Raw genomic sequence first — 56,492 nt, 5'->3', positions numbered from 1 at the left:
GGTTCGCCTTCGGGTCGGCGGGCATGGCGGATCCGTTCGTGGATGCGCTCGACCATCTCCGGCATCCCGTCCGAACCGAACCAGCCCGCGTCGAGGCTCTCGTCACCGTCGATCCGGATCTCGCCGCCCACGGGGCGGCAGCGGAAGGCCAGGTCGAGGATCTGCACCTGGTCGCCGTTGGGGTAGGTGTACGGGTCCTCGGCGACCACGGAGGCGAGGCGCTCCACCGCCACCTCCACACCGGTCTCCTCCCACACCTCCCGGACCACGGCCTGGGCGGGCTGCTCCCCCGGCTCGAGGATGCCGCCCGGGGTGGCCCAGCGTCCGTCGTCGGAGCGCCGGTGCAGCAGCACCCGGCCCTCGGGGTCGAGCACGACGGCGGTTACGCCAACCAAGGGCAGGAGGTCGTGGCCGACGTGGGCGCGCAGCTTCTTGAGGAAGTCGGGAACGGGCATGTCCAGACACTAACCCCCGGTGCCGGAACCCCCGGTCCCGGAACCCCCGGTCCCGGAACTTCCGGTCCCGGAACTCCCGCTGGTCAGCCGCGCCGACCGCGGCGTTCGGCGTACTCGTGCTCGAGGATCGACATCAGGACCGCGTCGTGCCACTTCCCGTCCCAGCGCAGGTGCTCGCGCCACACGCCCTCGCGGACGAAACCCGACTTCTCGTAGGAGCGCTGCGCCTGGGTGTTGAAGTCGAACACCTGGAGCGCCACCCGGTGCAGCCCCGCGGTCTCGAAGGCGTACTCCAGGACCAGGTCGGTGGCCTCGGTGCCGTAGCCCTTTCCGGTGCTCGCCATGGAGTCGAGCGCGATCCGGTAGTTCACCTCGGCGTTGTCCGGGTCCAGGTCGATCAGGGCGCAGTCACCGACCGGAGCGCCGTCCTCGGTCCGGTAGATCACCCAGTCGGCGCGGTCGTGCCGCTGTTCCCAGGCCGCGAACACCTTGAGCAGCTGTTCGGCGGTGAACTCCTGGTGGGTGCCGGTGAACCGGCGCACCTCCGGGTCCATGTCCACCGTGCTCGGGATCAGATCGTTCGCGTTGCCGGCGCCGAGCGGTTCCAGCCGCACGCGCTGGCCGAGGAGGGAGGGCTGGTCGCGGAAGACGTCTGTAGGCACCATGATGGGGATCCAACCAGCGGGCCCGCACGCGGGCAACGGGTTTTTCGGGCGGCGGGATCTCGGGCAGCGGGGGGTACGGGTGGCGACCGGCACGGGCACGGCGAGCTTCCAGACGGTCCGTGAGAACAACCTCCGAACGGTACTGCGCACCGTCCGCGGGCTCGCCCCGTGTTCGCGGGCCGCGGTCGCCGCCGACACCGGGCTCAACAAGACCACCGTGTCCAGCCTGGTCGCCGACCTCATGGCGCGGGGCCTGGTCCGGGAGACCGGCGAGACCTCCCAGCGGCGGGTGGGCCGCCCCGGGGTCCTGCTGGCCCTGGACGACCGATCGATCGCCGCGGTCGGCCTGGAGGTGAACATCGACTACCTGTCGGTGGTGGCCGTCGACCTGCTCCACCGGGAGCTGACCCACCGGCACGTGCCCCTGGACGCGCGTTCGGCCGGGGCCGAGGAGTGCGCCCGCCGGATGGCGGACGCTCTGCGGGAGGTCGCCGGGGCCACCGAGCTGCGCGGACGCTCGGTGGTCGGGGTGAGCGTGGCGGTCCCCGGCCTGATCGACTCCCCCTCCGGCACCGTGACGCGCGCACCCAACCTGGCGTGGTGGGACGAACCGCTGCGCGACCTCGTCCGGTCTGCCCTGGCCGGTTCGGCCCTGGAGGGCACGCCCGTCCTGGTGGACAACGACGCCAACCTCGGTGCCATGGGCGAGTACCGCTTCGGCCCCTTCTCGGGGCTGCCCGACCTCGTGTACGTGACCGGTGAGGTGGGGATCGGCGCGGGCGTACTGACCGGCGGTGAGCTGCTGCGCGGGGCCGGGGGTTTCGCCGGGGAGATCGGGCACCTGGAGCTGGAACCCGGCGGCCCGGAGTGCTCGTGCGGGCGGCTCGGCTGTTTGGAGGCCCTGGCCGGTATCGGGGCGATCCTGCGGGCCGCGCTGCCCGACCTGGCCCCGGACCGTCCCCTGTCCGGCCGCGACATCCCCGACCTGGTCGCGATCGCTGTGGAGCGCGCGTCGGCAGGCGACGCCACGGCCGTCGGCGCGCTGGAGCGGGCCGGGACGTGGCTGGGCCGCGGGGTGGCGACCCTGGTCAACGTCGTCAACCCGGGAGCCGTGGTGCTGGGCGGATACTTCGTGCCGATGGCCCGGTGGCTGCTGCCCCAGTGCCGTGCCGCCGCGCGGTCGCACTCCTTCGCCCCGGAGGCCGGGGGCTGCCGGGTGGAACACTCCGATTTGGGGATGAGCGCCGCAGCCCGGGGCGGTGCCGCCGTGATGATCCACGGGCTGGATTCCGGCACCCTGCCGCTGCCCGCGGCCGACCCCGTTGACAATTAGTTGTGACTCTAGACAAACTAATCGGGCCCGGCATCCTTGCGCGGACCGACCCCCAGGAGTCCCCATGAACGACTACCGACCCACCCCAGAGGACCGCTTCACCTTCGGCCTGTGGACCGTGGGCTGGCGCGGCGTCAACACGTTCGGCGACCCGGTACGCCCACCGCTCGAGCCGGTGGACGCGGTCCGCCGCCTGGCCGACCTCGGCGCGTACGGCATTACCTTCCACGACGACGACCTCGTGCCGCCCGGCAGCTCCCCCGCCGAGCGCGACGCGATCATCCAGCGTTTCCGGGGCGCGTTGGACGAGACCGGCCTCGCGGTGCCGATGGTCACCACCAACCTGTTCTCCCACCCGGTCTTCCGCGACGGCGGGTTCACCTCCAACAGCCGCGACGTGCGCAGGTACGCGCTGCGCAAGGTCATCCGCAACATCGACCTCGCCGTCTCCCTCGGGGCGAAGACCTACGTGTGCTGGGGCGGCCAGGACGGCGCCGAGACCGAGGCCGGCAAGAACGACCAGGCGGCCCTGGACCGGCTGCGCGAGGCCTTCGACCTGCTGTGCGCGTACGTGCGGGAGCAGGGCTACGACCTGCGCTTCGCCATCGAACCCAAGCCCAACGAGCCGCGCGGCGACGTCCTCCTGCCGACCGTCGGCCACGCTCTGGCCTTCATCAACGAGCTGGAGCACCCCGAGATGGTGGGGGTGAACCCGGAGGTCGGGCACGAGCAGATGGCCGGGCTCAACTTCGTCCACGGGGTCGCCCAGGCCCTGTGGGCGGACAAGCTCTTCCACATCGACCTCAACGGGCAGCGCGGGGTCAAGTACGACCAGGACCTGCGCTTCGGCGCGGGTGACGTCAAGGAGTCGTTCTTCCTGGTCGACCTGTTGGAGCGGTCCGGCTACGCGGGGCCCCGCCACTTCGACTTCAAGCCGCCCCGGACCGAGGACATGTCCGGTGTCTGGGAGTCCGCGGCCGGCTGCATGCGCAACTACCTGATCCTCAAGGAGAAGGCGGCGGCGTTCCGTGCGGACCCGCGGGTGGAGGCGGCGCTGGCCGAGGCCCGCGTCCACGAGCTGTCGGAGACCACCCTCGCTCCGGGCGAGAGCGTCTCGGATCTGTTCAAGGAGGAGCTGGACCTGGAGGCGGTCGGCCCCCGCGGCTACCACTTCGAGCGGCTCGACCAGCTCGCCCTGGAGCACCTTCTCGGCGTGCGGTGAACCCGGCAGAGTCCCGGTCCCGCCGCCGTACCCGCGTGGCCGAACACCGGGGCGTGGAACCCTGACCGCCTACGGCCAGCCGAGCCTACTTCCCGCCCACACAGCACCGGGGTACAGTGTTGTCTGGATGAGTACGCGGAAGGCCCCGACAGGAATCCTGTCGGGGCCTCTCTGCTGTCTGGGGACCTAACCGTGTCGAACGATGCAGATAAGCGCTCCCCACTCACCACCGGGGACAACGACGTGCCCGTATTCGGGGTTCATAGAGTCGCGGATGGCAGCGTCTCCTCCAGGCACGTCGGCGACCTCTACGCAGTTCGAAGGGTTGCTGTACGAGGACTTACGGAACTCTAGAGCATCGGTGGATGAGTACATGGTCGTGACTTTCTAAGCGGCTAGTGATCGCAGGTATGCGGGCACGTCGTCGGGGTCGAGCGCCTTGGCGAGCAACCGGTCAAAGCACTGTCGGTACCGAGTGATCTCTGCTGGCTTCTCCAGGTACAAGCCGTCCGTGTTCGTCTCCACGAACACGAGCGACGGCGCGGATTCATAGTCCAGGATCGAGAATGGTCCCCCCATTCCAGCATGCAGACCCGCAGTGACTGGCAGCACCTGAAGAGTGACCGAGTTGGGTGCTTCAGCAAGCTCAATCAGTCGCTGCACTTGAGGGCCGAACAGGTCAGGGGACGCGCGCAGCATCAGCAAGGCGCTCTCATGCATGACGGCCCATACGTCAGGGGGATCGTCGTTCTCCAGGACTTCCTGTCGCTTTACCCGAGCCTCTACCGTTCGTTGGATGTCCGCAGGGTCTCGGATGAGGGTGGCTTGCGCGATCGCTGCAGAATACGCAGGAGTCTGCAACAGGCCAGGGACGTACTGCGGCTCAAACAGCCGAACACTCTTCGCTCCGGCTTCGAGTGAGGCGTAGGCTCCGCCGAGCACATCGTCGTATCGGTTCCACCAGCCTCGCTCACGTGACTGCCGTGTGAGGGAGAGGATCGAGTCACGTTCCCGGGCGTCCGCTACCCGGTATAGGTCGAGAAGTACCCGGATGTCGGTGACAGCGGGTTTCTTGGACCGACCAGTCTCGATGTTGGAGATTTTCGTACTCGACCATTCGAGCTCGTCGGCGACCTGTTCGATCGTCATGTGCGCATCGAGTCGCTTCGCTCGCATTTGTGCAGATAGTTGGCGCCTCGCGACGGACGCGCTGCTCACATCGACCTCCCCAGTGGACCGGTTTGATGCTATCCCCCATGAGCCAGAAACAGACATTTCGCAACTCCCCATCGCGATGATGCAATCAGGATAGCCTTCATCAGGACTTGCGATTTAAAATTTTTAAGTTCAGTATGGATCCTGTACTCATCCATCGCCGCCCTCATCCAGCGGCATCTGAGCACCAGGAGTTCGCCCATGGAGCGATACCTGAACCTGTCCGAGCTGGCCTACGTGCGCCACCGAGCCGCTGAGCTGCTGAGCTGCCGTCGCCCCCGTAACGCGGGGCGCGTGCGCACCTACGCCGCTACTCCCCGAACCCAGGCCGAGGGTCGGCCGCCTAGTTCGCCCCGGCAGCCGCAGGTCCCCGGGCCCCGGCGCCCCCTGGACGCCGCACCCCTCGATGTCCTCCACACGGTCCTGGTGGGATTGCGCCAGCCGGGGGTGGCGCTCTGATGCTCGACACCTGCACCGCAGACCTGCTCACTGCCGCCGAAGACGCCCTCCGCGCCCCCGCGCACCTGGCCCCGCAACAGCTCTCCGAGTGGCACGCCCACACCCTGCGCAACCGGCTCCCGCTCATCCGGGACGCCCTGCGCATCGCCCGCCAGGAAGGCGACGCCGAGCTGGCCACCCAGCTCATCGACCAGGCCGTCGCCGACCACCCCTCCTGTCCGGTCCCGCCGCCCCGCACAGCCAAGGCAACCGGGAATGGGAGTGACGGGGCGCGCCTGCGCCTTCCCATGCACAAGAGCGCAACCTCCGAGAGCGAGCTGCCCATCCCCGAGCACGTCCTGTGCTCGCTGCTCTACCGGCACTGGACCATGACCGTCGAGGGCCAACCGCCCGACGAGGTCTACGTGGGTCGGCGCCCCTTCGGCTGGTCGGGCCAGGGCGACCCCTTCGAGCGGATCACCGCACCCACCCGCACCCAGCTCCTGCGCCTGCTCGCCCACCGCCACCTGGGCATCAACCCCAAGAAGCCCGGCGGCCCGAAGCCACCCACCGCCTGAACCCGCCAACCCCGCACGCCCGCCGAGGCACCCAGCACTCTTCCCGGACCCGGCGGGCGCGCGGCCCCCAGACCTAGTACTCCAGCACCGCCCCACCCCGACGGCGCTGTGCAACGGAAGGCAAGGCATGGCCACCACCACAACCGACACCCGGCTGCGACCAGTGCTGAACGCGCCCCGGGGCCACCGCTTCTCCCGCCCCGGCTCCTCCATCCGTACCGACCCTCGCCGGACGGAACCCCGCCCTACGGACCCTCGTCCCACGCAAGCCCGACCCGAGTCGCACCAGGCCCGCCGGGAACGGCTGCTGCGGCAGATGCAGGGCAACCCGAAGGTCGCCTACATGCTCGAACACGGCGCCGTCCCCCACTGGGTGACGGTCGCCCGCCAACGGCGGGAACGAGCCGAGCGGGAAGCCGAACAGGCTCGGGAGGCCGTCGAGCCCCCGCCCGAAGCCCCTCCGGAGTTCCCCTCCGCTTCCCGGGGCCGCCACCGGGCCCCGCGCCGGTGGTGGGCCTGGCCAGCCCTGGCCCTGAGCACGGCCCTGCTCTCGGGGAACCAGGCGATGGAAGCGATAGCAGAAGCAGCCTTCCAAACCGGCGGGCTCCCGCTCTGACCACTGCGGTGACGTGGCCGCCGCCCCAGTCAGTTGGCTCGGGGCGGCGGACCGGGCTCAGGAGCCGTCGAAGACCAGCGTGGACGCCGCCGTGCCCGCGTGGCCGAACACCAGGTACAGGTCGCGCACACCGGTGACCCGCTCGACCGGGAAGCGGACCTCCACGAAGTCGTAGGCCCCCTCCCCCTGCGGCACCCCGACCTCGCCGATGACCGGGCCGGTTTCCGGGTCGTCCAAGCGCAACAGCACGGTGGTCGAACGGGACCCGTTGAGGCCGACCCGGCACTCGGAAACGCCTTCGCCCAGGTCTACATCGCGGAAGGCCGCCCACGCACCGTCCACTGCGGCACGGACCGCGTCCGCGGGGACCTCCGACCCCACGGCAACCGGCTCCGGGGCGACCGGGCACAGCCGCAGCCCTCGGGCCTCGTCGAACCGGTCCGCGGCCCACCGGACACGGGCGTCGCGCGGGCCGACGGCCTCTCCCGGCACATCCAGGGGCACGGCGGCCGCGATGTCCAGCGCCGAACGCCCCACCAGGACCTCCCGCGGCGCCTCCTCCACCACGAAGCGGTCGCCGATGGTGTCCCAGGTCGCCAGCGCCTCGACGTCGAACCCGACCCGGGCGACCTCGGTGGCCCCCGGTTCGACCCGCACCCGGGCGAAGCCGCGCAGGGCCCGGGAGGGCTGCCGCACCCGGGACCCGGTCTGCCGCGTGTAGACCTGGACGACCTCCTCGGCGGCGCGCGCACCGGTGTTGGCGAGGGCCACGGTGACCGTGACCCGGCCGTCGGCGACCGACACCTCGGGGGTGCCGTACTCGGCGCGCCCGTACCCGAGGCCGTGCCCGAAGGGGTACAGCGGCCGCCCCTCGAAGTACAGGTAGGTCGAGCGGGCGGAGATGACGTCGTAGTCCAGCAGGTCGGGCAGGTCGTCGGTGTCCCGGTACCAGGTCTGGGTGAGGCGGCCCGAGGGTTCGGCCCGCCCCAGCAGGACGTCGGCCAGCGCCCTGCCGTATTCCTGTCCGCCGTGCGCGGACCAGACGACCGCCGAAAGGTGGGTGTCTGCCCAGGTCACCGCATACGGGTACCCGCTGCACAGGACGAGGACGGTCGACGGGTTGGCCTCGTGGACCGCCCGCAGCACACGCTCCTGCCCGGTCGGCAGGTCCAGGTCGGCGCGGTCCTCGGTCTCCCGCCCGTTGACCATGGGGTGGTCGCCGGCCACCACGACGGCGGTGTCGGCGCGTGCCGCGGCCTCGGCGGCGGCCCGGGCGCCGGTGCCCAGACCGTGGATCCGGAAGGCCGCCCCCTCCTCCGCCGGTGCGTCGGCACCCGCCATGCGAAGGCCGCCGTCGTCGGCGACGGTGACGGAACGGCCGGTGTGCACCTGGGCGAGCCGGAACCGGCCGTCCGGCAGTTCGGTGAGGCGGAAGGTCTGGCGGACCTCCCAGGTACCCGGTCCGGGTGCGGTGCAGGCGAGGGTCGACCCCGGCCCCTCGTCGACGTATCGGCCGGTGTCGGCCGAACGCAGGGCGTGCGCGCCGCCGCCCCAGTCGAAGAGGGCGAATTCCGCGGTCTCTTCGGTCCCTTCGGGCCATTCGGAAGCGCCGACCACCCGGAGCCGGCCTTCGGCGTCGAGGACCACCCGGCCGGCGTCGGCCTCCAGGGTGATCCGGTCGGTGCCCTCGACGAACTCCACCTCGCAGTCCTCGGCCAGCCCCTGGCGAGCGGTCACGGCGTAGGGCAGGGTCCCGCAGTACCAGTCCTCCAGGACGCTGTCGGCGAGCTGCCCCACGACCGCGATCCGGGTGCGTTCGCGCAGGGGCAGCAGTCCGTCGTTGCGCAGCAGGGTGAACGAGCGGGTGGCGGCCTCCCGGGCCAGTTCACGGTGTTCGGGGCTGTGCAGTGCGCCCTCGGGGACCGCTTCCGGGTCGGGTTCGCCCAGCCGGAGGCGGACCGAGAGCACGTTGCGGACCGCCTCGTCGACGTCCTCCTGGGAGAGCAGGCCCCGGTCGAGGGCCTTCCGCAGGTGCGCGAGGGTGGCCTCGGGCCGGTCGTCGTCCTGGGTGAAGCTGTCCAGCCCCGCCCGCAGCGCGTGGGCGTAGGCGGTGGGGCCGTCGGGGTGGAATCCCTGGAGTCCGAACAGGTTGCCCGGGGCGTGGGCGTCGCTGACGACGAGGAGCCGGCCGGGAGCGGCGCGGCGCAGGACCCCGTTGACGAGCGGGCTCAGGTGGGCCGGTCGGCCGTTGACCAGGTTGTAGGAGGGCATGACGGCCAGCGCCACCCCCTCCCGTAGTGCGGGCAGGAATGCGGGGAGTTCGTACTCGCGCAGGACTCGCGGGGGCAGGTCGCTGGAGGTGGTGCAGCGGTCGGTCTCGTTGTTGTAGCCGAGGAAGTGTTTGAGGGTGGGCGCGGTGCGCGGCTGTGGGCCGTCACCGATCAGTCCGCGGGCGTAGGCGGCGCCGAGGAGTCCGGTGAGCCAGGGGTCCTCGGAGTACCCCTCCTCGTTGCGCCCCCACCGGGGGTCGCGGAGCGGGTTGACGACGGGTGCCCACACGTTGCGCCCGGCACGGGGGTCCCGGCCCCGCACGGCGAGGAGTTCGGTGGCGGTTGCCTCGCCGACCCTGCGGAGCAGGTCGGTGTCCCAGGCGGCGGCCAGGCCGACGGCTTGGGGGAAGACCGTGGCCTCACCGAGCCAGGCCAGGCCGTGCAGCGCCTCCGTGCCCGTATGGAAGTCGGTGAGGCCGAGCCGTTCGACCGGTGCCTGGTGTTGGTGGAGCAGGCCAAGGCGCTCTTCGGGGGTGAGCCGCCGAAGCAGCTCCTCGACCCGTTCGGCGATCGAGGGCTCGGTGGTGCCGTAAGTCTGTCGGGGGGTGCTCATCAGCGGTGTCTCCCTGCTGAGGTGGTCCTCGTCGATCAAAATCGAAACGCTTCGACTTTAACCCGCACAAGGCCTTGTGTGGCAGATCACTCTGGAGTAATTTGACTCTTCAATCGGGCCACTCAATTCATAGCAAAATGGTCTGGCGATTCCTACCCCCGGGTTTTGCCGCCCGGGCCGATCGAAGGAACGGCCGAGATGTCCTACCCCCCGACACCGGTACAGAGCCGACGTCGCTTCCTCCGCCTGATGGGCGCCTCAGGCGCAGCCCTCTTCTCCACCCGAATGCTCTCCGCTTGTTCCGGCGGCGATACCGGCGGAGGCGGATCCGCCTCCGCTTCCACAGACCTCGACGAGCTGATCCCCACCTTCCGTGCCTTCGAAGGGGCCGTCCCCGACATCCTCGGGGTCGACGGCGCCCCCGACGGATTCACCGCCTACCCGGACTCCTTCGTCCAAGGCACCGACGGCGTGCGGGGCTCGGGCGGCCAGTACACGGCGATGACACCCATGTGGGGCCCGCTCCCGCCCGGACTGGGCTCCAACTCCTTCTACGACTACGTCAACGAGAAGATCGGCGCGACGGTCGAGTTCAACTTCCAGGACGGCAACACGATCGTCGACAAGATGAACGCCGTCATCGCGGGCCGGGACATCGCCGACATCACGATGTTCCCCGACTGGACGATCAACCTGATCCCCCAGTTCAACCGGGCCGTCGGCGAACTGTTCGAGGATCTGGGCCCTTACCTTTCCGGGGACGCGGCCCTGGCCTACCCCATGCTCGCCAACCTGGACAGCGACGCCTGGCGGGCCAACGTCTTCAACGAGCGGCTTCAGGGCATCCCCTGGCCCTCGGAGCCCTTCAGCGACTGGGTCCTCTACCGGCGCGACCTGCTGGAGGACGAGTACGGGCTGGCCACCCCCACCACCGCCGAGGAGCTGTTCGAGCTCGGCAAGGAGGTCAACGACCCCGACAACGACCGCTGGGCCTTCGACGACTTCACCCTGACCGCCCGCCAGATCTTCGGCGCGCCCCGGCAGTGGCGGTACGAGAACGGCGAGCTCGTGCACATGTTCGAGACGGAGGAGTGGCGCGCGAGCGTGGAGTTCATGCGCCGCGTCTTCGACGCCGGGCTCGTCCACCCCGACATGGTGGCCCAGGGCGACAACTCCAAGGAACTCCTCAACTCCGGGCAGCTGATCTTCGCCCAGGACGGCCTGGGCGGCTGGCACGAGGCCTACGGGCAGATGCTCGGCGACAACCCGGACTTCCGCCTCGACCTGATGCCCGTGTTCGGCCACGACGGCGGGGACCCGCTGATGCACCTGAACGACCCCTCCCTGCAGTCCGTGCTGATCCGCAAGGACATGGACCCCGAACAGGTGGAGGAGATCCTCGCCGTCATCAACTTCTGCGCCGCGCCCTTCGGCACGCAGGAGTACATGGACTACCGGTACGGGGAGGAGGGGGTCCACTTCGAGTTCAACGACGACGGGGCGCCCGAACTCACCGACCTGGGCAACACCGAGGTCAACGACGGCTACTACTTCATCAGCGGACGGCCGCCCGCGGTCAGCGAGAGCCAGTACCCGGACTTCGTGGACTGGAAGACCAGCTGGTTCAACGACGCGATCGCCTACGCCGGCGAGGACCCGTTCGCCGGCATCCGCATCCAGCTGCCCGAGCGCTTCTCGGGCGCCGAGATGCCCCTGACCGACCGGGTGGAGAACATCATCCGCGGCCGCGAGGACCTGTCCGCCCTGGACGACGCGGTCGACGAGTGGCGGCGCGACGGCGGAGACGAAGGCCGGGAGTTCTTCTACGAGGTCCTCCAGGAGCACGGTCGTGACTGACCGCGCGGGCAGCACGGACACCGCCGTCGCGTCTCCGCCACCCGAGGGCGGGACGGGCGGCGGCCGTCCCGCGCACCGTCCGGACCGGCCGAAGAAACGGCGCACCTCCGGCCCGGGGCTCGGGGCCCGGATGCGCCGCGACTGGCAACTGCTGCTGATGACCGTCCCGGCCATCGGGCTGCTCGCGGTGTTCCACTACGTGCCGACCATGGGCAACATCATCGCCTTCCAGAACTACAACCCCTGGGACGGCGTCACCGGCAGCCCGTGGGTGGGGTTCGCCCAGTTCGAGCAGCTCTTCGGCGACCCCCGCTTCTGGCGCGCAGCGGGCAACACGCTCATGATCGCCGGCGTGCAGCTGGTGTTCTTCTTCCCCATCCCGATCGCGCTGGCGATCCTGTTGGACAGCGTGATCAGCCCCCGGCTGCGCCTGATCCTGCAGAGCATCGTGTACATGCCGCACTTCTTCTCCTGGGTACTGGTGGTGACGCTGTTCCAGCAGATCCTGGGCGGGGCAGGCCTGTTCTCCCAGTGGTTGCGGCAGAACGGGTACGGGCCGCTGGAGATCATGTCGAACCCGGACGCCTTCCTGTTCGTGGTCACCTCGCAGATGGTGTGGAAGGACGCGGGTTGGGGGACGATCATCTTCCTCGCGGCCCTGGCCGCCATCAACCCGAACCTCTACGAGTCCGCGGCCGTGGACGGGGCGAGCCGGTGGCAGCGGATCTGGCACATCACCCTGCCCGGTCTGCGCCCGGTGATCATCCTGCTGCTCATCCTCAAGCTCGGCGACATCCTCAACGTCGGCTTCGAGCAGTTCTTCCTGCAGCGGGACGCGTTCGGCTCCCGCGTGTCCGAGGTGCTCGACACCTTCATCTACCACCAGACGCTGGTCACCGGGAACTTCAGCGCGGGGGCCGTGGCCGGCCTGGTCAAGGGCCTGGTCGGACTCGTGCTGATCCTGATCGCCAACAAGGTGGCCCACAAGATGGGCGAGGACGGGATCTACAGACGCTCATGAGTACTCTCTTCCAGGACCGCCCCGTGTGGGCGGAACGACCGAGCCTCCCTGAACGCCTGGCGAAGAACACCGTCCTCACGGGCATCGCGCTGGTCGTGCTCTTCCCCTTGTACGTGGTGGTGCTGACCAGCCTGTCGACCGCTTCGGCGGTGAACGCGGCGGGCGGCCTGGTGGTGGTCCCCGACGGACTGTCGTTGCAGGCCTACGCGGACCTGTTCAGCGGCGGCGTCGTCACCCGGGCCGTGTCCGTGAGCCTGGGGGTCACCTTCGTGGGGACCGCGGTGAGCCTGGGCGCGACCATCCTGGCCGCCTACGGGCTCTCCCAACCGGGCTCCCTCTGGCACCGCCCCCTGCTGTTCGCGGTACTGCTGACCTTCCTGTTCGCCCCCGGGATGATCCCGGTGTACCTGCTGATCAGCGACCTGGGACTGATCGACAGCTACTGGTCGCTGATCCTGCCCACGGCCGTCAACGCGTTCAACCTCGTGGTGATGCGGGCGTTCTTCATGAACCTGCCCCGGGAGATCTCCGACAGCGCGCGTGTGGACGGGGCGAGCGAGTGGACCATCCTGACCCGCTTGGTGCTGCCGATGTCCAAGGGTGTCGTCGCGGTGATCGGTCTGTTCTACGCGGTGGGCTACTGGAACGCCTTCTTCAACGCCATCCTGTACATCAACGACAACGCCAAGTGGCCGCTGCAGCTGGTGCTGCGCCAGTACGTGCAGCAGGGCCAGCAGCTCAGCTCCAGCTCGGTGGTGGGCGAGGCCGTCCAAGGCACCGCCTCGGCGCCGAACCTGGCCATCCAGATGGCGATCGTGGTGGTGGCCCTGGTGCCGGTCATGTTCATCTACCCGCTGGTGCAGAAGCACTTCACCAAGGGCGTCATCATCGGCGCCGTCAAGGGCTGAGTGCCGGACGGCGCTCGAACGACACGCACAAGAGGGGGCCGGGAACCGACGCGCGCGGATCCCGGCCCCTACCCCTACACCGTGTGTCAGGCGGGATCGCCGTAGATGATCCCGCGTCCGTTGGTACCGATGTAGACGCGTCCGTGGACGTCCGGGTCGCCGGTGATCACGGACCCGGTCCAGCCCCACTGGTTCTCGTCGTCGTTGATCCGCAGCCAGGAGTCCCCGGCGTCGTCGGAGCGGAAGATGCCGCGCACCCCGTCGATCCGGGAGCTGGTGTACACGGCCGGGTAGTCCTCACCCGGCGCGGGCGCGCCGAAGCCGACCGCGTCGCCCTCGTCGACCTCCTCGATCCGCTCGAAGGTATCCCCGGCGTCCGTGGTGCGCCACATGCCGTAGGCGTCGTCCTCGGCCCCGCCGGCGACCCACACGTCGCCGCTGTGGCCGGGCACCGCCCCGAAGCGGACGTCGCTCTCGACGGGCAGTTCGCCGAAGTCGGAGGCGGTGAAGGTCTCCCCGCCGTCGGTGCTGGTGTGGAAGACGCCGTCGGCGATCGCGTAGAAGAGGTCCGGGTCGTCCCGGTCGGCCTCCACCCGCGCGCCCTCGGGGACGCCGTCGGCGGCGGTCCAGGACGAGCCCTGGGTGGTGGACACGTGCACGCCGGTCCCCTCGGGGCTCCAGACCACGGAAGAGCCGTCGGCGGCCACGGCGACCGTTCCGCCGCCGCTCACCCCGTCGGGCTCCTGACCCTCCCACCAGGTGTCGCCGCCGTCGTCGGAGACCCCGATGTGCGAGGTTTCGTCGTCCTCGGCGTCACCGGTGCGCACCACCAGCTCCGGGGCGAGTTCGGCGAAGTCCACGCTCATGCCGTTGCCCCAGTAGGGCTGGTGGTGCATCTCGTCGGGGACCTCGTCGAGGTCGTGGTGGGCGAAGCCGCCGATGTCGGCCATGACCGAGACCAGCGGGCCGCCGGGCAGGGCGGCGAGGTCGTGGATGGAGGTCTCCTCCAGGCCGTGGACCTTCACCTCGATGTCGAACGCGGTGTCGGAATCCCAGTTCGTGAGGTTGTCGCTGCCGTAGATGGTGGCACCGGTGCCGTACATGAAGCGGTCGGAGTCGAACGGGTCGATCGACATGCCCTGGGTCATCCAACCCAGCTTGGGCTGGGTCTCGGGGGGTTCGGCCTCGCCGCCGAAGTCCAGCCAGGGCGCGGTGGAGATGTCCATCTCGTAGCGGTTCTCCCGCTCGGGGTAGTCGCTGTAGTCCCACGCCTGCGTCCACGTCTCGCCGCGGTCGGTGCTGCGGAAGATCTGGATGTCCGGCCACCAGGAGATCTGGGTGGCCACCATGAGCGTGTCCGGGTTCTGCCGGTCTACGGTGAGACCGCCGTAGCCGAACTCGTTGTCCTCGGAGTCGGACGGGACCGGGCTGACCAGGGTCCACTCCTCCTCGTCGACGTCGTAGCGCCACAGGTCGCCGGAGTCGCCGTCGTAGGGGCCGGGGGTGGCGGTGGTGGCTACGTAGAGCTGTCCGCCTTCGTGGTCCAGGACTCCGTGTGCGGGCAGGTGGCCAGTGGGTGCGCCGGGCAGGGCCTCCCAGCTCTCGCCGCCGTCCTGGCTGCGGTAGACGGTGTTCTCCAGGTCGGCGACGCCCACATAGACGTCCTGGGTGACCGAACCCTCCGACCCGGTGCGCTGATCGAACTCCACCCAGGTCACACCGGTGATGTCGTCGTGCACGCCATAGGGGTCGTCGGGGTCCTCCACGTAGTCGCCGGGGTTGGGGAACTCCTCGACCTCGGCCCAGGTCTCACCGTGGTCGGTGCTGCGCCACAGGCCGTGGCCGCCTCGGGCCCCGAAGTACACGACGCTGTTGTCGTTGGGGTCGACCATGAGGCGTTCGCCCAGGCCGCGGCCGGGCATGTTCCCGCCGAGCTTGAAGGGCAGTTCGGTGGCCTCCCAGGTCTCGCCCCGGTCGTCGGAGCGCAGGATGGCGCCGTTGTTCGGGTCCCAGTCGTTGGTGTAGGTGCCGGCCGCGGCGTAGACGCGATCCGGGTCGACCGGGTCGGTGGCGAGGCTGACGATGCCGGTCCAGCCCCAGTCGTCCCAGCCGATCCAGTCGAGCATGGACTGCCAGCGCTCGGTGTCGGGGTCCAGGCGGTAGGCGCCGCCGATGTCGGTGCGCGCGTAGACCAGGTCGGCTTCGGTCTCGTTGAAGACGATGTTCGGGACGAAGCCGCCACCGGCGATCTGGGCGTTGTCCCAGTCGTAGGCGGTTTCCGCGGTGGCGGCGACGGGCGACGCCTCGTGCACGCCGTTCGCCGCTCCGAGAGAGGCGGCGAGGGCGAGGGCGGCCGTACCGGCTAAAGCGGCCACTCCCACGTGGGAGCGCTTCCATCTGTACTGGTGAGGTGTCCTGGATCCGGGCATGAGCGGGGCTCCTCGCTAGGGGGTCCAACCCGCCGGGCCGTGCGAAGAACCTCGCCCGGCGGGAATTGTGGTGCCAGTGTGTATTCGCCCCGACGGAACGTCAACGGGGGTTGTGCGGATTATTTCGAAGCGATTCGATACCGACATTCAACGATTCGGCAATTGCCCCAGGACACATGTGGTGATCCCTTCTTCCAACCACAGCCTCCGGTCTCCGTCCGGCATGCGCACAAGCAGTGGTCCGCCCTCGATCGAGCGCAGCTCCACCGACACCCGGCCGGCGCCCCACTCCAGCCGCTCCACCACCACCCCTCCACGGGCGCGCAGCCCCTCCACCGAGCCCGAAGACCAGTCCTCGGGGAGCGCCGGCAGGACCTCCAACCGCCCCTCCCCCGAACCCAGCAGCATGGCCGCCACCAGCGCCGGGTATCCGCCGGCGATGTCCACGTTGAAGATCCGGCCGCGGTTGTGTGTGGGTACCAGGGTCGGGCGCCAGTACCGGTCGGTCAGCAGGGACAGCGCCTCGTGGGCCGGTTCCGCCATGCCCAGCGCCGCGGCAGCCAGCCCCAGCTGCACCAGGCCGAAGGCCATCTCGTCCGACTCGGCCCCCCGCCACCACGCCAGGCGGGCGTGCACCGCGCGGGAGGCCGCGTCGGCCAGGGCTGGGTCGGCGAAGGCCGGGTCCCGCTCGTACCAGAGCGGATACAGGTGGGAGGCGTGCCGGTGCACGTGCCGGTCTTCCTGGCGCACCGGACCCGCCGGGCCCGCCCACTCCGCGAGTTCACCGGCGGCGTTGATCCGGTACGCGGGCAGCCGGGCGAGCAGCCCGGCCCACCGACGCGCGCCGGGCAGGCCGAGGATCCGGTGGGCCCGTATCAGGTTGCGCAGCAGGTCGCGGACGGCGGCCACGTCCATGGTCGCGTTCACGCAGGCCTGCCCGTCGCCGTCGGCGGGGGTGTTCTCCGGCGAGTAGGAGGGTGAGAACCCGTCCGGGCCCAGGAAGTCCTCGTGGAATCTCGCGGCCTCGGTGAGGAAGGGGAGGGCGCGGCGGCGCAGGAAGCCGCGGTCCCGGGTGTGGGCGAAGTGGTCCCAGTACAGGCGGCCCAGCCAGGCCGCCCCGGCGGTCCAGCAGGTCAGGCACCACTCGGGGCCGAAGTGGTTGGCCCGCCCGCTCGTGGAGGCGTGCGCAGGAAGCAGCAGACCGCGGCAGCCGTAGAGGCGCCGCGCGTTCTCCCGCAGGTCGTCGGCGTAGCCGTCCAGCAGGTCGAACAGGCCGGTCATCAGCTCGGGGGTGCCGGTGGGGTGCAGGGCGGACACCGCGACGGGAAGGTTGCCGTCGAAGGTGTAGCCGGAGCGCCAGGGCGGGTCGTAGGTGCCGCTCCACACCCCTTGAAGGGTGGGCGGGAGGTCCCCGCAGGCGGAGACGGCCGCGTACCGGCCGGCGTCGACGTGCCGGGCGACCCGCTCCCCCGAGTCCCCGGCCAACCGGATCCGGAACCGGCCCATGAGGTCGGCGTGCAGCCGGCGGTGCCGTTCCAGGAGGTGCGCCGGTGATCCGGTGGGCGGTTCGGACACCCGTGGGCGCTGCTCCTCGCCGGGTCCGCCCGCCCCGGCACGGGCCCGGCGCACCTCACTTCGGGCCGGGTCCACCTCGGTACGGGCCCGGAGCACGAGTCGCCGCACCCCTCGCAGGACCAGGTGATCCCCCGAGGCCCGGACCGTGCCGCCCACGGCCTCGGCCGCGCAGGTCACCGTGTACCCGGTGACCGCCCCGGGCGGTGCCTCCGGGAAGGCCGCGCGCAGCACGAGGCGCTCGGCGGTGGCCTCCACCCGGGCACGGAGCGGGACCGGCGCCTCCTCGGGCAGGGTTCCCAGGGCGAGGGTTCCGTCCAGCCCTTCCAGCCGGGCGAGTTCGATGACCGCCACGTCGTCGGCGCGGGAGACGAAGACGCGGTGCACGCTCCCGTCCGGCGGCTCCTCGGTGACCACTCCGGTGTCCAGGTCGCAGGAACGGACCACCGGACCGGGCAAGGGGTTCTCGGGGACGAAGGACAGCTCGGCCGCCCCGACCAGCGGGTCGATCCAGTGTGTTCCCTCGTAGCCCTCCCCCTCCGCGATCCCCGCGATCCGCTCGGCCACCGCACGGGAGCGCCCCCGCCGCAGAAGGGCTCGCACCTCCGGCAGTGCGGGGGCGGTGAACGGTGCGGGGAGGGCGGTCCGGACCGGCAGGAAGAGCCGTTCGTGGCAGAGCGTCACGCGCAGGCGGTCGGGGCTAGAGTGCACGAGTGCGCCCTGTCGGCCGTTTCCGCTGATCAGCGCATCCTCCCAGTCGAGGACCGGGCTCTGCGTACGAATAGTGCGGGCTCTGGGACTGTCGCTTGGGAGATTCAAGGGGCATCCTTACCGAGTCGAAGCGATTCGAAGGAGCGTGAACCCATGCCCGTCCTGTGGTTCGGCGGTGACCACAACCCCGAGCAGTGGCCCGAGGAGGTGCGTGCCGAGGACATGAGTCTGATGCGTCGCGCCGGCGTGAACCTGGTGACGCTGGGGGTGTTCTCTTGGGCACTGCTGGAGCCCCGCGAAGGCGAGTTCGACTTCGCCTGGCTCGACCGCGAACTCGACCGGTTGGCCGACGCGGGCGTGGGCGCCGCCCTGGCCACCCCCACCGCCTCGCCGCCACCTTGGCTGAGCCTCGCGTACCCGGACGCGCTGCCGGTCACCGCCGACGGGGTACGGCTGACCCACGGCAGCCGGGACACCTACGACGTGACCTCCCCCGCCTACCTCGCGGCGTGCGACCGGATCGTGCGCGCCCTGGCCGAACGGTACTCCGGCCACCCGGCACTGCGGATGTGGCACGTGCACAACGAGTACGGCACCTGGACGCACTCCGCCCACGCCGACGCCGCGTTCCGGGCCTGGCTCCGGCAGCGGCACAGGGACCTGGACAGGCTGAACGAGGCCTGGACCACGGCGTTCTGGGGACAGGGCTACTCCGCCTGGGAGCAGATCCGGACCCCGCGCGCCACCCAGTACCTGGCCAACCCCGCGCACGTGCTGGACTTCCGGCGCTTCCTGTCCGACGCGATGCTCGACCACTACCTGGCCCAGCGGTCGGTCCTGAAGGCCGCGAACCCCCAGGTCCCGGTGACCACGAACCTCGCCTTCGGCGGCTGGGTGCCGGTGGACCCGTGGCGGTGGGCCGAACACATGGACCTGGTGGCGGTGGACGACTACCCCTCCGAGCCGGGGGCGGCCGCGGCCGAGCAGACCGCCTTCGCCGCGGACCTGGCCCGGTCGTACGCCGCCCGCGTCCCCGGTGAAGGGCGCCCGTGGCTGCTGACGGAGCAGGCCGCCGGGGTCGTGTACACCGGAGGCCGGACCGTGGCCAAGGCCCGCGGTGAGATCCTCCGGCACAGCCTTTCGCACGTCGCGCGCGGCTCGCGCGGGGCGATGTTCTTCCAGTGGCGGGCCTCCCGCGGCGGGGCCGAGCAGTGGATCTCGGGGATGGTTCCGCACGCCGGCCCGGAGTCGAGGATCTTCCGCGAAGTGTGCGAGCTCGGCGCGGTGGTGCCCAGGATCGCCGGGGCGGCCGACGCCGAGGTCCCGGTCGACGCGGCGGTGACCTGGGACCCGGAGTCGTGGTGGGCGATGGACGCGGCGTCGTTGCCGGACCGGGGACTGAGCCACGAGACGGCGGTCCGGCAGGTGCACCGGGCGCTGTGGCGGTCGGGCCGCACGGTCGACTTCGTCCGCCCGGACCGCTCCCTCCTGGACGTGCCGCTGCTGGTCGTGCCCGCGCTCTATCTGGTGTCGGACGACGCCGCCCGGCACCTCACCGGCTACGTGGAACGGGGCGGGACCCTGGTGGTGACCCCGTTCAGCGGGATCGCCGACCAACACCGCACAGTGCTGGTCGGGGGCTACCCGGGGGCGCTGCGCGACCTGCTCGGGGTGCGGGTGGAGGAGCAGCGGCCCGCCCCCGAGTGCGAGGTAGCGGAAACCGACCTCGGCCCGGTCCGCGGTTGGACCGAGGCGGTCCATACGGACGGGGCCGAGGCCGTGGCACGGTACCGGTCGGGCGAACTGGCCGGCCTCCCGCTGCTGACGAGGCGGCAGCGGGGCGCCGGCACCGCCTGGTACCTGTCCGCCCGCCTCGGCGACGCTGAGCTGGGTGCCCTGCTGACCGGGATCGGGCCCCGGGCCACCGCCGCCGACCTGCGTCCGGTGTCGGCGGCGGCACCGGAGTCGGCACAGGCACCGGTGCCGGAGGGCACCGCCGGGGAGCCGACCGTGGAGGTGGTACGGCGCACGGACGGGGAGAGCCGGTGGGTGTTCCTGCTCAACCACACCGACGCCCCCTGTCCCGTCGACCCCGCCGCCCTGGGGGTCGGTTCCGATGCCGAGGACCTGGTGCGGGCCGCACCGGTCGACGGGCTGGTGGTCCCGGGCGGCGGGGTCGCGGTCGTGCACGACCTCAGCCGGTGATCGGGAGGTCCGCACCCTCCCGCAGCAGGACGGGTACACGGTCCAGCGGGGCGTCGACGGTGACGACCCGTCCGCCCCGGTGGGCCCGACCCGTCCACGGGTCGGTCCACGAGGCCCCCTCCGGAAGGTAGACGTCCCTGGTCCGCGCCCCGTACTCGGTGACGGGGGCCACCAGGACGTCCGGGCCGAACAGGAAGACGTCGCCCTCCGGCCAGGCGTTCGGGTCCTCCGGGAAGTCGACGAACAGCGGACGCATCGGCGGCAGACCGGTCTCGTGGGCCACCCGCATCTGCTCCATCACGTAGGGACGCAGGCGCTCCCGCAGGAACAGCAGGTCACGCAGCAGCTCGTAGACCTCCTCGCCGTAGGACCAGATCTCGTTGGGGCCGCCGGACATCTCCGGGTACAGGTCGTGGGTGAACGGCTCCCGGTAACCGTGCAGGCGGAACAGCGGGCAGAACACGCCGTACTGGAACCAGCGGACCATCAGTTCCCGGTACTCGGGGGACTCCTGGTCGCCGCCGTGGAAACCGCCGATGTCCGTCGTCCACCAGGGGATGCCCGACATCGCGACGTTGAGCCCTGCCCGGACCTGGGCCTTCAGGGACCCGAACGTCGGTGCGATGTCGCCCGACCACAGCGCGGCGCCGTACCTCTGGATGCCGGCCCAAGCGGAGCGGCACAGGGTGATGACCTCCTCCTCACCGGCTTCGAGCATGCCCTCGTGGAAGGCGCGCGCGTGTTCGAGCGGGTAGAGGTTGCCGACCTCGGTTCCCGGGCCCGCGTGGTAGCGCAGGTTCTCCGGGTGGCCCGGCTTGAGCTCGGGTTCACAGGCGTCCAGCCACCAGACCCGGATGCCGAGGGAGTGGTAGTTGTCGCGGATCCGGTCCCACAGGAAGGCGCGGGCGTCGGGGTTGGTGGGGTCGTAGAAGGCCACCTGTACGTGGGAGTCCACCCCCTTGTCGGCCCAGTCGGCGTGCACCGGCGGCCCCTGTTCGGTGGCCACGAGGTAGCCGCGGGACAGCATCTCGTCGTGGTTCTCGCTCAGCGGGCTCACCGAGGGCCACACGGACACCATGAGCTCAACCCCCATCCCGCGGAGTTCGGCGACCATGCCCTCGGGGTCGGGCCACTCCGCCGGGTCGAACTTCCATTCGCCCAGGTGGGGCCAGTGGAAGAAGTCGCTGACGATCACCGACAGCGGCAGCCCTCGGCGCCGGTACTCGCGGGCGACCTCCATGAGTTCGGCCTGGGTGCGGTAGCGAAGCTTGGACTGCCAGAAGCCGGAGGCGAACTCGGGCAGCATCGGCGCGTGCCCGGTGGCCTCCGCGTAGCGGGCCAGGATTCCGGCCGGACCGTCGCCGCCGGTGACCCAGTAGTCGATCTGGCGTGCGCTGTCGCTGACCCAGCGGGTGCCGTTGTCGGCCAACTCGACCCTGCCGGTGGCGGGACTGTTCCAGAGCATCCCGTAGCCGCGTGAGGACACCAGGAAGGGGACGCTCACCTCGGCGTTGCGCTGGACGAGGTCGACGACCGCGCCCTTCTGGTCGAACAGGCCGTGAGTGTGCTGGCCCAGACCGTGGACGCGCTCGTCCTCGTAGGCCTTGAAGCGCTGCTCGATCCGGTAGTAGCCGTTGCCCGTGGAGGTGTAGACGCGGGGGCCGGGCCACCAGAAGTGGGCGCGTTCCTCAGCGATCAGCTCCACGCCCTCGCGGGTGAAGCGGAGCATCCCGTCCGCGGTCACCTCCAGGGTGAGTGAACCGCTGACCAATACGGCGGTTGCACCGAGGCTGACCTTGCCCGTGCTCGGTGAGCTTTCGACGAGCGCACCGGGCAGGTCTTCTCGGATGTGGGACAGGCCGGCGCGGACGCGGATGCCGTCGGCCCCCCACGCCTGGGCGCGCAGAACCTGGTGACTGCCGCGCCACTCGAAACCGTTCTCGATCTCGTTGAACACGTGGTGTCCTTCCGATAGGGGGTGTGGAGGGTCGTGAACCGTATTGTCGAAGCGCTTCGATAACGGGTCTGGGTCAGGGGCGTCGGAAAAAGGTTCAGGAGCGGGCCAGGGGAGGTCGGGGAGAGGATCAGGGTCGGCGGACGGTACTGCCCCGTTCGGTCAGCCGCGGCTCCAGCAGGGTGACCCCCTCCAGTCCGCGGCCGTCGATCTTGTCCATGAGGAGGTCGACCGCGCGCCCGCCCAGCTCCTCGGCGGGCAACTCCACCGAGGTCAGCGGCGGCACCCCGGCGGGCACCGGACCGATCACCACGGTGGACGGCTCCGCGGCTACGTTCCCCTGGTCGGCGAAGGCCTCCAACAGCGGACCGACGGAGGGTTCGTTGTGGATGATGACCCCGGTGAGTCCGGGGCGTGTTTCCCGGAGGTCGGCGGCGACCTGGCGGGCCGTCCCCGGGGAGCAGGGGTGGTGGGAGGCGCGGATACCGCGCCTCGCCGCGGCCGCCTCGAACCCGGACAGGGTCCGCTCGGCGAAACCGGTGCGCCGTTCGTACACCGACGGAGGCTGGCCGACGAGGGCGATTTCGGTGTGCCCCAGGTCCGCCAGGTGGTCCACGCAGAGCGCACCGGCGGCGGCGAAGTCGAGGTCGACGCAGGTCAGAGCTTCGGTGTCTTCGGGAACCCCGATGAGCACGGAGGGCAGGTCGAGGGAGCGCAGGAGCGGGACGCGTGCGTCGTCGGCCTCCACGTCCATGACGACGATCCCGTCCACCATGGCGCCGCCCGAGACCCGGTGCAGACCGTCGGGGCCCTCGCCCTGAGTGAGGAGGAGGACGTCGTGGTCGTGGCCGCGTGCCGCGGTGACGACGGAGACCGCGAACTGCATCGCGACGGGGACGTGGACGTCGTCGCGCAGGGGGACCACGAGGGCGATGACGTTGCTGCGACGGCTGGCCAGGGAACGGGCCCCGGCGTGGGGGCGGTAGCCCAGGGCCTCGACACTGTCGCGCACCCGGCGTGCGGTCGTCTCGGAGATGGAGCGTTTACCGCTGAGGACATAGGAGACCGTGCTCGGTGAAACCCCGGCGTGCTTGGCCACTTCGGAGATCCGCACCGCACCGTCCTGTCCGTAGTCGAATCGATTCGAAGAGATATTACGCACCCCGTCACGCACGCGCAATGCCCGAACCGTCGGGACGGGGCAGCCGACGGGGTCCGGCCGAGGACGCCGCCACGCGGTCTTCCCTGTCGTCCATGCGGCCGCTCTCCGCCCGCCCGTGCGGGCACCGGGTCACTTCTTGCTCGGCTTGGTGTACAGGAGAGCGTAACGCCACATGAGCAGGCGCCGCAGCCGCGCCCCGGGGAGGTGCTCGGCGGCGGCGATCCCGGTCTCGCGCAGGCTCAGGCTCGGATCGCGCATAGGCATCATTTCCAGGTGCCGGTCGGCGTCCGCCGTCGGGACCCCGGCCAACGGGCGGGCGAGCCGCAGACCGGCGCCCACGAACCACTGCGGCCCCAGGGCGGCCAGGGACGCCGCCAGGTCGGCCACGCCCTCCTCGCGGTAGAGGCCCAGAACAGCCAGGACCCCGCCGGGGGCCAAGAGGGCGGCCATCCGGTCCAGCGTCGGGCCGAACGGCATGTGGTGGACGGTCGCGACCGCGCTGACGTAGTCGTAGGCGCCGGGGACGAGTTGGGCGTCCTCGAGCGCGTCGGCCTGGTAGTTCACCGGCAGGCGGCCCGGTGTGCGCGTTCTCGCGAGGGAGATCATCTCGTCGGAGGGGTCGATCGCGTCGACGGTCAACCCGTGCAGCGCCAACCGGCGGGCGAAGCGGCCTTCACCGCAGCCGATGTCCAGCGCCCGGCCCGCGTGCGGGGGCACCGCCCGCAGGAGGTAGTCGTGGTAGTGGCTGTTGTGGTCCCAAGAGAGGTCGATGGGGCTCGGGGGGAGAATTCGACTCATACCACTGGAGGCTAACCGGCCCGGCCTCCGGCATCCAGGGAATCGCCGAGACCGACCGGGCCGGTTGCGCGCTCAGGGCGATCAGATCCGGGGTTCAGGGGCGTCCGGGCCTCGTGCGCCCCTCTCACGGGCATCGTAGAGCTCGGCGAAGTCGCGGGCGCGCTGGCGGTAGCGCTTGGCCCACGGGCCGAGGAAGACCAGGTAGGAGGCGAAGAGCAGAGCCATCCCCACCTGCCACCAGAAGTTGAGGCCGGTTTCCCCGATGGAGTAGTTGAGCACGGCCAACCCGGCGAAGAGCAGTGCCCCGACGAGGCTCATGGCGTTGATGGCCTTGGGCGAGTTGACCTTGGCTTCGGCCTGGGCCGCGACGATCCGGGCGGCCCGGTTGACGGGCTCGTCCTCGTGGAGGCCACCCCTGCGCATTTGGCGCTTGGCCTCGAGGAGATCGACTGGATCGGTGTCCGGCGGCAGGGTCGACGTGCCCAGCATGCGGCGCATCACGCGCGGCATGAACAGGATCAGGAAGCCGCACAGGACCAGGAGGGGCACCAACATCCCGACGAGGGGGAACACCAGGAGTGCTGGGTCTCCACCCACGGCGAGGAAGACCGTCACCATGGGAAGCAGCATCGCGGCAGCGATGACCAGGGAGGCCCTGACGGCGTATCCGCGCGGATTGTTCTGCGCGTAGATCTGCATCTGGCCGAACAGGGCCCTGGGATGTCGGCGAGCGGACCGGGGGTGTGTCGTGTGCTCGTTCATGTCCCCGCCTTACCCAAGGGGCGCGTTACCAATCCGAGATCTTTGGATGACTTTTTCGTGACCAACTTCAGGGTCCCTCCGGGCCACCCTCCGAAGGTTCGCCCCTCGCCGCGTCGTAGGCCGCGGCGAAGGCCCGGGCCCGCTTGTGGCCCCTCACCATCAGCGGCAGGGCGACGATGAGGACCACCAGGAAGAAACTGGCGGCCGCGAACACCGACACGGTGAGAAGGGTCCAGCCCTCGCTCGCGTAGCGGAAAAGCCACTGCAGGAACAGCATCGCCACCATCCCGCCGCAGAAGAGGCCGTTGAGGGCGGGGCCCTGGTACCTGCCCTCCATACTCCGGGCAACCAGTGTCCGCGCGATCCGGTCCACCTCCGCGTCGCCCGAGGGCGCACCCGATCCGATCACCTTCCCGGCCGCGCGCACGTCGGCCCGGCTCGCACCCTCGGGGAGGGGGTGCGAGCCCAGGGTCCGGTACAGCGTCGTCTGCAATGTCACGCCCGAGAACGCACCGACCAGCACCGATCCGAGGAAGGCCAGGAAGACCAGGAGATAGAACGGCCGCTCGATGCCGTCGAGCACGAAGGCGAAAGCAGCCACAGTACCCAGGAACACGAACAGGCCCACCGACAGCCCCGCCCAGCGGCCGATCATCCGGGGGTCCTCCCGCAGCCGGATCAACGCTTCGGAGAAGCGGCTACCGGTCTGAGGCGGCTGTTCACTCATGGCCCCTCCCGCCCCGTGCAGGAGAGCCCGCTTCCCCGTCGGGGTGCCCGGCGCCCTCGTCGTAGGCCGCGGCGAAGGCCCGGATCCGTCTGCGCTGCCGGACCGCCAGCGGGTAGAAGACCGCGGTGTAGACGCAGAAGAGGACCGCCAACCCGGCGTACATCACCGCCAGCCAGGTCCAGCCGTCGTTGGCCGTGTACTGAGCCACCACCTGGAGCACGGAAAGCCCCCCGAGCGCCCCGAAGAGGTACAGGATCGCCTTCGGGGACTGGAGCCTGCCTCTCAGGGCCTGCGCCGCGAGGATCCGCGCGATCCGGTCAACTTCGGGGTCGCCGGATGCCTCGCCGGAGCGGAACACCTTCCGGGCAGCACGCACGTCGGCGGGGTCGGCTTCGGCCGGGAGGGGGTTCGAGCGCACAGTGCGCTTGACCATGACCACCATCAGCACCGCGAAGAGGGCACCGCCCAGGGCAGCACCGGGGAGCGCCACGAAGAGGAGGACGGGGAAAGGGAACGGCCGGTCGTCAGCCCCGGCACCGACCCCGACGAAGAGGCCGAGCGCCATACCCAGGAAAAGGAGCAGGCCGAAGAACAACCCCAACCAGGGACCGGCCCGGCGCGGCTCGTTCTGGTTGCGGATTTGCAGGCGGATCAGCGCGTCGGAGAAGCGGCGACCGGTCCGGGGGGTGGAAGCCTGTTCACTCATGGGCCCGCCCTACCCGGACATGACGTTATAAACCCGTGATCTTCACCCGGGGCGGGCCGGTAGCCGGAGGCGGGCGGAGTCGTGCCGGTGTGGCTAGCCGGCCTGGCGCTTGGCCTCCAGGGCCTCCATCGCGGCGATCGCGGTGGCGACGGTCTGGTGGACCGGGACCTGCCGGTGCAGTCCGACCAGGCGGACGACCTTCGTGACGCGTTCGTTGAGTGCCGCCAACGACAGGGATCCGTTCTGCTCGCGAACGGTCCGGTAGGCGTTGATGATGACGTTGAGCCCGCTGGAGTCCATGAAGTCCAGGGCGGACAGGTCCAGGATCAGCCACGGACCGTGGTCCTCGATCGCGGCCGTGATGTGTTCCTGGAGGTCGGCGATGGTCGCGATGTCGAGCTCTCCCTCGATCGCGACGATGACACTGCGGCTTTCAACCCGCGTGCTCAGTCCGAGCCTGTGCACGTTCACTCCTCCCGGCCCCACGTTCTGAAGGTGAGGGGTCCCTCGCTTAACCATACGCAGTCCGACCGGGGACGACCACCGGGTCCGGCTCCACTCCCACAGAGCCGGTCCGGTGAGGGGAAACACGTGCGCGCCCTGGCGGCCTGGTAAGTCGTTGGACACTCACGGTATAAGCGAACCGCCGGTACGGGAATGCCATCAGGCAAGAAATTTTAGCCTCATGGGCGAGAACCACCACACCAAGGACCGGTATAGACCGTTTACCCTGTGTCATTTCACGACATGACGCCCGGTGCTGTCCGTTGTTCCTCAGACGTCCGTGCCGTCACCCTTGACCGGATCACGTTCCGTTCGCCCCCCTCGAACACCGTCACCTTGGGTGAAGGACTCCAACAGTGTGCGCGCGGCGAGAGTGGCCGTGGTGTCGCCCGATCGCACCTGGGCGGCCATCCTCGGGATGAGGTCCGCCACGCCCTCATCCCTCAGGAAGGTATCCATGAGCTGGTCGCCGACCTGGTCCCACATCCAGCTCACCCCTTGTTCGCTGCGGCGCTCGGCGAGGGACCCGTCGCGCTCCAGCACGCGCCGGTGCTCCACCACGGTCTCCCACACCTCGTCCAGCCCGTCCCCGGACAGGCCGCTGCACGTGAGTACAGGCGGCCTCCATTCGGGGTGGACCTGGTGGAGCAGGCGCAGGGCACGGGAGAGCTCCCGGGCAGCCTTGCGGGCGTCTTCGGCGTGCGGCCCGTCGGCCTTGTTCACCGCGACCACGTCCACCAGTTCCAGCACACCCTTCTTGATGCCCTGGAGCTGGTCGCCGGTGCGGGCGAGCGTGAGGAACAGGAAGCAGTCGACCATGTTGGCGACCGTCACCTCGGACTGGCCGACGCCCACGGTCTCCACCAGCACCACGTCGAACCCGGCCGCCTCCATGAGCAGCATGGTCTCCCTGGTCGCCCGGGCCACTCCGCCCAGGGTCCCGGCCGTGGGCGAGGGCCGGATGAAGGCGTCCGGGTCCACCGCGAGGTCGGCCATGCGGGTCTTGTCACCGAGGATGCTGCCGCCGGTGCGGGTGGAGGACGGGTCTACCGCGAGCACCGCCACCCGGTGCCCCATCGAGGTCAGGCGGGTGCCGAGCGCATTGATGAAGGTGGACTTTCCCACCCCGGGCACCCCGGTGATCCCGACCCGGTGGGCTTTGCCGGTGTGCGGGAGCAAGCGCACCAGGAGTTCCTGGGCGGCACGCGCGTGGTCAGGCCGACGCGACTCCACCAAGGTGATCGCCCGGGCAAGGGTGGGACGGTCCCCGGAGAGGACCCCCTCGGCGAGGGCGTCCACGTCCACCGGACGCCTCCTGCGCGCCGCCACGGTCACTCCCCTTCCTGGCCGGGGTCCGGTCGCTCCTCCAGCTGGTCGAGCAGGTCGATCGCGGCCTCCGCGATGACGGTCCCCGGCGGGAAGATCGCGGCGGCTCCGGCCTCGCGCAGCGCCTCGAAGTCACCCGGAGGGACCACGCCTCCGACCACGATCATGATGTCCTCGCGGCCGAGCCCGGCCAACTCCTCGCGCAGAGCGGGCACCAGGGTGAGGTGCCCGGCCGCCAGCGAGGACACCCCGACCACGTGTACGTCGGCCTCCACCGCCTGCACCGCCACCTCCGCCGGGGTCTGGAACAGCGGACCCACATCGACGTCGAAGCCGAGGTCGGCGAAGGCCGTCGCGATGACCTTCTGACCCCGGTCGTGCCCGTCCTGGCCCATCTTCGCCACGAGGATACGGGGGCGGCGGCCCTCCTCCTCGGCGAACTCCTCGACCCTGGCGGTCACCCGGTCCATCAGACCGGCCGCGTCGGCGCTCCCGGAGGCCTCGTCCTTGTACACACCCTGAATCGTACGGATCTGGCCGGAGTGGCGGTTGAAGACCTTCTCCATGGCGTCGGAGATCTCCCCGACCGTGGCCTTGGCCCGGGCGGCGTTCACGGCGGCGGCCAGGAGGTTGTTCGTCAGGCCCTCGTCGGCCTTGGACTCCCCCGCAGCGGCCTCGGTGAGGGCGTCCAAGGCGGCGCGCACCCCGTCTTCGCTGCGATCCGCACGCAGACGGCGCAGCTTGTCCAGCTGCTCGGTGCGCACCTTGGTGTTGTCGACCTTGAGGACGTCGATCTCGTCCGGGGCGTCGGTCCGGTACTTGTTGACCCCGATCACCGGCTGGCGGCCGGAGTCGATACGCGCCTGGGTGCGGGCAGCCGCCTCCTCGATGCGCATCTTGGGCAGTCCGGCGTCGATCGCGGCGGCCATGCCCCCGGCCCTCTCGACCTCCTGGATGTGCTCCCAGGCCTTGTCGGCGAGCTGCTGGGTGAGGCGCTCCACGTAGTAGCTGCCGCCCCAGGGGTCGACGGAGCGAGTGGTGCCGGACTCCTGCTGAAGGAGCAGCTGGGTGTTGCGGGCGATGCGCGCGGAGAAGTCCGTGGGCAGGGCCAGTGCCTCGTCGAGGGCGTTGGTGTGCAGCGACTGGGTGTGCCCCTGGGTGGCGGCCATCGCCTCCACGCAGGTGCGCGCGACGTTGTTGAACACGTCCTGGGCGGTGAGCGACCAGCCGGAGGTCTGCGAGTGCGTGCGCAGGCTCAGCGACTTGTCCTTGGCGGCCCCCAGGTCCTTGACCAGGCGCGCCCAGAGCAGGCGGGCAGCGCGCAGCTTGGCGACCTCCATGAAGAAGTTCATGCCGATCGCCCAGAAGAACGACAGGCGGGGCGCGAACGCGTCCACGTCCAGGCCGGACTTCTGACCGGCCCGGATGTACTCCACCCCGTCGGCCAGGGTGTAGGCCAGCTCCAGGTCGGCCGTGGCACCGGCCTCCTGCATGTGGTAGCCGGAGATGGAGATGGAGTTGAACCGCGGCATCCGCTGCGAGGTGTACGCGAAGATGTCGGAGATGATCCGCATCGACGGGTGCGGCGGGTAGATGTAGGTGTTGCGGACCATGAACTCCTTGAGGATGTCGTTCTGGATGGTCCCCGACAGCTTCTCGGGGGACACACCCTGCTCCTCGGCGGCGACGATGTACAGCGCCAGGACGGGCAGCACCGCACCGTTCATGGTCATGGACACGCTCATCCTGTCCAACGGGATGCCGTCGAACAGCTGGCGCATGTCGTAGATGGAGTCGATGGCCACTCCGGCCATACCCACGTCACCGCCCACCCGGGGGTGATCGGAGTCGTAGCCGCGGTGGGTGGCCAGGTCGAACGCGACCGAGAGGCCCTTCTGGCCCGCGGCGAGGTTGCGGCGGTAGAAGGCGTTGGACTCCTCAGCGGTGGAGAAACCCGCGTACTGGCGGATGGTCCACGGCTGGTTGACGTACATGGTCGGGTAGGGCCCGCGCAGGTAGGGCGGGATACCCGGAAGCCCGTCGGTGAAGTCGAGGCCCGCACGGTCGGCTGGCGTGTAGAGCGGCTTGACCCCGATTCCCTCGGGGGTCTCCCACTCCAAGGCATCAGCGGCCTTGCCGGTCGTGTCCTCCAGGGCGCGCTGCCAGTCGGCCTCGCCCTCGGCCGCGCCGGTGAAGGCGGGTAGCCGGGGGTCGACGTCGGAGAAGTCGGGGATCATGCGCTCGCCCCCTGGGCGTTGTCTCTGCTTGCTGTCGGGGCCGGAGGGTCGGTGAGCACCACGTCGAGCAGGTCGGTGAGCAGGGCCACGGCGTCGCAGCCCCGGTGGGCGAAGGAGTCCACACCGGCCTCGCGGTAGGCGTCCCGAGGGGACCCGGCCAGGAGGACACGGCGGGCACCGGCCCCCTTGAGCGCGCGGGCGACGCTCTCGGCGTGCTCGGCGTAGAGCTGGTCCGTGGAACAGATCACCGCGGCACGGCTGCCGGAGTCGGCGAAGGCCTGGGCGGCTGCCCGGGCGTCGTCGAGCGGTCCCGGCTCGTCGACCGCGATACCTCCGGCGGCGAGGAGGTTCGTGGCGAAGGAGGCCCGCGCGGTATGCGCGGCGACCGGGCCGAGGGTGGCCAGGAAGGCTGTGGGCCGCTGACCCGCCTCCCCGGTCCGGGTGTCGGAGCGGTCGCGCATGGCCTCGAAGTCCTGCGCGTACCGGCGGACCGGGAAGCCCTCGGGGACGGGCGCCGCCGGGCGGGCCGGATCAGGTTCGCGGACGAGCGGCTTCTCGTCCGGGTCCGGGTACTCGCTGACACCGGTGAGCGGGGCCCTGCGGCGGGCCAAGTCGTCGCGGCGCAGCTCCCACACCCGGTCCACCGCCGTGCGCAGTTCACCGTGCTCGATCGCCGCCGCGATCCCCCCGGCGCGCTCCAACTCCTGGAAGAAGCCCCACCCGGCACGGTAGAGGTCGATGGTGAGGGCCTCCACGTAGAAGGAACCGCCCGCCGGGTCGATGACCTGGGCCAGGTGGGACTCCTCGATGAGCAGCGACTGGGTGTTGCGGGCGATGCGTCGGGCGAAGTCGTCGGACAGGCCAACCGCGGAGTCGAAGGGCGCGACGGTGACCGCGTCGGCGCCGCCCACCCCGGCGGCGAAGCAGGCCACGGTCGTGCGGAGCATGTTCACGTGCGGGTCGCGGCGGGTGAGCATCGCCTCCGACGCGGTGGCGTGCAGGCGCATGGCCCGCTGGTCCGCGGGCAGGCCCGAAGCCTCCAGCACCTGGTTCCACATGGCGCGGACCGCGCGGAGCTTGGCGATGACCGAGAACTGGTCGGCGTTGGCGGCCAGGCGGAACTCGATCCGGCCGGCGGCGTCGGCCAGTTCCAGTCCCGCCTCGGTGAGCGCGCGCAGGTAGGCGGTTCCGGCGGCGATCGCGGACCCGATCTCCTGGGCCTCGGAGCCGCCCGCGTTGTGCACGAGCGTGCCGTCGGCGATGAACAGGCCGAGCTTGGGGTAGGTGGCGGCTTTCTCGGCGGCGAACCGCGCCGGGCCGGCCACGTCGGGGCGTTCACCGGCCAGGGCTGCCGTGCTGAGGGGGTCCAGGCCCAGGTGGGAGATGACCCGGGCGTTGGGGACGTCGGCGTCGGCGTGCGCGGTGAGCAGCGCGGTCGCGGCATCCAAGGCGGTCTGACCCGACGCGGAGAGCACGACGGGGGCGAGGTCGAGGTAGACGTCGGTGAGCGCCTCGCCGAGCTTGTCGGCCGGCACGCCTCCACCGCCCGCAACGGACGCCTCCGGCGCAGGGGCCCCTCCCACGCTGACCCACAGCGAACTGACGCCGTTCATCAGGTCGTTGTGCATCCGGCGGCGGAGGGTCTCCGGGTCCGCGTCGGTGTGCCGGGCACGGATGTCCCAGCCCTCGGTGACTCCCCCGCCCGGCCGGTAGCCGCGGGTGAAGGGGGCCAGGCCCGGGTAGCCGGGATCGCCCGCGGGCGGGGCGGATGTGTAGAGGGGCTCGATGTCGAACCCGTCGTAGGCGTGGGTGGCCAGCACGGATTCGGGGGCGTCGGCGAGGCGGTCCTCAGCGACACCGCTCTTGCGCAGCACTCCCGCGACGAGTTCGCGCCACCGTTCAGGTGTGGCCGCCGGGAAGCCTTCGGCCAGGTTGGGCGCCGGTGTACCGGCTGCCCCTCTCTCAGGGACGTCCATACTCCGAGATGGTAGAGAACCGGGTTCGGTTCCGGTGAGCCGGGGTGTGGTGCCCGGCACAGAAGCGCGCTCCACCGCTCTGAACAGCGGGGATTCCCCGCCGCCCCGGCACACCACTACCCCCAAGGCTATGACATGGGACACAGATACGCGGATCGGCGAACCACTTCGGAGGGTCCCGCAACGTAGGGGACGAACGTCGCAGCAAGACACAGACAGGACACCCGGAATGCTGAACTCCGCTCGTAGACACCGCCTGGCTCTTGGCGTGGCCGCCGCAGGCTCGGCCCTGGCCCTCGCCGCCTGCGGTGCCGACGACCCCCAGCCCACGGAGCAGGACACTGCCGCCGAGGAGGCCGAGGACGGCGAAGAAGAGGATGCGGACGGCGCTGCCGACGGCGGCGACTTCAACCAGGGCCCCATCCCGGACGAGGCACCCGAGGCGGACGAGGCCGACCTGCCCGACGAGCCCGCGGACGACGCCCCGCTGAGTGAGCGCCTGGGCTGGGACGCGATCGAGACCGTGTCGTCCTTCGCGAAGGTCGGCGACCCCGACGCCACCGCCGACTGCCCCGACATCGAGGGTGAGGAGGGTGAGACCGCCACCTGCACCATCACCTACCTGGGCGAGGAGCTCGAGTACTCCCTGGAGATCGAGGGCGGCGGCATCCTCGTCACCTACGACTGGGAACTGTCGGAGGCCCCGCTGCAGCGCGAGGCCGTCGAGGACACCCTCCGCGTGCGCGCCGAGACCGAGGACGTGCGCTGCGACATGGACGACGTCCTCATGATCGTCCCGGGCGCCGACGACGTCGCGACCTGCGAGGCGCGGGACGAGGACCGCGTGCGCGACTACAGCGTGAGCATCGGCAACACCGGGACCCTCAGCGTCTACGAGGTCTAGGGCATGTTCAGCGGACACATACCCTGCTGCGCGTCGCCCCAGCGGCACTGTCACCGCGCATCTCTCAGTCGACAGCCGAACCCGGGCGGGCCCCCGCTGTGCGATGCTGCCGAGCTTGCGAGGCAGCGCACAGCAGGGGAACTCCTTCTTCGGCCTTGTGCCAGCACCACTGGACACTCCCACCCGTCGCCCGCCACCACCCTCAACGGACGCCTACGGCGCAGCACCCCCGTTCGTCGCCCGCCACCACCCTCAACGGACGCCTACGGCGCAGCACCCCCGTTCGTCGCCCGCCACCACCCTCAACGGACGCCTACGGCGCAGCACCTTCGCGACGGGCAGCATCCACCGAACACGCCCTAAGCCCTGGCCACGCCTTTCGGGTCTTTCGGGTCTTGCCGGTCCCGTACCGCCTTCGCCCCCAACGGAAACGTTGGCGCGCGACGGTACGGGTCCGGCTCAGCCGCAGTTGGTCCCGTTGCGCACGACCCACTCGTTGCCGATCACACCGCCCCAGTCCACGCACTGGCCGGCGGCCTCCAGGTAGATCGGCCCCGCGTACATGGTCCAGTCCCCAGGGTCGGTCTGCCAGGACGTTTCGTCGCTGCGCTTGAGGACGGCGTCCATGTTCATGGCGTCGCCGGGGTCGGCGCGGACGACCATCACGCAGTTGCGGCCGTTGGAGTTGTTGTAGGTCAGGTAGATGGTGCCCCCGCCGATGTCGGCGCTGTTGACCACGTTGTACCCGTCGCCGCACACGCCGTTGTAGGGCGCCGCCGAGGCCGGGGCCGTGTGCGCGAGAACCGAGATCAGGGCGATGCTGAGCCCGCAGGAGACCCAGCGGGTGAGGGACTTCGACACTTCTCTCCTCCTACCAGGGCGGGGTTCCGGTGCCGCTGGTCTGGTGGTGCTCCACGAGTCGGGTGATGGTGTAGGTGCCGTCGGCGCCCTCCGTGTACGTGACCTCGGCCGAGATCGTGCGGCTTCCGCTGTTGACGTAGCCGGTCAGCGTGGACGGGCTGGAAGGCACCGAACCCGCGTCGCCGTTGCCCACGGCCCCTCCCTCGCCCTGGCAGAAGCTCCACGCGCACAACACCGTCGCGTCGTCCACCACGCCGTACTTGCCGGAGCCGTTGGCCGGCTGAAAGGCCACGACGTGGTTGCCCGAGGGGCTGGAGCCCCCTGCGCTCACCCCGGCCCCGACCGTGGCCATCGTGGTGACGGGCTCTCCGTCCTCATCCGAACCGCCACCGCCGTCGTCGCTGTCGGCCTCGGCCCCCGAGTCCTCTTCCTCCTCTGAGGGCTCCTCGGAGGGTTCCTCCGAGGGCCCCTCCAAGGTGTCGGCGTCGGCGTGATCGGGGTCCGTTCCACCGCCGCCGTCGGAGGAACCCTCGTCGTCGGGCCCGTCGGCGCCGAACCAGGCGGCGATCGGCAGGGTGTCCCAGTTGGTGGCGACCGCGGCACCGCCCGCCCCCGCCAGCAGCAGCAAGGTGGCGGCCGCGGCGGCCGCGGCCGCCCTCCGGCGGCCCTTCCGGCGGCCCTTCCGGCGGCCCTTCCCGCCGTCCCGATCGGGCACCTCCACTGTGCGTTCGTCGGGGGTGCGCACCCCGTGCCAGGTGGCCTGGAGGGTCTCGGACACCGCCGATCCGACTGCCTCCGGGCCCGCGATCGGGCCGATCGGACGCCCCAGGTTGAGCAACTGCATCACACCGATCACCAGCGCCATCGCGGTGGGCCGCTGGGCCGCGTCCTTGGACAGGGCTCTGCGGGCGAGTTCGGCGAGGGGGCCGTCGAAGCCCTCCATGTCGGGTGCACCGCTCATCACTCGGTGGGCGACGGCCGAGGGGTCGCCGCCGCCGAACGGAGGGCGTCCGGTGGCGGCGTAGGTGACGAGGGCGCCCCAAGCGAAGATGTCGTCGGCCGTACTGATGGGCTCGCCACGGTAGTGGGCGGGGCTGATCCATCCGGAGGATCCGAGCACCGAACCGGTCCGGGTGAGCGCGGTCTGGTCCAGGGCGCGGGCGATACCGAAGTCCAGTACCCGGGGCCCGTCCGGGGAGACCACGATGTTCGCGGGTTTGAGGTCCCGGTGGACCACCCCGGCCGCGTGGATCTGCGCGAGCGCCTCGGCGATGCCCGCCGCGAGCCCGTGCAGGAGGCCGGACGGCAGCGGACCGCGGTTCTCGCGCAGGTAGGCGTTGAGGGTGAGGCCGCGCACCAGCGGGGTGGCCAGCCAGGGATGGGCGCCTTCGGTGTCGGCCTCCAGGAGCGGCACCGCACACGCACCGCCCACCCGGCCGAGCATGTCGACCTCACGGGCGAAGCGCCCCCGGAAGTCGGGGTCGGCGGCGAACTCGGGATGGATCACCTTGACCGCGACCAGGGTGCCGTCCTTGGCCTGGGCGGCATACACGACGCCCATGCCTCCGGCACCCAGGCGGTTGAGCGTCTGGTAGGGACCGATCTCGGAGGGGTCGGCGGGGATGAGGTCGGTGGCAGTGGCCGGCAGGAGGGCCGAGGTCCGGGCAGGGCTCATGGGGCTCAAGTGGGGTGGGGTGTCGGTAGGGGGCGCTGGGGCGGAACGCCACTCGCGGGGTGCGCCAGAACATGCATCCTAGCCGCCCGGAACCGACCTCCCTCGGAAAATCATGCCGCTCTGGCGGTCAGCACACCTCTGTGGCCGGAACCGGCCATGTCCCGGTCAGCTGGCGTCCTCGGTGGGCTCGTCCTCCGAGCCGTCCCCGTCCTCGTCCTCGGAGCCGTCGGCGGGATCGTCCTCGGTGTCCGTGCCGGGTTCGGGGCCGATGACGAACCGCTGGCGGTCCTGGACGAGGATGGCGTGTCCGGTATCCGTGATCGCCTCCACGTACGCGGAGAGGTCGTCGCCGACCACGTCCATGGTCTCGGCGTCCAGCACCAGCTGTTCGTCCTCGTCCTCGTCCTCGTTGGAGCGCGCGTCACCGTAGACCAGGCCTCCGTGGGCGAAGGCCGGTGAGAGGGAGTCGTCCTCGTCCTCGAGGCCCCAGCGGACCTCGCCCTCCACCAGGTCGACGGCGGCCATGGTGGCCTCCCCGCTGGCCTGGGGCAGCAGCAGGGTGCCGGTTTCGCTGTCGTAGAGGCTTCCCGGGACGCCCGCCTCGTCGAAGTACGGCGAGACCGGGTTGGTTCCCGACTCCTCAAGGGTCCACAGCAGCTCGCCGTCGACGGCGTCGTGTCCGGAGAGGAAGGACGTCGCCTCGGGCTGGGCCCAGCGCAGCAGGACGACCTCCGAGTCGCCTTCACGGTCCTCAGCGCCCTGAGCGTCCTCCGCGTCCTCGTCTTCCTCGGTGCCCTCGTCGTCAGCGGTCCCGTTGTCGCCTTCCTCGTCCCCGTCCTCCGCGTCGTCCTCCTCGGGCACCGGGGTCCCGAAGATCCCGAGAACCTGCGGTACGGGGACCGGCGCCGTCGCGGGCAGGCCCAGTTCCTCGTCGTCGACCGTCACCGACCAGAGGTACTCCCCAGCGGAGTCGGGGTCCAGCGAGTGGGCGTGCAGAGTGGAGTCGCCGGGGTCGAGCAGGAGCGTGTCGCCCCAGACGGCGACCGGTACGCCGAAGCGCTCGGAGCGGTCATCGCCCTCCTCGTCTTCGGCACCCTCGTCCGCGGATCCCTCTCCGGTCTCGTCGTCGGTGTCCTCGTCGTCCGCCGCCTCGTCGTCCTCGTCCGTGTCCTCGGGCTCGGACTCGAACGTGTAGGACCACAGTTCTTCCCCGTCGGTGTCCAGCACCGCGTACTCGCCGTCGGGTTCCTCGGCGCTCCACTCGGCCGGGCGGCGCACCGCCACCCCGTCAAGGTAGGCGTCGCCGGGCTCCGCGGGCTCCCAGAGAAGCTCGCCCTCGGAGTCGAGCACGAACGGATTGTCCTCGCCGTCCGCGAGGAGCAGGACGGACTCGCCTTCGGAGTCCACGTCGAAACCGCGGAAGCGCGCCTCGCCCTCCCAGAGGGCCTCCCCCGTGGCCGCGTCGTGCAGCAGGTGGCTGTCCTCGCCCCCCGAGCTGATCAAGAAGGAGCCGCCCACGGGGCTGATCCGCACACCCAGGGGGTCGTCGAGGATTTCGTGGACCTCGGCGTCGTCACCGTGCAGGTAGCGCAGGGCGTCGCCCTCGATCCCCGGGGGCAGGTCCCCCTCGAACTCGGTGGGGACCGGGGCGGCCTCTTCCTCTGGACCGGGTTCGGGCGGTTCCGGATCGCCTGTACACCCGACGACCAGCAGCGCCGCGAGACCACAGGTCAGGGCCTGGGGCACTCGTGTGCTGCGCATGGACGGTCTCTCCCCACGAAACGATGACGTTTACGGCAAATCCTAAGCCGGGGAACGGCCAAGTGGATACACACCCCGATCGCGCGGTACGTCCGACCGAACCGGCGCTCCCGGGGGTCAGGACTCGGTGTCGGGCTCGACCTCGACGACTGTGCTGCCCCTCACCTCGAGGTCCGCCTTGCCGCCGGTCAGTTCGGCCAGCCGGACCCCGAAGTCCGCGAGCGCGTCCTCGGGCAGGGCCACCTCGATGCGCACCCGCTCCTCGTAGGAGACGTCCCGGACCGTGATCGGGGAGTCGCGCAGGTCGCTCTCCAACCGCCCGCCGAGGACGTAGTCGGCGAACACGTCCACCACGAGCAGTCGGCGGCGCTCCAGCAGGCCGAACTCCTCCACCGCCGCGGAAACGGCGTTGCCGTAGGCGCGGATGAGCCCGCCCGCGCCGAGTTTGGTCCCGCCGAAGTAACGGGTGACGACGGCGACGGTGTCGGTGATCCGCCGGTGGCGCAGTACCTCCAGCATGGGCACCCCTGCGGTCCCGCCGGGTTCACCGTCGTCGCTGGACCTCTTGACGCCGCCGTCCTCGCCCAGCACGTAGGCGGTGCAGTTGTGGCTGGCGCTCCAGTGCTCCTTGCGCCGCTCCGCGATGAACTCACGGGCGGCGTCCTCGCTGTCCACCCTGGCCAGGGCACAGATGAAGCGGGACTTCTTGATCTCGATCTCGTGTTCGCCGCCGGATCTGATCGTTCTCATATCGCCTGTTCAGGAGGGGCCGTGGTGGACCGCACCAGTCTGCCATCCCGTGGGCCGCGCCCCTCGAGGGAGCACAATGGGGGGATGATGGACGACTCCTCGATCGACGCCGCCCGGGTCCTCGGCGACCCCCTGCGGCGCAGGCTGTACGAGCACGTCGCGGGCTCGGGGACGGAGGTCGGCCGGGGTGAGGCCGCCGAGGCGCTCGGGATACAGCGCACCCTGGCCGCGCACCACTTGGACCGGTTGGCGGACGCGGGCCTCCTGGACGTGGTCCGGCGCAAGGTGAGCGGCCGGGAGGGGCCGGGTTCGGGGCGGCCGGCCAAGCTGTACCGGCGTTCGGAGCGGGAGGTCTCACTGCAGTTGCCGCCGCGCGACTACGAGCTGGCGGCACGGGTGCTGGCCGAAGCGGTCGAGCGGCACGGCGCCGAGGAGTCGCTGCACGCCGCTGCCGAGGAGGAAGGTCGTCGGATCGGCGCGGCGGCCGGAGCGGGTTCGGTGGTGGACCTGCTGCGCGAGCGGGGCTACGAGCCGGAGCCGGACGGCGGCCCGGAGACCGGCCGCACTGACGGCAGCCCGCACAGCGGGGGGATCCGGCTGCGGAACTGCCCTTTCCACGCGCTGGCCGGGGAGTTCCCGCCGCTGGCCTGCGGGCTCAACCTGGAGCTGCTCCGGGGGATGCTGGCCGCCCACGCGGAGGGGCAGGACCGGGACGCGCCGCGGACCCGGCTGGCCCCGGAGAAGGGTCGGTGCTGCGTCCTCATTTTCCAAAAATAATGATCGTTGACTTAGAAGCGCGGGCCATGGTGTCCTGTTTCCCATGAGCCATCCCTCCCACCACCTCGCGCAGATCAACGTCGGCATACTCAAAGCCCCCTTGGACACCCCCGAGATGTCGGGTTTCACCGACCAGCTCGACCCGATCAACGCCCTGGCGGACCGGTCGCCCGGCTTCGTCTGGCGGCTCGTCGGCGACGGGGAGGGCGACGCGACCGGACTGCGGCCGTTCGGCGACGACATCCTGGTGAACTTCTCGGTGTGGGAGGACGTGGCGTCACTGTGGGACTTCACCTACCGCACCGAGCACCTGGAGCTGCTGCGCCAGCGCAGGAGCTGGTTCGAGAGGTTCTCCGCCGCACACCTCGCGCTGTGGTGGATCCCTGCTGGTACGGTCCCCACACTGGAGGAGGGCGGAGAGCGCCTGGAAACCCTGCGCGAGAAGGGACCGACGCCAGCGGCGTTCACCCTCAGGAGTGCCTTCGACCCTCCAGCCACGCTGCAGCCACCGCGCTTGTAGTTATCTGATCGACACCTTGGGTAACGTTGCGGGCATCCAACGCGCCGATTACCCGGGAGTCCCGACATGCGCACCACCACACCCACCGTCGGTCTGGCCCTGACCGCTCTCCTCGCCGCCGGCTGCGCACAGGGGGACCCCGCGACCACCGACGGATCAGCCGCCACCGACGGCCCCGCAGCGGACCCCACCGCGTCCCCGAGCGTGACCGTCTCGACCTTCCTCCCTCCCGGGGAGGACGCCCTCGCGGTCACCTACGACGAGACCGCCGTGCCCGAGGGCGCCACCGCGGACGTCCAAGTCCGCGTCGAGGACGAGTCCACGTTCGTGCAGTTCACCGGGACCGACCTGGAGGCGGACCGCGACTTCGGCGCCCACGTGCACACCCAGCCCTGCGGCGACGACCCGGACGACTCGGGGCCGCACTACCAGCACGAGGTCGACCCCGAGGCGGAGGAGGACGACCCCTCCACCGACCCCGACTACGCCAACCCCGAGAACGAGGTCTGGCTCGACTTCACGACGGACGACAGCGGTAAGGCAGCCGTGGACTCGACCGTCGACTGGGAGTTCCGCGAGGGCGAGGCGCGGTCCCTCGTCCTGCACGAGGAGCACACAGCCACCCACGAGGGCCACGCGGGCACCGCGGGCGACCGCCTCGCCTGTGTGACCGTGGAGTTCTGACCCGCTTCGGACCGGGGATCACCTGAGGCAGCCCTGAGGCAGCCCGGTCAGGCTTCCTCCGCGCTCGCCGGGGCGGTGAGCGAAGCCAGGTACTGCGTCCTGGTGATCTCCAGCGCCTGGGCGACGTACCGTCGCGTGATCTCGTCGAGTTCCTCGCGGCGGTCGGCGCCGGCAGAGGGCGCCAGGGCGCGGCAGATGGTGTCGGCGCACAGGTCGGCGACGCGCTCCTCGGAGGGCAAGCGGTCCTCCGGCGTCGTGGGCCGCGCCGCTACGTAGCCGTAGAAGACGGCCGTGAAGGAGTACACCAGTTCCTCAGTGGGCACGTCGTCGCGGACCAGCCCGCTGGCGCGAAGCTCCTCTAGGTAGGCAAGGAAACTCTGCGCCCTCTCCGAGGCACTCCATTCGTCCTTGCGGCGGTCCGCGAGACGGCCCAGTGTGCTCTGGTCCCCCAGCATGAGCGCGGTCAGCAGCGGCCGGCTGTGGAACATCCGAACGAAGAGTCGGACCAGGCCGTAGAGGCTGGCCTGGTCCGGATCGCGGCGGAACGCGTCCTCGACGTCGGTCAGTATCCCCAGGCGCTCGCGCCGCAGCAAGGAGGCGAAGAGCGCGTCGCGGTTGCGCCAGTGCAGGAAGAGCGTTCCCTTGCTGACCTGGGAGTTACGGGCGATGTCGTCCAAGGTGGTCTTGCGGTACCCCCAGCGCAGCACCAACTCCTTGGTCACGTCGAGGATGTGCTCGGCGCGCTCTTCGCGCCGTTCTCTCGTGCGCTGCTCACGCGACTTCCGCTGCTCCATGGTCATGCCCTCCACGCTAGCCATCCCGGGACATGGTCGAGCGCAGCCGCGTCCCCCGCATCACGAGCACCGCGACCGCCGCTGCCGCGCTCAGACCGGCCGCGGTGAGGAAAACGCCCTGCATACCCTGCGAAAGCGCTTCGTGGACGATGTCGCGCACACCGGGAGGCAGCGCACGAACCTCCTCGGGGGCGCCGAGCTCCAGCTCGGACGCGATGCGTGCGGGCAGCGCGACACCCTCCGCGGCGGCCAGTCCGCTCTGGAGGCGGTGGGTGAAGACCGCGCCGAGCACGGCGACCCCCAGCGCGCCGCCGAGGGACCGGAAGAAGGACACAGCCGCGGTCGCCGCCGCGGTGTCGGCCGGGTCGACCTCGTTCTGTGCCGCCAGGGTCAGGATCTGCATCACCATTCCCAGGCCGCAGCCGACCAGCGCGACTCCTGAGCCGAGCAGGACCAGCCCGCGCGGGTCGGTGGAGAGCCCGGCGAGCAGGAGGAAGGCGAGCAGGAGCAGCACCGTTCCCAGGGCCGGGTAGGGCTTCCAGCGTCCGGTACGGGCTGTCAGCAGCCCCGTCGCGGTGAGCGAGGCCATGAGGCCGACCAGCAGCGGGACCATCATCAGCCCCGAAGCCGTGGGCCCGAGGCCCGCCACCAGCTGCAGGTACTGCGGCAGGTAGATCATCGCCCCGTACATCGCCGCACCCACCAAGGCGGAGGCCGCGATGGCCGACACGATGGTGCGTCGGCCGAAGAGCCACGGCGGCATTATCGGTGCTGTGGCGCGCCGCTGCGTGTACACGGCCAGCGCCGTGAGGACCAGGGTCAGCGCGCCGAGGCCCCAGCTCCAACCGGACGTCCAGGCGAACTCGGTACCGGCCAGCGTGAGCAGCAGCATCACGGACGTGGCGGCGCCGGTGACGGCGGCCGCACCGGACCAGTCGAACACGGCCGGCTTCCGGGGCACCGTATCCGACGGCAGGAAACGTCCGCTGAGGACAAGGGTGACCGCACCCACCGGCACGTTGATCAGGAAGCACCACCGCCACCCCGTGTCGCCCAGGCCCACCAGGGCGCCGCCGAGCACCGGCCCGGACACCAGGGGCACCAGCAGGGCGGCGCCGAGGAGACCGTTGTAGCGTCCCCGTTCCCGCGGCGGCAGTACGTCGGCCAGCAGGATCTGGGCCAGCACCATGAGGCCGCCGGCCCCCACCCCCTGCAACGCTCGGGCGGCGATGAGCGCGGGCATGTTCGGCGCCAGGCCGGCGAGCAGGGCCGCCGCGGTGAAGAGCAGGACGGCCGCCATGAAGGGCCGCCTGCGCCCGAAGCGGTCGGACAGCGCCGCCCACAGCGGTGTGGCCACCGTCAGGGCGAGCAGGGTTGCGCTGGCCACCCAGGGGAGAAGGTCGATCCTGCCGAGGTCCCCGACGATGGTCGGCATGGCCGGACCGACGATAGAGCTGGTCAGAGCGGCCATCGCTGTTCCCAGCACGATGGCGGTCAGGACCGGCCGCAGACGCGGCGGCCCTGCCGCTTCCACCTGGTCGGTCATCTCCCACACCCTTCCGGACCGGGGCACTCAGGACACCGCACGGGCCCCGGTCGTTCACCACACCGACATCTACTATTGACCAAATATACTAAATTGGTCATTCTTACATTGGAAGAGTCAGCGGCCGAGAGTTGACAGACATCACCGCGCGGCCCGCCGACCCCTTCACGGACCGCCTTCAGCGTGAGGAGACCGCGTGATGAACAACGATGAACGGGGCCCAGCCGTGGTGCCCCTGGCAGAGATGGACACGCTCCTGGAACAGGCGGGCGGCAAGGCGGCCTCGTTGGTCAGGCTGATCCGGGCCGGGGTCTCCGTACCGGACGGCTTCTGTGTGACCACCGGCGCCTACGACCACTACGTCGAGCGCTCCGGACTGGGCGATCCGATCCTCGAGGCCGTGGCGGCGGCCGACCCGGGGGCACCGGAGACCCTGCGGTCCGCCGCCGACCGGGTGGCGGACCTGTTCCGAGGGGCACCGGTACCGGACGATGTCGCCGAAGGGATCCGCGCCGCCTACAAGCGGCTCGGAAGCGGGTCCGCCGCGGTCGCGGTCCGCTCCTCAGCCACCGCGGAGGACCTGCCGGAACACTCCTTCGCCGGGCAGCAGGACACCTATCTCAACATCCAAGGGGAAGAAGCACTGCTGGCGGCGGTGCGTGACTGCTGGGCGTCACTGTGGACGGCACGGGCGATCGGGTACCGCGCCCGCGCGGGCATCGCACCCGAACACGTCAGTCTGGCCGTAGTGGTCCAGGAGCTGGTGCCCTCGGACGCGGCCGGCGTGGCCTTCACCGCCGACCCGGTCACGGGAGCCCGGGAGCGCATCACGATCAACGCCGCCTGGGGACTGGGCGAGGCGGTGGTCAGCGGCGAGGTGACCTCCGACGTCCTGGTGGTGGACCGCGCCAGCGGAGCACTGGTGGAGCGGAGTACCGGGGACAAGGCCGTCATGACGGTGCCCCGTTCCTCGGGCACGGCCGAGGAACCGGTGCCGGACCACCTCCGGTTGCAGGAGGTGCTCGGGGACAACGAGGCCCGGGAACTCGCACACCAGTGCACGAGGATCGAGGAACTGTACGGCACACCGATGGACATCGAGTGGGCCCGCCACGCCGGAAACCTGTACATCCTGCAGGCCCGGCCGATCACCACGGCCCTCGCCCCGGCCCCGGGCACGGCCGGGGCCGTGGAAGCCGAGGTGTGGAACGACAGCCTCGCCGGGGACTACCTGTGGACCAGCGTCAACGTCGGCGAGGCCGTACCCAGCGTGATGACCCCCCTGACCTGGTCGGTGTTCGTGCATTCGATGGCGATGATCAAACCCCTGGGCCGGGTGCCCGGGATCATGCAGTTCGGCAACATCGGCGGCCGTCTCTACATGAACGTGTCCTTGTTCACCGCGTTCGGCTCGAAGGCCGAGGCGATGGCCGAGCAGATCACCGGGCACCTTCCCGACGGTGTGCGGATACCGCCGCTCGGGCTGTCACGGGGGCAGCTGATCGCACGCGCGGCGCCGGTGCTGTTGCGGGCGCTGCCGTCCCTGCTCCCGTACCGGCGCCGGACCGGCGAGAAGCTGGCCCAGGTCCCCGCACGCCTGGCCGCGGCCCGGGAGAGCATCCACGCGGCGCGGACCCCCGTCGAACTGGCGCGCTGCTGGGATTCCGAGGCGAACCCGGCCTTCGCCTTCGCCGCCCGCACCTTCTGGGCCTGCCACGGTCTCGGCCAGTTCGCCTTCCGCCCGTGGCTGCTCAAGCACGGCACGAGCGAGTCAGACGTCAACGCACTGAGCACCGGTGCGGATCCGACTCAGGACGAGAGCCCTCTGGCGAGTCTCGGCCCGGTGGTGGGGCTGGCCCAGCTGGCCCGCGGAGAGATCGACCGGCAGACCTTCATCGAACGCTGGGGGCACCGGTCCCCGGACGAGTTCGAACTGTCGGTACCCCGCCCGGCGGAGGACCCGGACCTGCTGGACCGGCAGGTCGACGAAGCGCGTGCATCCCTGGACCGGTTGGACTCCCTGGTGGAAAGCCAGCGCGAGACCCGGCGGGAGGCGCAGGAGCGGTTCGTGCGGCGCCATCCGGACAAGGCAGGAGAGCTGCGCCGACGGATGGAAGCTTCGGCGCGGGCGGCCCGGTTCCGGGAGGCCGGCAGGTCCGAGTGGGTCCGCTCCATCGGGGTCCACCGCGAGTTCGTGCTGCGCGCAGGGGAACTCACCGGGCACGGGGAGGACCTGTTCTTCCTGGAACTCGAGGAGCTGTTGGCCGTACTGCGCGGCGACGAGACGGCGCTGGCCAAGGTCCCGGCGCGCCGGGCGACCTACGACCTCTACCGCTCGCTGCCGACCTACCCCTCGTTCATCCGGGGCCGGTTCGACCCCCAGCTCTGGGCGTCGGACCCCCACCGCCGGGCCGACGTCTACGAGGAGGGATGTACCCCCACCGGCTCCACCGAGAGCGGGATCCGCGGCGCGCCCGGGGCCGCGGGCACGGTGGAGGGCACGGCGCGGGTCGTCGCCTCTGCTGCCGAAGGCGAGGCGCTGGCGCCCGGCGAGATCCTGGTGACCACCGTGACCAACGTGGGCTGGACGCCGCTGTTCCCCCGGGCCGGGGCCGTGGTCACCGACGTGGGCGCGCCGCTGTCGCATGCCGCGATCGTCGCGCGCGAGCTCGGCATCCCCGCGGTGGTGGGATGCGGCGACGCGACCACCCGGATCGCCACAGGCGACCGGATCCGGGTGGACGGGTCGCGGGGCACCGTCGAGATCGTGGCGTCCGCGGACACGGCGGCCGTTCCTCCCGCCTAGGGAAGGAGTGCCCGGGTACCGGATCGAGCGGGCCGGTACCCGGCGGCCAGGCCAGGGCGGCCCGTGTCCGGACAGCCCCTGGTCAGTCAGGCAGGATCCTGCGCAGGACCACCTTCTCGCCTAGCGCCCAGGCCGTGGAGGCGCACAGGTAGAGCCCCGCGGCCAAGGGGACGAAGGCGGCGACGACCACGGTCGCGAACTGCATGTAGGAGAGCATCCCGAGCATCGGGGGCTGCCCGGGGGTCTCCTTCATCATGGGCAGGACCACGTAGCGGCGGTTGGCCCAGGCCACCGCGGCGAGAGTGGCCAGGAGCGCGGCGAAGACCGGTGCGACCAGGAGCCCTTCCGCGCTGGCGACCAGGGTGCTGCCCAGTTCGACACCGCCGAAGGTGTGCCCCAGCAGCGGCTCCTCGACGGGACCGGCCCCGATGAACAGCCCGTACAGGGCGATGACCAGCGGGATCTGCGCCAGGCCCGGTAGGCATCCGGCCAGCGGCGAGGTGCCCGCCTCGGCGTAGGCCTTGCGCTGTTCGGCGACCATGCGTTCCGGGTTCTTCTGGTGCCGCTTCGAGATCTCCGCCAAGCGGGGCGCGATCCGGGCGCGCTGCTTCTCAGCGCGCACCTGGGCCACCCCCAGCGGCAGGAGCACGATGCGGACGACGACGGTGAGGGCGAGGACCGCCAGCCCGGCGGCCAGGGCTCCGGTGAGCGGGGTGAGCATGCCGGTCAGGGCGGCGAGGATCGATGAGAGCAGGTTGATGGCGGCCGCGATCGGCCCGAGGGTGTACAAGGTGAGGCCCTTCGTCTGGCTGGAGTGTTCAGACGTCAGGCCGCTCGAAGCCGCGACGCGGCGAGGGCGCGGGTCAGCGAGCGGCCGGCAGGGCCGCACCTGGTGCTCGGGGACGCGGTCTGCCCGCCGCGTCGGGGTCGCACAGGGTGAGGACGGGGAGCTTCTCCGAACGGCGGCGCATCGCGCTCGCGGCGCCGGTGGCGGTATCGCCGACCGGCCACGGGGCCGTTCCGCGCAGGGCGAGAAGGGCCAGGGCCGCACCGACCGCGACCACGACGAGGGTCAGTGCGCCGGCCTCAGCGCCGAGCAGGGTGATGTCGGCGGGAAGGAAGCCGAGGGAGAGGAACTCCAGGAAGGGCAGCAGGTAGTGCACGCGTGCCCTCCCTCCCCGTCCGGTCGCACCGATTCTACTCAGCCGTAACGAAGCGGACAAAGGTCCAGTTCACGCCGGTGAGAAATCCGCCGACACTCCGCCGCCGCTCCCCACCTTTTACGCGATCCTGTAGCTAAATGACACAGAGTAACCAACTCCGCACCCAGCTGGCTCTTCCGTGCCCAGCCGTGTGCACGGACTTGCGACCGGCGGGCTCCGGCGAGCCCGCGAAGAGGGGAACCCTGTGCCGATCCGCCCTGCGAACCTGGCCACCATGTCCGCGACCATCTCCGGAGCGATCTCGGGGATGTCCAGCAAGGACAAGACCGCCCCGGTCCTCGTCACCTTCGAGTCCGGCCACGAGCAGACCGTGGAGAACGGCGGCTGCCGGATCCTGGAGACCGGCCAGGGCGGTGTCGTGGAGATCGAGGGCGAGTCCCGTTTCGCCCTGTTCGCGGGCACCAGCTGCCAGGGAAGCCGCAGCCTGGCCTCCGGACACGGATCCGTCCGCTTCGGCACCCCGGTCCTCGCCGGAGCCATCGTCATCGGTTAGCAGTCACCGGTAGACGTCGCGACGGTGCCCCACCCTCACCACCCAAACCTCGACCACCCCGTCGTCAACTGTGTACAGGACCCTGTAGTCACCCACACGGATGCGGTACCCACTCCTCCCTTGCAGCGCCTTGGCTCCCGGGGGGCGTGGGTCGGCCGCTAGTCCACGCACCCCTTGCAGGACACGCTTGCGCTGCCGAGAATCGATCTTCCGTATCTGCCGTAGGGCCGCTGACGTGAAATAGACGTCGTACCCCACCGCTATGAGAACTCGCGTTCCACTTGGTCAAGCGATACCCGCTCACCATCGTCGTCCGCGATCGCCGCCCTCAGCTCGGCGGCGTCTCGGGCGTCCTCGAGAGCTTCCAGGAGTTCCAGGTCCTCGGCTGAGATCAGAGCGGCCACGGCTCGGCCCCGACGCGTGATGGTCACCCGCTCGTTCCCGTAGGCGACACGGTTGAGGGTGTCTGAGAAGTTCTCTCTCGCATCGCCCGCGCCCATGGTCGCCATGGCATCCAGCTCCTTGATCATGTCCAGAGCGTACATTCCGTACGTTACCCATGTGAGGGGATTCGAAAAGCCGGCCTGCTGAATACCTGCACGTACCCTGGGCCAGTCTTTTCAGGAAAGAGTCGCGGCGCGGATGGCCTCGACCTCCTCCGGGGGCCGGTCGAATGTGTCGGCGCGGGACCTCAGTACGGCCCCGGCGACCGCGTGGCCCAGGCTGAGGCGGCGGTCGGCGGGCAGTCCGTCGAGGAGGCCCGACAGGTAGCCGGCGGCGAAGGCGTCCCCCGCGCCGACCTCCTCCACCACGTCCACCGGCGGGGCGGGCACGAACACGGGCTCTGGTCCGCCGAAGCACGTCGCACCGTGTTCGGCGTCCTTGACCACCAGGGTCGGCACCTCCGGAAGCACCGCCCGAACGTCCTCCGCGGCCGGGGTCCCCCACAGGCGTTCGGCCTCATCGCGGCCGACGAACACCACGTCGGCGCGGCGGGCGAGCGCCAGCAGGACCGGCCCGGCCTCACGGGCCGACCACAGCGCCGGGCGGTGGTTCACGTCGAAGGAGCGCCACGCCCCGTTGCCGGAGCCGCGGTCGAGCAGGTGTTCCACCAGGTCGGCCGCTCGGGCGGACAGCGCGGGGGTGATCCCCGAAAGGTGCACCAGGCGGGCTCCCCGGGACCACACCTTCTCGGCGTCGGCGGCCGACATCGCCGAGGCGGCCGAGCCCCTGCGGTAGTAGAGAACCCCCGCGCCACCCGCGGCCGTGTCCTTCACGTACAGGCCGGTGGGCCGTTCGGGGTCCACCTCCACGCCTCGAACGTCCACGTCCCGGCGGGCCACGGCGTCGGTGACGATCCGTCCGAAGGGGTCGTCCCCCACCCGGCTCACCCAGGCGGACCGGTGGCCGAGGCCGGCCAGCGCCACCGCCACGTTGGACTCGGCCCCGCCGGTACCCACCGTGAGGCGGGCGCCCTCGTTCAGCGCTTCCGGCGAGGTGAGCACGGCCATGGTCTCGCCGACACAGATCGCGTCGATCCCGCTCATCCGGCGCTCCCCCGGACCGAGCGACCGGGTAGGCGGTCGGTGCGCCGACCGTCCCGGACGGTGAACTCACCGGAGACCATCACGTGCTCGATGCCCACGGGGGTGCGCCGGGGGTTTTCATAGCTGGCACGGGAGTCGACCGTGTCGGGGTCGAACACCACGAGGTCGGCCACGGCGCCGACCTGGATGGTGCCCCGGTCGGTGAGGCCGAGGCGCTGCGCGGGCCGTGAGGTGAGGTGCCGAACGCACTCCTCGAGGCTGAGGATCCCGAGTTCGCGCACGTAGTGGCCCAGGTAGCGGGGGAACGTGCCCCAGCCGCGCGGGTGGGGCCGGTCGCCGACCAGGATGCCGTCGCTCCCCGCGGTGTGCGCGCTGTGCCGCATGATGGTGCGGATGTTCTCCTCGTTACCGACCTGGAGGAGGCATCCGCTGCGCAGCTCGTCGGCGACCAGCAGGTCGGCGTACACCTGGCCGGCGTCCTCCCTCCGCTGCTTGGCGAGGTCGGCGATGGAGGAACCCACCGCCCAGGAGAGCGAGGGGTCCGCGGTCCCGGTGACGACGAGGGTGGACCAGTCCATGGGCACGCCGTGGTTGCCGTCGGTGCCCTGGACCTCGACCTCGCGGAGGATCCGGGCCCGGGTGCCGGGGTCGCGCAGACGGTCGAGGGTCGCTGGGGTACCGCCCTCCTGAGCCCAGCTGGGCAGTGGGGCACCGAGGTAGGTGGCGCTGGCCCGGTAGGGGTAGCTGTCCAGGGTCACGTCGAGGCCGTAGTGGACGGTGGCCTCGTCGATGGCGTCGAGCACCTCGGGGGCGCGGCCGCGGTTCTGCGGGAAGTTCACGTGGCAGTGCGCGAGGTGGAGGGGGACGTGGGCGCGGCGGGCCACGTCCAGGCACTCCTGGTAGGACTCCACGACCCGCGAGCCGTAGTTGCGGTGGTGGGGGCAGTAGTAGCCGCCCGCCGCGCTGACGGGGTCCAGGAGGGCGACGATCTCGTCGTCGCTCGCGTACATGCCGGGGGTGTAGGTGAGGCCGGTGGAGAGCCCGTGGGCGCCGTCGGCCATGCCCTGGGCCACCATGGCGCGCATGCGGTCGAGCTCGGCGTCGGTGGCCGGGCGGTCCTCGTTGCCCACGACCGCCATGCGGACGTTGCCTTGGGGGACGAGGTAGGCGGCGTTGGCGGGGGCCCCGCGGTCGATCCGGTCGAGGTACTCGCCGACGGTGCGCCAGGAGTGGTCGAGTGCGGGGGTCCCGTTCCAGGCGGCGATCTGGGCGCGGATCGGCTCGACGGTGTCATCGGTGACGGGGGCGTAGCCGAGCCCGTCCTGGCCGAGCACCTCGAGGGTGACGCCCTGGCACACCTTGGCCTCGTGTGCGGGGTCGGCGAGCAGGGCAAGGTCGGAGTGGGCGTGCATGTCGACGAACCCGGGGGCGACGGCGAGCCCGGTCAGGTCCAGGACGCTGCCGGTCGTTCTGGCTGTCCCGGGGGGCAGCATGTGGCTGATGCGTCCGTCTCGAAGGACGAGATCGGCGAGGCGGGAGGGCCCGCCGCTGCCGTCGATCACCCGCGCTCCGGCGAGTACGGTCTCGGGCTGCACTGTTCCTCCGTTCGGGGTCCCCGACACCCGTTTCGACGGAGTCGCCGCCGGAGTGTCGATGTGGCCCAAGATACGCTGCGCGGAAGATAATTGGTAACTTTGTTACCAATAAATATGTCCGGTCGCCCATGAGCTCGCACGAGCACCCGCGCGCGCATGTGCACGCGACACCAGACCGAAGGAGTCCCATGTCCAAGAAAGCGGTCACGACCGACAACGCTCCCGCGCCGGCCGGCGCCTACAGCCAGGGCGTCGTCGCCGGAGGCTTCCTGTACACGGCCGGGTTCGGCCCGCAGGACCCTCGGACCGGGCAGGTCCCGCCCACCGTGGGCGAGCAGACCACCCAGGTCCTGGCCAACGTCGCCGCCGTACTCGAGGAGCACGGCCTGACCCTGGACGACGTCGTGAAGGCCACGGTCCACCTGGAGAACCTCAAGGCGGACTTCCCTGAGTTCAACGCCGTCTACGAACAGCACTTCACCGCCCCCTACCCGGTGAGGACCACCGTGGGCTCGGACCTCGCCAACATCCTCGTCGAGATCGACGTCGTCGCCAAGCTCCGGGACTGACTTCTTCGCCGCCCGCCCCCGGTGATCTTGCCCCCAGCTCCACCCTCGGCCGTCGAGGGTGGAGACAGGGGCAAGATCACCGCTGGTGGGGGCCTAGGTCAGGCGCCTGGCGCGGACCACAACGTCGTGCACGGTGTAGGTGGTTCCGTCGATCGTCTGCTCGGCATCCCGCACCTCGTCCACGAGCACGTCCCAGTGCCCCTCGGCGAGTGCGGCGGTCACGGCGTCACCCTCGTAGTACAGCTCTGGGACGTTCGGGCGCGGCACACCCGCATCGAGGTCCTTGCGGTGGTGCGCGACCACCAGGAGCTCGCCGCCGGGCGCCACCGCGGCGGCCAGCGCCGAAAGCAGCAGCGCACGCGGGTTCGGGTACAGGTGCATGAACTGCGCCGTGACCAACTCGTACGCGGACACCTGGGGCGCCCACGCCGTCACGTCCGCGCGCTGCCAGACGATCCGCTCCGCGATCTCCGCGCCGCGTTCCTCAGCGTGGGCGGCGGCCCGGTCCAACGCCACGGACGAGATGTCCACTGCGGTCACCCGCCAGCCGCGCTCGGCCAGCCACAGGGCATCGGCTCCCTCACCGCTCCCGACGTCGAGTGCGCGGCCCGGCGGCAGCCCTTCGGCCTCGGCCACCAGGTGCCGGTTGGGTCGGCCGCTCCAGATCCTGTCACCGGAGCGGTAGCGGTCATTCCAGAACTCCTCGCCGAACTCCTCGCCGAACTCCTCGCGCGGGGCGTCGCGTCCCTGTGCCATGTGTCGTCCACCTCCTGGCCCCACTCTCACCGGGGCCGACTGGTGATGCGAGTTCCCTTGCCGAACCAGCAAGAACACGGGAAGCCCGCCCTACCGCTCGGGATTTCCCCAGAACGCGTCAGTCACACCAGGGGTCGCACACTCCTTCCGCAACCCCCTCAACACAGGACCCGAAGGACTCATCATGATCATCTGGCGCGGCTGGGGCGTTCTCGTTGTGCTCATCGCGGCGGTCTTCACCTGCCCTTCGGCCTCCTGGCCACCGACGTCCCAGGGAGCTGCGGTGCCGACCTCCGGAGCCTTTCGAGTGCGCACCAGGACATCCGAAAACCGCCTCTGACGTCGCTTGGTGACCAACGTCCAGATTCAGTTCCGCGAGGCCTAGAGTTGCCCTGAGTGCGTTCACTGATAACATCATTGCCGCTTGTGGTTTTTGCCCAGGTAAAGCACAGGGTGACCGGCCCTCGCGCTCCCCGGGAGCTGCAGGGCGCGGGCCACTCCGCCTGGACAGCCTCCTCCGCGCACCGCCCGTCGACCCCCGTTCCGGCGATACACGCGAAGACGACCGGGACTTACAGACCCGCAGCGGCGTGCCCGCTTTGAACGAATATAAAACAAACTTTTCAGTTTTCCTCCGCCGCGCACGGCGACGGAGACCGAAAATCCGCCCCGCCACGGAAGGGGCGACCCCTGGGCGCCCCCGGTTCGAACTCGGCGACAGCCCGGCCGGAGAAGCCGAACCTCCAGCAATGTCGCGCACCCTGGAGCGGACGGGAAGCGACGGCCCTCAGCAGGGGAACCGGGCAACCGTCCGGAACCCTGTCAAGTTACTAGTCAGCAGCCAACATTGAACCCGAAGGGACACCTTCGTCTTTACCAGGGCAATGAAGTCGCTACTCTAATCCCTGCTGCCAACAGGCCTCCCCGCACTGAGGACCCCAATGCCTGACTCCCCTCCCTCTGACGTCGCTGCGCACCGGAACACCCGACGATTCCACGCACCGACCCCGCGCCCCCGCTGGAGCACTCGCGCCCTACTCCTCGTGACAACGGCCCTGCCCGCGGCCCTCATGGCCGTCCTAGCCGCGGTAACGGTGCTGTTCGTCCTCGCCATAGATCTCTCCGACGTTTCCGACCAGAGCGCGGCCCTCGCCCTCGCGCTGTCCGCGGCCGGTGTCGGAGCCCTACTCATCCTGTTCCTCGCCGCCTACGGCGCGGGGCAGGCCAACCATCAGGTAGACAGGCGTGTCAACGACCTGCGCGCCTGTATCGCCCAAGGGCAGGCCAACCTGCGGGAGCTCACCGATCGGGTGCGACGGAGCGAACACCCCGAGTCCCCCGAGCACCCCGCCGGACCCGCGCGCGACAGCGACCCGTTCACGCGTCTGGCACACGAATTGGCCGTCGCCCAGCACGCCTCGGAGACGGCAGTGGTCGAGATCGCCGGACTACGCTACGCCCGTCCCTCCGAGCAACAGGTCGAGGTATTCGTCAACGTCGCACGTCGGATGCAGTCCCTCGTCCACCGGGAGATCACTCTGCTCGACGAGCTGGAGTCCCAGGTCGAGGATCCGGACCTGCTCAAGGGCCTCTTCACCATCGACCACCTGGCCACGCGGATGCGGCGCCAGTCCGAAAGCCTCGCGGTCCTCGGAGGTGCGGCGTCGCGGCGCAAGTGGAGCAAACCGGTCTCGCTCTACGAAGTCCTCCGCTCGGCCGTGGCCGAGGTCGAGCACTATTCCCGGGTCAAGGTGGTGCCGCCGGTCACGGGCACCCTAAACGGCAGCGCCGTCGTCGACGTCATCCACCTGGTCGCCGAGCTGATCGAGAACGCCACCAAATTCTCGCCACCCCATGCGCAGATCATGCTCCGAGCCGAGAGTGTGCCCGCCGGTGTGGCCATCGACATCGAGGACCGCGGACTTGGCATGCAGTCCGCCGACATCCACCGGATGAACAGTCTGCTCTCCGACCCGGGCCAGATCGACATCGGGGAACTGCTCCGCGACGGTCGTATCGGTCTGTACGTCGTCTCGGCCCTCGCCCGTAAGCACAGTGTGCGGGTCGAGCTACAGAGGAACGTCTTCGGCGGGACCCAGGCCATCGTTCTCCTGCCGAACGGTCTGGTCGGCTCGGAGAACCAGAAGCGCGGCGCCGGGCCCTTGGAGCACGCCTCCGCCGGACCCGAACCGGTGCCGACGGTCGCCTCCGTCTCAGCAGGGCAGACCTCCGCGGTGAACGGGCCCACGACGCAGGTCCCGGCCCGCCCGTTCCCGGGGCCCTCTCCGGTCACCACCCCGTCGCCTGTCCGTGAGCCCGCTCCGGTTGATGCCGGTCACGGGTACGGAGACCAGGGGTCGGGCACGGACACCCGGTACCCGATGGACCGCCGCGCCGAGCCAGCCCGTGCTCCCTTCGAGCCTGCCCAGCCGCCACGTCCGGGCCGCTCGCCGCGGGCGCGGGACAACGGCACCGAACGCACCGGACCGGACCCCGATCCGACACCCAGCCCGCCAGCCCCCACACCGCCGCCCCAAGGAAAGCAACCCGCCGACGTGCGACCGCCGCTGCCCGAACGCCAGGTGCAGACACACCTCGCGCCCGAGCTTTGCGAAGAACGCACGCCCGGGCACCGAGAGACCGGCGGCGACCACACGCCCGATCTCATGTCCGCGTTCCAGTCGGGCTTCAAGCGGGCCGAGGCGGAGAACGCCAACGACCCGCTGAACCGCAACGACAGCAACAGCTGACCTACCAGCACCCGCGCGAAAGAGAGACCATTCATCATGGTGAGTGCCGCACACCCGGGTCAGGAGTCTGACCTCAGCTGGCTTCTCAGCAACCTCGTCGAAAGGGTTCCGCATACGCGAAGCGTCGTCCTGCTGTCCTCCGACGGACTCAAGAGGGCGGTGTCCGGCCTCGACGTCGAGAGCGCGGAACAACTGGCGGCCATCGCTTCCGGACTGTTCTCCCTCGCCCGCGGCACCGGGCTCAAGTTCGGCCGGAGCGAAGTGGTCCGCCAGGTGGTCGTGGAACTGGACGACACGCTACTTTTCGTCTCCTCAGCCGGCTCCGGTTCGGTCCTCGCCGTCCTCGCCGGGCGCGAGGCAGACGTCGGCGTCCTCGGATACGAGATGTCCCAGCTCATCAACAGCGTCCGGCCCTTCCTCGCGACCCCGACCCGGTCGACCGACTATCGGGCCCGATGGACATGACTTCGTCCGAAGACGACATCTGGATCGACGAGAAGGCAGGGCGCCTGGTCCGCCCGTACACGGTGAGCAACGGACGTACCAATCCCACCAACAGGCTGGACCTGCTGTCCATGGTGATGGCCACCGGGCAGGTCACCCGGAGCCAGCTGGAGCCGGACCACGCCCAGGCCCTGTACCTGTGCCCCGGTCCGACTCCGGTGGTTGAAGTGGCCGCTCACCTCCGACTGCCCTCGGCCGTCACCAAGATCCTCCTCTCCGATCTGATCGACTGCGGGGCGGCGACCACCCACGCGCCACGGCCCGCCGCCGACCCGACCGACCGATCCGTATTGGAAGCACTGCTGCATGGCCTACAACAACGACTCTGAACCGTTTCCCACAGCGGTCAAGATTCTGATCGCGGGTGGCTTCGGCGTCGGCAAGACCACCTTCATCGGCTCGGTCAGCGAGATCGAACCCCTAAGGACCGAGGAGATCATCACCTCGGCGAGTGTCGGCACCGACGACCTCGGCGGAGTCGAGGAGAAGTCCACCACCACAGTGGCCTTCGACTTCGGGCGGGTCACCTTCTCCTCCCAACACGTGCTCTACCTGTTCGGTACGCCCGGCCAGGAGCGCTTCTGGTTCATGTGGGACGAGCTCTGCGAGGGCGCGCTGGGTGCGGTCGTCCTGGCGGATCCGCGCCGCCTTGAGGCCTCCTTCGCGGCCGTGGACTTCTTCGAGCGCCGCGGTATCCACTTCCTCGTCGCCATCAACCAGTTCGAAGGCGCGTTTCGCTACGAGCCCGAGGAGGTGCGAGCCGCCCTCAAGCTCGGCTCCCGGGTTCCGGTCACGGTTTGCGACGCGCGGTACAGCCACGCCGCGACGTCCGTACTCGTGTCCCTCGTGCAGTCTTTGCTCGCCGCCAGTTCCACCCCGACCACGTAGTCCGCTCGAAGAACCCCGGAGTTGGAGCACGCCTTGACCGATCACACCGAAGAACACCTACTCACCCCGAAGGACGAGGAAGTCCCCCAGCGCATGGCGCGACTGCAAGAACTGCGGCTCGGGGACGGCCCCGACCCGGAGTTCGACGATTTCGCCCGCGAGCTGGCTCAGAGCTCCGGCGCCCCGTTCGCGATGGTCAACTTCATCGACGAGGACCGCCAGTACTTCGCGGGCCTGTACGTTGCCGGAAACCCGACGAACGGTTCCGGCACGGGCGGGAAGCCCTCAGAGGCCTCGGAACCCGACCGGGTCATGGACCGCGACCACGGCTACTGCCCGCACGTGGTGGCCCGGCGCCTGCCGCTGGTCCTCGACGACGTCTGCGACTACCCCCGGTTCGCCGGCAACCCGGTGGTCGACGAGATCGGCATCCGCTCCTACATCGGCGCTCCGATCATCGACCGCACAGGGACGACCCTCGGCACGATCTGCATCGTCGACCGCGAACAACGCCCCTGGGGACGTCCGGGGCTGCAGTTCATCAAGGAGAAGGCCGCCGAGCTGACGGAACTCATCCACCGGCGTGAGGACCAGTACGCCCGGGCCGCTCCCTCCCCGGATGCGCACCGACCGCTCTGACCCGCGGCAGTGGGGGCGCAACACCGACCCGCCACAGGGGCCCCGATCCCGGCAGCTTGGGTTCTAGTGCAGCGATTCATAAGTCCTTCGACTGTGTGATGGTTACCTTCCGTGATCGTCAGGCGGCCTGGAGGTAGGTGTCCTGGCGTGCCCGCTCGTGCTGATGGCGGGCCAGGTAACGAGCGTGCTC

51 protein-coding genes (1 of these 51 running past the window's edge) are annotated in these 56,492 nt (G+C 70.4%); 21 read left to right on the top strand and 30 right to left on the bottom strand.

Annotation, left to right across the window (positions count from 1 at the left end):
• Together ACYVD1_RS20695 and ACYVD1_RS20690 are read right to left on the bottom strand one after the other, a co-directional pair.
• Positions 1-455: the 5' portion of an NUDIX hydrolase gene (locus ACYVD1_RS20695; protein ID WP_460775329.1), read on the bottom strand. 16 nt of this gene lie to the left of the window's left edge; 455 of the gene's 471 nt are visible here — the first part of the coding sequence; it begins with the start codon at positions 453-455; its stop codon lies off the left edge, out of view.
• Between the two features lie 83 nt (positions 456-538).
• Positions 539-1,120 carry a GNAT family N-acetyltransferase gene (locus ACYVD1_RS20690; protein ID WP_460757715.1) on the bottom strand — a complete coding sequence of 194 codons (582 nt, stop codon included), beginning with the start codon at positions 1,118-1,120 and terminating at the stop codon, positions 539-541.
• A 79-nt stretch (positions 1,121-1,199) separates the two neighbouring features.
• Here ACYVD1_RS20690 and ACYVD1_RS20685 point away from each other — a divergent pair, with 79 nt between their 5' ends.
• Both ACYVD1_RS20685 and xylA read left to right on the top strand, forming a co-directional pair.
• On the top strand, positions 1,200-2,453 hold the full coding sequence (locus tag ACYVD1_RS20685; RefSeq protein ID WP_460775325.1) for an ROK family protein: 1,254 nt from the start codon (positions 1,200-1,202) through the stop codon (positions 2,451-2,453).
• Positions 2,454-2,517: 64 nt separating this feature from the next.
• Entirely contained in the window at positions 2,518-3,675 is a 1,158-nt protein-coding gene (xylA, locus tag ACYVD1_RS20680; protein ID WP_460775322.1) for a xylose isomerase, read from the top strand.
• Between the two features lie 186 nt (positions 3,676-3,861).
• On the opposite strand, the gene ACYVD1_RS20675 is transcribed toward xylA, so the two are convergent.
• Both ACYVD1_RS20675 and ACYVD1_RS20670 read right to left on the bottom strand, forming a co-directional pair.
• On the bottom strand, positions 3,862-4,050 hold the full coding sequence (locus ACYVD1_RS20675) for a DUF397 domain-containing protein (RefSeq protein WP_460775318.1): 189 nt from the start codon (positions 4,048-4,050) through the stop codon (positions 3,862-3,864).
• A gap of 12 nt (positions 4,051-4,062) precedes the next feature.
• On the bottom strand, positions 4,063-4,950 hold the full coding sequence (locus ACYVD1_RS20670; RefSeq protein WP_460775315.1) for a helix-turn-helix domain-containing protein: 888 nt from the start codon (positions 4,948-4,950) through the stop codon (positions 4,063-4,065).
• A gap of 141 nt (positions 4,951-5,091) precedes the next feature.
• Here ACYVD1_RS20670 and ACYVD1_RS20665 point away from each other — a divergent pair, with 141 nt between their 5' ends.
• From ACYVD1_RS20665 to ACYVD1_RS20655, 3 genes are all read left to right on the top strand, one after another.
• Entirely contained in the window at positions 5,092-5,349 is a 258-nt protein-coding gene (locus ACYVD1_RS20665; RefSeq protein ID WP_460775311.1) for a hypothetical protein, read from the top strand.
• Positions 5,349-5,906 carry a hypothetical protein gene (locus ACYVD1_RS20660; RefSeq protein ID WP_460775308.1) on the top strand — a complete coding sequence of 186 codons (558 nt, stop codon included), beginning with the start codon at positions 5,349-5,351 and terminating at the stop codon, positions 5,904-5,906. Before ACYVD1_RS20665 ends, ACYVD1_RS20660 begins: the two co-directional genes overlap by 1 nt.
• 127 nt (positions 5,907-6,033) lie before the next feature.
• Positions 6,034-6,522: a hypothetical protein gene (locus ACYVD1_RS20655; RefSeq protein ID WP_460775304.1), complete on the top strand. Its 489-nt coding sequence runs from the start codon at positions 6,034-6,036 to the stop codon at positions 6,520-6,522.
• A gap of 57 nt (positions 6,523-6,579) precedes the next feature.
• Here ACYVD1_RS20655 and ACYVD1_RS20650 read toward each other — a convergent pair whose 3' ends face one another.
• A complete protein-coding gene (locus tag ACYVD1_RS20650; RefSeq protein WP_460775302.1) occupies positions 6,580-9,405 on the bottom strand; it encodes a glycoside hydrolase family 3 C-terminal domain-containing protein in 2,826 nt (941 codons plus the stop codon).
• A 198-nt stretch (positions 9,406-9,603) separates the two neighbouring features.
• On the opposite strand from ACYVD1_RS20650, the gene ACYVD1_RS20645 reads away from it, so the two are divergent.
• Genes ACYVD1_RS20645 through ACYVD1_RS20635 form a run of 3 tightly spaced genes read left to right on the top strand, consistent with a single transcriptional unit; the run spans position 9,604 to position 13,191 of the window.
• Positions 9,604-11,262, top strand: a complete 1,659-nt coding sequence (locus tag ACYVD1_RS20645) for an extracellular solute-binding protein (RefSeq protein WP_460775299.1) — start codon at positions 9,604-9,606, stop codon at positions 11,260-11,262.
• Positions 11,255-12,283 (top strand): ABC transporter permease, encoded by a 1,029-nt coding sequence (locus ACYVD1_RS20640; RefSeq protein WP_460757705.1) that lies wholly within the window; start codon positions 11,255-11,257, stop codon positions 12,281-12,283. The genes ACYVD1_RS20645 and ACYVD1_RS20640 overlap by 8 nt, the downstream gene beginning before the upstream one ends.
• Complete coding sequence (locus ACYVD1_RS20635; protein ID WP_460757704.1) at positions 12,280-13,191, top strand: carbohydrate ABC transporter permease; 912 nt, start codon at positions 12,280-12,282, stop codon at positions 13,189-13,191. The genes ACYVD1_RS20640 and ACYVD1_RS20635 overlap by 4 nt, the downstream gene beginning before the upstream one ends.
• A gap of 86 nt (positions 13,192-13,277) precedes the next feature.
• On the opposite strand, the gene ACYVD1_RS20630 is transcribed toward ACYVD1_RS20635, so the two are convergent.
• Positions 13,278-15,620, bottom strand: coding sequence for a xyloglucanase (locus tag ACYVD1_RS20630; protein ID WP_460775296.1), 2,343 nt, complete (start codon positions 15,618-15,620; stop codon positions 13,278-13,280).
• Positions 15,621-15,767: 147 nt separating this feature from the next.
• Entirely contained in the window at positions 15,768-18,011 is a 2,244-nt protein-coding gene (locus ACYVD1_RS20625; protein ID WP_460775292.1) for a glycosyl hydrolase family 95 catalytic domain-containing protein, read from the bottom strand.
• A gap of 45 nt (positions 18,012-18,056) precedes the next feature.
• Between ACYVD1_RS20625 and ACYVD1_RS20620 the strand changes: the two genes are divergently transcribed.
• Complete coding sequence (locus ACYVD1_RS20620) at positions 18,057-20,108, top strand: beta-galactosidase (RefSeq protein ID WP_460775290.1); 2,052 nt, start codon at positions 18,057-18,059, stop codon at positions 20,106-20,108.
• On the opposite strand, the gene ACYVD1_RS20615 is transcribed toward ACYVD1_RS20620, so the two are convergent.
• The 10 genes from ACYVD1_RS20615 to ACYVD1_RS20570 all read right to left on the bottom strand — a co-directional run bounded on the left by ACYVD1_RS20615 (position 20,098) and on the right by ACYVD1_RS20570 (position 32,260).
• A complete protein-coding gene (locus ACYVD1_RS20615; RefSeq protein WP_460775286.1) occupies positions 20,098-22,065 on the bottom strand; it encodes a glycoside hydrolase family 31 protein in 1,968 nt (655 codons plus the stop codon). The two genes, ACYVD1_RS20620 and ACYVD1_RS20615, sit on opposite strands and share 11 nt — an antisense overlap.
• Before the next feature lie 127 nt (positions 22,066-22,192).
• Positions 22,193-23,176 (bottom strand): LacI family DNA-binding transcriptional regulator, encoded by a 984-nt coding sequence (locus tag ACYVD1_RS20610; RefSeq protein ID WP_460775283.1) that lies wholly within the window; start codon positions 23,174-23,176, stop codon positions 22,193-22,195.
• A gap of 177 nt (positions 23,177-23,353) precedes the next feature.
• Positions 23,354-24,022 (bottom strand): class I SAM-dependent methyltransferase, encoded by a 669-nt coding sequence (locus ACYVD1_RS20605; protein ID WP_460775279.1) that lies wholly within the window; start codon positions 24,020-24,022, stop codon positions 23,354-23,356.
• Positions 24,023-24,103: 81 nt separating this feature from the next.
• Positions 24,104-24,784: a hypothetical protein gene (locus ACYVD1_RS20600; protein WP_460775277.1), complete on the bottom strand. Its 681-nt coding sequence runs from the start codon at positions 24,782-24,784 to the stop codon at positions 24,104-24,106.
• Between the two features lie 67 nt (positions 24,785-24,851).
• Entirely contained in the window at positions 24,852-25,511 is a 660-nt protein-coding gene (locus ACYVD1_RS20595; protein WP_460775275.1) for a hypothetical protein, read from the bottom strand.
• Positions 25,504-26,217, bottom strand: coding sequence for a hypothetical protein (locus ACYVD1_RS20590; RefSeq protein WP_460775274.1), 714 nt, complete (start codon positions 26,215-26,217; stop codon positions 25,504-25,506). The genes ACYVD1_RS20595 and ACYVD1_RS20590 overlap by 8 nt, the downstream gene beginning before the upstream one ends.
• A gap of 93 nt (positions 26,218-26,310) precedes the next feature.
• Positions 26,311-26,682: an STAS domain-containing protein gene (locus ACYVD1_RS20585; RefSeq protein ID WP_460775273.1), complete on the bottom strand. Its 372-nt coding sequence runs from the start codon at positions 26,680-26,682 to the stop codon at positions 26,311-26,313.
• 309 nt (positions 26,683-26,991) lie between these two features.
• Positions 26,992-28,056 carry a methylmalonyl Co-A mutase-associated GTPase MeaB gene (gene meaB, locus ACYVD1_RS20580; RefSeq protein WP_460775271.1) on the bottom strand — a complete coding sequence of 355 codons (1,065 nt, stop codon included), beginning with the start codon at positions 28,054-28,056 and terminating at the stop codon, positions 26,992-26,994.
• Entirely contained in the window at positions 28,053-30,284 is a 2,232-nt protein-coding gene (gene scpA, locus ACYVD1_RS20575; protein WP_460775268.1) for a methylmalonyl-CoA mutase, read from the bottom strand. The genes meaB and scpA overlap by 4 nt, the downstream gene beginning before the upstream one ends.
• Positions 30,281-32,260 (bottom strand): methylmalonyl-CoA mutase family protein, encoded by a 1,980-nt coding sequence (locus ACYVD1_RS20570; RefSeq protein WP_460775264.1) that lies wholly within the window; start codon positions 32,258-32,260, stop codon positions 30,281-30,283. Before ACYVD1_RS20570 ends, scpA begins: the two co-directional genes overlap by 4 nt.
• A gap of 229 nt (positions 32,261-32,489) precedes the next feature.
• Here ACYVD1_RS20570 and ACYVD1_RS20565 point away from each other — a divergent pair, with 229 nt between their 5' ends.
• Positions 32,490-33,164, top strand: coding sequence for a hypothetical protein (locus ACYVD1_RS20565; protein ID WP_460775261.1), 675 nt, complete (start codon positions 32,490-32,492; stop codon positions 33,162-33,164).
• A gap of 459 nt (positions 33,165-33,623) precedes the next feature.
• On the opposite strand, the gene ACYVD1_RS20560 is transcribed toward ACYVD1_RS20565, so the two are convergent.
• The 4 genes from ACYVD1_RS20560 to ACYVD1_RS20545 form a co-directional block, all read right to left on the bottom strand.
• Positions 33,624-34,025, bottom strand: a complete 402-nt coding sequence (locus ACYVD1_RS20560) for a spore-associated protein A (RefSeq protein ID WP_460775257.1) — start codon at positions 34,023-34,025, stop codon at positions 33,624-33,626.
• A 10-nt stretch (positions 34,026-34,035) separates the two neighbouring features.
• On the bottom strand, positions 34,036-35,700 hold the full coding sequence (locus tag ACYVD1_RS20555; protein WP_460775253.1) for a serine/threonine-protein kinase: 1,665 nt from the start codon (positions 35,698-35,700) through the stop codon (positions 34,036-34,038).
• Positions 35,701-35,865: 165 nt separating this feature from the next.
• Positions 35,866-37,461, bottom strand: coding sequence for an outer membrane protein assembly factor BamB family protein (locus ACYVD1_RS20550; protein ID WP_460757666.1), 1,596 nt, complete (start codon positions 37,459-37,461; stop codon positions 35,866-35,868).
• A 117-nt stretch (positions 37,462-37,578) separates the two neighbouring features.
• The gene (locus ACYVD1_RS20545) at positions 37,579-38,211 is read right to left on the bottom strand and encodes a YigZ family protein (RefSeq protein ID WP_460775250.1); all 633 of its coding nucleotides are present in this window, start codon (positions 38,209-38,211) and stop codon (positions 37,579-37,581) included.
• An 84-nt stretch (positions 38,212-38,295) separates the two neighbouring features.
• Between ACYVD1_RS20545 and ACYVD1_RS20540 the strand changes: the two genes are divergently transcribed.
• From ACYVD1_RS20540 to ACYVD1_RS20530, 3 genes are all read left to right on the top strand, one after another.
• Positions 38,296-38,988 (top strand): helix-turn-helix transcriptional regulator, encoded by a 693-nt coding sequence (locus ACYVD1_RS20540; RefSeq protein ID WP_460757658.1) that lies wholly within the window; start codon positions 38,296-38,298, stop codon positions 38,986-38,988.
• 43 nt (positions 38,989-39,031) lie between these two features.
• The gene (locus ACYVD1_RS20535) at positions 39,032-39,508 is read left to right on the top strand and encodes a DUF3291 domain-containing protein (RefSeq protein WP_460757653.1); all 477 of its coding nucleotides are present in this window, start codon (positions 39,032-39,034) and stop codon (positions 39,506-39,508) included.
• Between the two features lie 66 nt (positions 39,509-39,574).
• Positions 39,575-40,192 (top strand): superoxide dismutase family protein, encoded by a 618-nt coding sequence (locus ACYVD1_RS20530; RefSeq protein ID WP_460775247.1) that lies wholly within the window; start codon positions 39,575-39,577, stop codon positions 40,190-40,192.
• Between the two features lie 47 nt (positions 40,193-40,239).
• On the opposite strand, the gene ACYVD1_RS20525 is transcribed toward ACYVD1_RS20530, so the two are convergent.
• A complete protein-coding gene (locus ACYVD1_RS20525) occupies positions 40,240-40,992 on the bottom strand; it encodes a TetR/AcrR family transcriptional regulator (protein WP_460775244.1) in 753 nt (250 codons plus the stop codon).
• A 10-nt stretch (positions 40,993-41,002) separates the two neighbouring features.
• Positions 41,003-42,532, bottom strand: coding sequence for an MFS transporter (locus ACYVD1_RS20520; protein WP_460757640.1), 1,530 nt, complete (start codon positions 42,530-42,532; stop codon positions 41,003-41,005).
• A gap of 199 nt (positions 42,533-42,731) precedes the next feature.
• Here ACYVD1_RS20520 and ACYVD1_RS20515 point away from each other — a divergent pair, with 199 nt between their 5' ends.
• A complete protein-coding gene (locus ACYVD1_RS20515; protein WP_460775241.1) occupies positions 42,732-45,338 on the top strand; it encodes a PEP/pyruvate-binding domain-containing protein in 2,607 nt (868 codons plus the stop codon).
• Between the two features lie 82 nt (positions 45,339-45,420).
• Here ACYVD1_RS20515 and ACYVD1_RS20510 read toward each other — a convergent pair whose 3' ends face one another.
• The gene (locus tag ACYVD1_RS20510) at positions 45,421-46,128 is read right to left on the bottom strand and encodes a YidC/Oxa1 family membrane protein insertase (RefSeq protein ID WP_460757634.1); all 708 of its coding nucleotides are present in this window, start codon (positions 46,126-46,128) and stop codon (positions 45,421-45,423) included.
• Between the two features lie 73 nt (positions 46,129-46,201).
• Positions 46,202-46,501 (bottom strand): DUF6412 domain-containing protein, encoded by a 300-nt coding sequence (locus ACYVD1_RS20505; protein WP_460775237.1) that lies wholly within the window; start codon positions 46,499-46,501, stop codon positions 46,202-46,204.
• A gap of 244 nt (positions 46,502-46,745) precedes the next feature.
• Here ACYVD1_RS20505 and ACYVD1_RS20500 point away from each other — a divergent pair, with 244 nt between their 5' ends.
• Positions 46,746-47,054, top strand: a complete 309-nt coding sequence (locus ACYVD1_RS20500) for a hypothetical protein (RefSeq protein ID WP_460757627.1) — start codon at positions 46,746-46,748, stop codon at positions 47,052-47,054.
• Positions 47,055-47,057: 3 nt separating this feature from the next.
• Here the strand turns inward: ACYVD1_RS20500 and ACYVD1_RS20495 are convergent, their stop codons facing one another.
• From ACYVD1_RS20495 to ACYVD1_RS20480, 4 genes are all read right to left on the bottom strand, one after another.
• On the bottom strand, positions 47,058-47,312 hold the full coding sequence (locus tag ACYVD1_RS20495) for a type II toxin-antitoxin system RelE family toxin (protein WP_460757622.1): 255 nt from the start codon (positions 47,310-47,312) through the stop codon (positions 47,058-47,060).
• Positions 47,313-47,314: 2 nt separating this feature from the next.
• Positions 47,315-47,584: a type II toxin-antitoxin system Phd/YefM family antitoxin gene (locus ACYVD1_RS20490; RefSeq protein ID WP_460775234.1), complete on the bottom strand. Its 270-nt coding sequence runs from the start codon at positions 47,582-47,584 to the stop codon at positions 47,315-47,317.
• Between the two features lie 90 nt (positions 47,585-47,674).
• Positions 47,675-48,601 carry a sugar kinase gene (locus ACYVD1_RS20485; protein ID WP_460757613.1) on the bottom strand — a complete coding sequence of 309 codons (927 nt, stop codon included), beginning with the start codon at positions 48,599-48,601 and terminating at the stop codon, positions 47,675-47,677.
• On the bottom strand, positions 48,598-50,196 hold the full coding sequence (locus ACYVD1_RS20480) for an N-acyl-D-amino-acid deacylase family protein (RefSeq protein ID WP_460757608.1): 1,599 nt from the start codon (positions 50,194-50,196) through the stop codon (positions 48,598-48,600). Before ACYVD1_RS20480 ends, ACYVD1_RS20485 begins: the two co-directional genes overlap by 4 nt.
• 188 nt (positions 50,197-50,384) lie before the next feature.
• Here ACYVD1_RS20480 and ACYVD1_RS20475 point away from each other — a divergent pair, with 188 nt between their 5' ends.
• On the top strand, positions 50,385-50,765 hold the full coding sequence (locus tag ACYVD1_RS20475; RefSeq protein ID WP_460757603.1) for a RidA family protein: 381 nt from the start codon (positions 50,385-50,387) through the stop codon (positions 50,763-50,765).
• 93 nt (positions 50,766-50,858) lie between these two features.
• Here ACYVD1_RS20475 and ACYVD1_RS20470 read toward each other — a convergent pair whose 3' ends face one another.
• Positions 50,859-51,521: a class I SAM-dependent methyltransferase gene (locus ACYVD1_RS20470; protein WP_460775231.1), complete on the bottom strand. Its 663-nt coding sequence runs from the start codon at positions 51,519-51,521 to the stop codon at positions 50,859-50,861.
• 1,043 nt (positions 51,522-52,564) lie between these two features.
• Between ACYVD1_RS20470 and ACYVD1_RS20465 the strand changes: the two genes are divergently transcribed.
• Genes ACYVD1_RS20465 through ACYVD1_RS20445 form a run of 5 tightly spaced genes read left to right on the top strand, consistent with a single transcriptional unit; the run spans position 52,565 to position 56,302 of the window.
• Positions 52,565-54,271 (top strand): sensor histidine kinase, encoded by a 1,707-nt coding sequence (locus tag ACYVD1_RS20465; RefSeq protein WP_460775228.1) that lies wholly within the window; start codon positions 52,565-52,567, stop codon positions 54,269-54,271.
• Between the two features lie 36 nt (positions 54,272-54,307).
• Complete coding sequence (locus tag ACYVD1_RS20460) at positions 54,308-54,736, top strand: roadblock/LC7 domain-containing protein (RefSeq protein WP_460757590.1); 429 nt, start codon at positions 54,308-54,310, stop codon at positions 54,734-54,736.
• Positions 54,733-55,104, top strand: a complete 372-nt coding sequence (locus ACYVD1_RS20455; protein WP_460775225.1) for a DUF742 domain-containing protein — start codon at positions 54,733-54,735, stop codon at positions 55,102-55,104. The genes ACYVD1_RS20460 and ACYVD1_RS20455 overlap by 4 nt, the downstream gene beginning before the upstream one ends.
• Complete coding sequence (locus ACYVD1_RS20450; protein ID WP_460757584.1) at positions 55,082-55,663, top strand: GTP-binding protein; 582 nt, start codon at positions 55,082-55,084, stop codon at positions 55,661-55,663. The genes ACYVD1_RS20455 and ACYVD1_RS20450 overlap by 23 nt, the downstream gene beginning before the upstream one ends.
• A gap of 33 nt (positions 55,664-55,696) precedes the next feature.
• Complete coding sequence (locus tag ACYVD1_RS20445; RefSeq protein ID WP_460775221.1) at positions 55,697-56,302, top strand: GAF domain-containing protein; 606 nt, start codon at positions 55,697-55,699, stop codon at positions 56,300-56,302.
• The last annotated feature ends 190 nt before the right edge of the window (positions 56,303-56,492 follow it).

It is taken from the genome of Nocardiopsis nanhaiensis, from assembly GCF_054778635.1.
This window is presented reverse-complemented; position numbering and strand designations above follow the sequence as displayed.

Bases quoted from the DNA above. Each gene is read 5' to 3' on its own strand.
- ACYVD1_RS20690 (WP_460757715.1), bottom strand. From the start codon at position 1,120: ATGGTGCCTACAGACGTCTTCCGCGACCAGCCCTCCCTCCTCGGCCAG.
- xylA (WP_460775322.1), top strand. From the start codon at position 2,518: ATGAACGACTACCGACCCACCCCAGAGGACCGCTTCACCTTCGGCCTG.
- ACYVD1_RS20675 (WP_460775318.1), bottom strand. From the start codon at position 4,050: ATGTACTCATCCACCGATGCTCTAGAGTTCCGTAAGTCCTCGTACAGC.
- ACYVD1_RS20670 (WP_460775315.1), bottom strand. From the start codon at position 4,950: ATGTCTGTTTCTGGCTCATGGGGGATAGCATCAAACCGGTCCACTGGG.
- ACYVD1_RS20665 (WP_460775311.1), top strand. From the start codon at position 5,092: ATGGAGCGATACCTGAACCTGTCCGAGCTGGCCTACGTGCGCCACCGA.
- ACYVD1_RS20660 (WP_460775308.1), top strand. From the start codon at position 5,349: ATGCTCGACACCTGCACCGCAGACCTGCTCACTGCCGCCGAAGACGCC.
- ACYVD1_RS20655 (WP_460775304.1), top strand. From the start codon at position 6,034: ATGGCCACCACCACAACCGACACCCGGCTGCGACCAGTGCTGAACGCG.
- ACYVD1_RS20650 (WP_460775302.1), bottom strand. From the start codon at position 9,405: ATGAGCACCCCCCGACAGACTTACGGCACCACCGAGCCCTCGATCGCC.
- ACYVD1_RS20645 (WP_460775299.1), top strand. From the start codon at position 9,604: ATGTCCTACCCCCCGACACCGGTACAGAGCCGACGTCGCTTCCTCCGC.
- ACYVD1_RS20635 (WP_460757704.1), top strand. From the start codon at position 12,280: ATGAGTACTCTCTTCCAGGACCGCCCCGTGTGGGCGGAACGACCGAGC.
- ACYVD1_RS20630 (WP_460775296.1), bottom strand. From the start codon at position 15,620: ATGCCCGGATCCAGGACACCTCACCAGTACAGATGGAAGCGCTCCCAC.
- ACYVD1_RS20620 (WP_460775290.1), top strand. From the start codon at position 18,057: ATGCCCGTCCTGTGGTTCGGCGGTGACCACAACCCCGAGCAGTGGCCC.
- ACYVD1_RS20605 (WP_460775279.1), bottom strand. From the start codon at position 24,022: ATGAGTCGAATTCTCCCCCCGAGCCCCATCGACCTCTCTTGGGACCAC.
- ACYVD1_RS20600 (WP_460775277.1), bottom strand. From the start codon at position 24,784: ATGAACGAGCACACGACACACCCCCGGTCCGCTCGCCGACATCCCAGG.
- ACYVD1_RS20595 (WP_460775275.1), bottom strand. From the start codon at position 25,511: ATGAGTGAACAGCCGCCTCAGACCGGTAGCCGCTTCTCCGAAGCGTTG.
- ACYVD1_RS20590 (WP_460775274.1), bottom strand. From the start codon at position 26,217: ATGAGTGAACAGGCTTCCACCCCCCGGACCGGTCGCCGCTTCTCCGAC.
- scpA (WP_460775268.1), bottom strand. From the start codon at position 30,284: ATGATCCCCGACTTCTCCGACGTCGACCCCCGGCTACCCGCCTTCACC.
- ACYVD1_RS20570 (WP_460775264.1), bottom strand. From the start codon at position 32,260: ATGGACGTCCCTGAGAGAGGGGCAGCCGGTACACCGGCGCCCAACCTG.
- ACYVD1_RS20565 (WP_460775261.1), top strand. From the start codon at position 32,490: ATGCTGAACTCCGCTCGTAGACACCGCCTGGCTCTTGGCGTGGCCGCC.
- ACYVD1_RS20555 (WP_460775253.1), bottom strand. From the start codon at position 35,700: ATGAGCCCTGCCCGGACCTCGGCCCTCCTGCCGGCCACTGCCACCGAC.
- ACYVD1_RS20550 (WP_460757666.1), bottom strand. From the start codon at position 37,461: ATGCGCAGCACACGAGTGCCCCAGGCCCTGACCTGTGGTCTCGCGGCG.
- ACYVD1_RS20545 (WP_460775250.1), bottom strand. From the start codon at position 38,211: ATGAGAACGATCAGATCCGGCGGCGAACACGAGATCGAGATCAAGAAG.
- ACYVD1_RS20540 (WP_460757658.1), top strand. From the start codon at position 38,296: ATGATGGACGACTCCTCGATCGACGCCGCCCGGGTCCTCGGCGACCCC.
- ACYVD1_RS20535 (WP_460757653.1), top strand. From the start codon at position 39,032: ATGAGCCATCCCTCCCACCACCTCGCGCAGATCAACGTCGGCATACTC.
- ACYVD1_RS20530 (WP_460775247.1), top strand. From the start codon at position 39,575: ATGCGCACCACCACACCCACCGTCGGTCTGGCCCTGACCGCTCTCCTC.
- ACYVD1_RS20525 (WP_460775244.1), bottom strand. From the start codon at position 40,992: ATGACCATGGAGCAGCGGAAGTCGCGTGAGCAGCGCACGAGAGAACGG.
- ACYVD1_RS20520 (WP_460757640.1), bottom strand. From the start codon at position 42,532: ATGACCGACCAGGTGGAAGCGGCAGGGCCGCCGCGTCTGCGGCCGGTC.
- ACYVD1_RS20515 (WP_460775241.1), top strand. From the start codon at position 42,732: ATGAACAACGATGAACGGGGCCCAGCCGTGGTGCCCCTGGCAGAGATG.
- ACYVD1_RS20490 (WP_460775234.1), bottom strand. From the start codon at position 47,584: ATGATCAAGGAGCTGGATGCCATGGCGACCATGGGCGCGGGCGATGCG.
- ACYVD1_RS20485 (WP_460757613.1), bottom strand. From the start codon at position 48,601: ATGAGCGGGATCGACGCGATCTGTGTCGGCGAGACCATGGCCGTGCTC.
- ACYVD1_RS20475 (WP_460757603.1), top strand. From the start codon at position 50,385: ATGTCCAAGAAAGCGGTCACGACCGACAACGCTCCCGCGCCGGCCGGC.
- ACYVD1_RS20470 (WP_460775231.1), bottom strand. From the start codon at position 51,521: ATGGCACAGGGACGCGACGCCCCGCGCGAGGAGTTCGGCGAGGAGTTC.
- ACYVD1_RS20460 (WP_460757590.1), top strand. From the start codon at position 54,308: ATGGTGAGTGCCGCACACCCGGGTCAGGAGTCTGACCTCAGCTGGCTT.
- ACYVD1_RS20455 (WP_460775225.1), top strand. From the start codon at position 54,733: ATGACTTCGTCCGAAGACGACATCTGGATCGACGAGAAGGCAGGGCGC.
- ACYVD1_RS20450 (WP_460757584.1), top strand. From the start codon at position 55,082: ATGGCCTACAACAACGACTCTGAACCGTTTCCCACAGCGGTCAAGATT.